Annotated in this window: 42 protein-coding genes, 4 tRNA genes, 1 rRNA gene and 1 pseudogene; 37 read left to right on the plus strand and 11 right to left on the minus strand. The window is 62.1% G+C overall.

What is annotated here, in order from left to right; all coding sequences use genetic code 11:
• Nucleotides 1-87: ribosomal RNA gene (gene rrf, locus EDD77_RS14390) — 5S ribosomal RNA — on the plus strand; the annotation flags it as partial.
• Nucleotides 88-296: 209 nt separating this feature from the next.
• Nucleotides 297-372 (plus strand) — tRNA-Lys (locus EDD77_RS14395).
• A gap of 432 nt (nt 373-804) precedes the next feature.
• Here the strand turns inward: EDD77_RS14395 and EDD77_RS14400 are convergent.
• Nucleotides 805-1,086, minus strand: coding sequence for a hypothetical protein (locus tag EDD77_RS14400; RefSeq protein ID WP_058962557.1), 282 nt, complete (start codon nt 1,084-1,086; stop codon nt 805-807).
• Between the two features lie 12 nt (nt 1,087-1,098).
• Between EDD77_RS14400 and EDD77_RS14405 the strand changes: the two are divergent.
• Nucleotides 1,099-1,890, plus strand: a pseudogene (locus tag EDD77_RS14405) (HAD-IC family P-type ATPase); the annotation flags it as partial.
• A gap of 113 nt (nt 1,891-2,003) precedes the next feature.
• Here the strand turns inward: EDD77_RS14405 and EDD77_RS14410 are convergent.
• Nucleotides 2,004-2,582 carry a TetR/AcrR family transcriptional regulator gene (locus tag EDD77_RS14410; RefSeq protein ID WP_058962555.1) on the minus strand — a complete coding sequence of 193 codons (579 nt, stop codon included), beginning with the start codon at nt 2,580-2,582 and terminating at the stop codon, nt 2,004-2,006.
• A 221-nt stretch (nt 2,583-2,803) separates the two neighbouring features.
• On the opposite strand from EDD77_RS14410, the gene EDD77_RS14415 reads away from it, so the two are divergent.
• From EDD77_RS14415 to galT, 11 genes are all read left to right on the plus strand, one after another.
• Nucleotides 2,804-5,689, plus strand: coding sequence for a YhgE/Pip domain-containing protein (locus EDD77_RS14415; RefSeq protein ID WP_132587422.1), 2,886 nt, complete (start codon nt 2,804-2,806; stop codon nt 5,687-5,689).
• A 320-nt stretch (nt 5,690-6,009) separates the two neighbouring features.
• Complete coding sequence (locus EDD77_RS14420; RefSeq protein ID WP_058963884.1) at nt 6,010-7,167, plus strand: galactose ABC transporter substrate-binding protein; 1,158 nt, start codon at nt 6,010-6,012, stop codon at nt 7,165-7,167.
• 153 nt (nt 7,168-7,320) lie between these two features.
• Entirely contained in the window at nt 7,321-8,823 is a 1,503-nt protein-coding gene (locus EDD77_RS14425; protein WP_370829459.1) for a sugar ABC transporter ATP-binding protein, read from the plus strand.
• 17 nt (nt 8,824-8,840) lie between these two features.
• Entirely contained in the window at nt 8,841-9,899 is a 1,059-nt protein-coding gene (locus tag EDD77_RS14430) for a galactose/methyl galactoside ABC transporter permease MglC (RefSeq protein ID WP_058963882.1), read from the plus strand.
• Between the two features lie 342 nt (nt 9,900-10,241).
• Nucleotides 10,242-11,840, plus strand: a complete 1,599-nt coding sequence (locus tag EDD77_RS14435) for a response regulator (protein ID WP_058963881.1) — start codon at nt 10,242-10,244, stop codon at nt 11,838-11,840.
• 27 nt (nt 11,841-11,867) lie between these two features.
• The gene (locus tag EDD77_RS14440; protein ID WP_132587423.1) at nt 11,868-13,685 is read left to right on the plus strand and encodes a cache domain-containing sensor histidine kinase; all 1,818 of its coding nucleotides are present in this window, start codon (nt 11,868-11,870) and stop codon (nt 13,683-13,685) included.
• Nucleotides 13,682-14,605 carry a sugar ABC transporter substrate-binding protein gene (locus tag EDD77_RS14445; protein ID WP_058963880.1) on the plus strand — a complete coding sequence of 308 codons (924 nt, stop codon included), beginning with the start codon at nt 13,682-13,684 and terminating at the stop codon, nt 14,603-14,605. The genes EDD77_RS14440 and EDD77_RS14445 overlap by 4 nt, the downstream gene beginning before the upstream one ends.
• Nucleotides 14,562-15,626 carry a galactose ABC transporter substrate-binding protein gene (locus EDD77_RS14450; RefSeq protein ID WP_058963879.1) on the plus strand — a complete coding sequence of 355 codons (1,065 nt, stop codon included), beginning with the start codon at nt 14,562-14,564 and terminating at the stop codon, nt 15,624-15,626. Before EDD77_RS14445 ends, EDD77_RS14450 begins: the two co-directional genes overlap by 44 nt.
• Nucleotides 15,627-15,756: 130 nt before the next feature.
• Nucleotides 15,757-16,776, plus strand: coding sequence for an aldose epimerase family protein (locus EDD77_RS14455; RefSeq protein ID WP_058963878.1), 1,020 nt, complete (start codon nt 15,757-15,759; stop codon nt 16,774-16,776).
• A 21-nt stretch (nt 16,777-16,797) separates the two neighbouring features.
• Nucleotides 16,798-18,111 (plus strand): galactokinase, encoded by a 1,314-nt coding sequence (locus EDD77_RS14460; RefSeq protein ID WP_058963877.1) that lies wholly within the window; start codon nt 16,798-16,800, stop codon nt 18,109-18,111.
• A 7-nt stretch (nt 18,112-18,118) separates the two neighbouring features.
• The gene (gene galT, locus EDD77_RS14465) at nt 18,119-19,615 is read left to right on the plus strand and encodes a UDP-glucose--hexose-1-phosphate uridylyltransferase (RefSeq protein ID WP_058963876.1); all 1,497 of its coding nucleotides are present in this window, start codon (nt 18,119-18,121) and stop codon (nt 19,613-19,615) included.
• A gap of 78 nt (nt 19,616-19,693) precedes the next feature.
• Here galT and EDD77_RS14470 read toward each other — a convergent pair whose 3' ends face one another.
• Together EDD77_RS14470 and EDD77_RS14475 are read right to left on the minus strand one after the other, a co-directional pair.
• Entirely contained in the window at nt 19,694-19,984 is a 291-nt protein-coding gene (locus EDD77_RS14470; RefSeq protein ID WP_058963875.1) for a chorismate mutase, read from the minus strand.
• Nucleotides 19,985-19,989: 5 nt separating this feature from the next.
• On the minus strand, nt 19,990-21,015 hold the full coding sequence (locus EDD77_RS14475) for a threonine aldolase family protein (RefSeq protein ID WP_058963895.1): 1,026 nt from the start codon (nt 21,013-21,015) through the stop codon (nt 19,990-19,992).
• 218 nt (nt 21,016-21,233) lie between these two features.
• Here EDD77_RS14475 and proB point away from each other — a divergent pair, with 218 nt between their 5' ends.
• From proB to EDD77_RS14490, 3 genes are read left to right on the plus strand one after another with little or no spacing between them, the layout of a single operon-like run.
• Nucleotides 21,234-22,007, plus strand: a complete 774-nt coding sequence (proB, locus tag EDD77_RS14480; RefSeq protein ID WP_058963874.1) for a glutamate 5-kinase — start codon at nt 21,234-21,236, stop codon at nt 22,005-22,007.
• A 3-nt stretch (nt 22,008-22,010) separates the two neighbouring features.
• Entirely contained in the window at nt 22,011-23,267 is a 1,257-nt protein-coding gene (locus tag EDD77_RS14485) for a glutamate-5-semialdehyde dehydrogenase (RefSeq protein WP_058963873.1), read from the plus strand.
• A 30-nt stretch (nt 23,268-23,297) separates the two neighbouring features.
• Nucleotides 23,298-24,200 (plus strand): hypothetical protein, encoded by a 903-nt coding sequence (locus tag EDD77_RS14490; RefSeq protein ID WP_058963872.1) that lies wholly within the window; start codon nt 23,298-23,300, stop codon nt 24,198-24,200.
• Between the two features lie 69 nt (nt 24,201-24,269).
• On the opposite strand, the gene EDD77_RS14495 is transcribed toward EDD77_RS14490, so the two are convergent.
• The 6 genes from EDD77_RS14495 to cuyB all read right to left on the minus strand — a co-directional run bounded on the left by EDD77_RS14495 (nt 24,270) and on the right by cuyB (nt 29,744).
• Nucleotides 24,270-25,046, minus strand: coding sequence for an HAD-IIA family hydrolase (locus EDD77_RS14495; RefSeq protein WP_058963871.1), 777 nt, complete (start codon nt 25,044-25,046; stop codon nt 24,270-24,272).
• A 229-nt stretch (nt 25,047-25,275) separates the two neighbouring features.
• A complete protein-coding gene (locus EDD77_RS14500; RefSeq protein ID WP_058963870.1) occupies nt 25,276-25,500 on the minus strand; it encodes a hypothetical protein in 225 nt (74 codons plus the stop codon).
• A 30-nt stretch (nt 25,501-25,530) separates the two neighbouring features.
• Nucleotides 25,531-26,322, minus strand: coding sequence for a TatD family hydrolase (locus EDD77_RS14505; protein WP_058963869.1), 792 nt, complete (start codon nt 26,320-26,322; stop codon nt 25,531-25,533).
• A 10-nt stretch (nt 26,323-26,332) separates the two neighbouring features.
• The gene (gene metG, locus EDD77_RS14510; RefSeq protein ID WP_058963868.1) at nt 26,333-28,330 is read right to left on the minus strand and encodes a methionine--tRNA ligase; all 1,998 of its coding nucleotides are present in this window, start codon (nt 28,328-28,330) and stop codon (nt 26,333-26,335) included.
• A gap of 49 nt (nt 28,331-28,379) precedes the next feature.
• Complete coding sequence (locus EDD77_RS14515; protein ID WP_058963867.1) at nt 28,380-29,000, minus strand: sugar O-acetyltransferase; 621 nt, start codon at nt 28,998-29,000, stop codon at nt 28,380-28,382.
• 33 nt (nt 29,001-29,033) lie between these two features.
• The gene (cuyB, locus tag EDD77_RS14520) at nt 29,034-29,744 is read right to left on the minus strand and encodes a cysteate racemase (protein WP_058963894.1); all 711 of its coding nucleotides are present in this window, start codon (nt 29,742-29,744) and stop codon (nt 29,034-29,036) included.
• Nucleotides 29,745-31,279: 1,535 nt separating this feature from the next.
• Between cuyB and EDD77_RS14525 the strand changes: the two genes are divergently transcribed.
• The 3 genes from EDD77_RS14525 to EDD77_RS14535 all read left to right on the plus strand — a co-directional run bounded on the left by EDD77_RS14525 (nt 31,280) and on the right by EDD77_RS14535 (nt 31,516).
• A tRNA-Glu gene (locus EDD77_RS14525) sits at nt 31,280-31,354 on the plus strand.
• A gap of 5 nt (nt 31,355-31,359) precedes the next feature.
• Nucleotides 31,360-31,435: transfer RNA gene (locus EDD77_RS14530), tRNA-Lys, on the plus strand.
• Nucleotides 31,436-31,440: 5 nt separating this feature from the next.
• Nucleotides 31,441-31,516: transfer RNA gene (locus EDD77_RS14535), tRNA-Asn, on the plus strand.
• A 372-nt stretch (nt 31,517-31,888) separates the two neighbouring features.
• Here EDD77_RS14535 and EDD77_RS14540 read toward each other — a convergent pair.
• Nucleotides 31,889-32,767, minus strand: a complete 879-nt coding sequence (locus tag EDD77_RS14540) for a GGDEF domain-containing protein (RefSeq protein ID WP_058963866.1) — start codon at nt 32,765-32,767, stop codon at nt 31,889-31,891.
• A gap of 161 nt (nt 32,768-32,928) precedes the next feature.
• Between EDD77_RS14540 and EDD77_RS14545 the strand changes: the two genes are divergently transcribed.
• The 17 genes from EDD77_RS14545 to EDD77_RS14625 all read left to right on the plus strand — a co-directional run bounded on the left by EDD77_RS14545 (nt 32,929) and on the right by EDD77_RS14625 (nt 50,859).
• Nucleotides 32,929-33,294 (plus strand): helix-turn-helix domain-containing protein, encoded by a 366-nt coding sequence (locus tag EDD77_RS14545; RefSeq protein ID WP_058963865.1) that lies wholly within the window; start codon nt 32,929-32,931, stop codon nt 33,292-33,294.
• A gap of 216 nt (nt 33,295-33,510) precedes the next feature.
• Nucleotides 33,511-34,926: a glycine--tRNA ligase gene (locus EDD77_RS14550; RefSeq protein ID WP_058963864.1), complete on the plus strand. Its 1,416-nt coding sequence runs from the start codon at nt 33,511-33,513 to the stop codon at nt 34,924-34,926.
• 124 nt (nt 34,927-35,050) lie between these two features.
• Nucleotides 35,051-36,289, plus strand: coding sequence for an aminopeptidase (locus EDD77_RS14555; protein ID WP_058963863.1), 1,239 nt, complete (start codon nt 35,051-35,053; stop codon nt 36,287-36,289).
• A gap of 30 nt (nt 36,290-36,319) precedes the next feature.
• Nucleotides 36,320-38,131, plus strand: coding sequence for a DUF6020 family protein (locus tag EDD77_RS14560; protein WP_058963862.1), 1,812 nt, complete (start codon nt 36,320-36,322; stop codon nt 38,129-38,131).
• A complete protein-coding gene (locus tag EDD77_RS14565) occupies nt 38,128-39,276 on the plus strand; it encodes an acyltransferase family protein (protein WP_058963861.1) in 1,149 nt (382 codons plus the stop codon). Before EDD77_RS14560 ends, EDD77_RS14565 begins: the two co-directional genes overlap by 4 nt.
• A 157-nt stretch (nt 39,277-39,433) precedes the next feature.
• A complete protein-coding gene (locus tag EDD77_RS14570) occupies nt 39,434-39,925 on the plus strand; it encodes a ribosome maturation factor RimP (protein ID WP_058963860.1) in 492 nt (163 codons plus the stop codon).
• A gap of 49 nt (nt 39,926-39,974) precedes the next feature.
• The gene (gene nusA, locus EDD77_RS14575) at nt 39,975-41,060 is read left to right on the plus strand and encodes a transcription termination factor NusA (protein WP_058963859.1); all 1,086 of its coding nucleotides are present in this window, start codon (nt 39,975-39,977) and stop codon (nt 41,058-41,060) included.
• Between the two features lie 43 nt (nt 41,061-41,103).
• Nucleotides 41,104-41,382, plus strand: coding sequence for an RNase P modulator RnpM (gene rnpM / locus EDD77_RS14580; RefSeq protein ID WP_058963858.1), 279 nt, complete (start codon nt 41,104-41,106; stop codon nt 41,380-41,382).
• Entirely contained in the window at nt 41,372-41,695 is a 324-nt protein-coding gene (locus EDD77_RS14585; RefSeq protein ID WP_058963857.1) for a L7Ae/L30e/S12e/Gadd45 family ribosomal protein, read from the plus strand. Before rnpM ends, EDD77_RS14585 begins: the two co-directional genes overlap by 11 nt.
• Entirely contained in the window at nt 41,692-44,007 is a 2,316-nt protein-coding gene (gene infB / locus EDD77_RS14590; RefSeq protein ID WP_077138520.1) for a translation initiation factor IF-2, read from the plus strand. The genes EDD77_RS14585 and infB overlap by 4 nt, the downstream gene beginning before the upstream one ends.
• An 86-nt stretch (nt 44,008-44,093) precedes the next feature.
• Nucleotides 44,094-44,450: a 30S ribosome-binding factor RbfA gene (rbfA, locus tag EDD77_RS14595; RefSeq protein ID WP_058963856.1), complete on the plus strand. Its 357-nt coding sequence runs from the start codon at nt 44,094-44,096 to the stop codon at nt 44,448-44,450.
• 31 nt (nt 44,451-44,481) lie between these two features.
• Entirely contained in the window at nt 44,482-45,465 is a 984-nt protein-coding gene (locus EDD77_RS14600; RefSeq protein ID WP_058963855.1) for a DHH family phosphoesterase, read from the plus strand.
• Nucleotides 45,466-45,469: 4 nt separating this feature from the next.
• A complete protein-coding gene (gene truB, locus EDD77_RS14605) occupies nt 45,470-46,345 on the plus strand; it encodes a tRNA pseudouridine(55) synthase TruB (RefSeq protein ID WP_058963854.1) in 876 nt (291 codons plus the stop codon).
• A 24-nt stretch (nt 46,346-46,369) separates the two neighbouring features.
• Nucleotides 46,370-47,284, plus strand: a complete 915-nt coding sequence (gene ribF, locus EDD77_RS14610; protein WP_058963853.1) for a riboflavin biosynthesis protein RibF — start codon at nt 46,370-46,372, stop codon at nt 47,282-47,284.
• A 175-nt stretch (nt 47,285-47,459) separates the two neighbouring features.
• Nucleotides 47,460-47,717 (plus strand): 30S ribosomal protein S15, encoded by a 258-nt coding sequence (rpsO, locus tag EDD77_RS14615; protein ID WP_058963852.1) that lies wholly within the window; start codon nt 47,460-47,462, stop codon nt 47,715-47,717.
• A 221-nt stretch (nt 47,718-47,938) separates the two neighbouring features.
• On the plus strand, nt 47,939-50,077 hold the full coding sequence (locus tag EDD77_RS14620) for a polyribonucleotide nucleotidyltransferase (RefSeq protein WP_058963851.1): 2,139 nt from the start codon (nt 47,939-47,941) through the stop codon (nt 50,075-50,077).
• Between the two features lie 128 nt (nt 50,078-50,205).
• Nucleotides 50,206-50,859, plus strand: coding sequence for a YczE/YyaS/YitT family protein (locus tag EDD77_RS14625; protein WP_058963850.1), 654 nt, complete (start codon nt 50,206-50,208; stop codon nt 50,857-50,859).
• Nucleotides 50,860-50,995 lie beyond the last annotated feature (136 nt).

Below are 50,995 nucleotides of genomic sequence, written 5' to 3' on the forward strand. Positions count from 1 at the left end.
GTTCCCATTCCGAACACAGAAGTTAAGCTCTGTTGTGCCGAAGATACTTGGTTGGAGACGACCTGGGAAAATAGGTAGGCGCCGGCTTTTCTCTTTGCTTTTTGGTGCCCCGGAGGTGAGCGCCGCCAGTGGCGGATACAGCGAACCGGAGCGGGCTGGGCAGCGACGCAGAGCGATGCGAGAGCATATTATGCGCGAAGTCAGCGCGACACGCCGCAACCGGAAGAGCAGCGCAGCGGCTCGGACGACGAGTGGCAAGGTTGAATGGTTTTGCAAGGCCGGAAATTTAATAACATGCACTTCTAGCTCAGTTGGTAGAGCAGCTGACTCTTAATCAGCGGGCCCAGGGTTCGAGTCCCTGGAAGTGCACCAAACGAAGAAAGGGCACCCAGTTGGGTGCCCTTTCTTCGTTTCGATGGAATTTGAGAGACTCGGACTCCATGGGGCAGCTGATGCGGGCCCTGGGTGCCCCGGAGGTGAGCGCCGCCAGTGGCGGATGCAGCGAACCGGAGCGGGCTGGGCAGCGGCGCAGAGCGATGCGAGCGCATGTTATGCGCGAAGTCAGCGCGACACGCCGCAACCGGATGAGTCCCTGGAAGTGCACCACAAAAAGGCAGGACGTTTGTCCTGCCTTTTTGTTGCGCTTCCCCCCACGGGGGCGGCTTCCCCGTTCGCGCTGCTGGCGCTCCGGTTCAGCGTACCAATTAGGATCCGGAACAAAAAGGCACCCCAATGGGTGCCTTTTTGTTTGCTTGAAAGAGTTTCAGTGTATATATGCGGGAAGAGCGTATGAAAATAGAAAAATCAAAGCCCCAGAACCCTGCTTTCCGGATGGGGCATCCACACAGCGCCCGTGTGGGCGGGGTCGCTTTGCAGAACGCATGCCAGCTCCTGTTCGGCCCGGTCCGTCAGACCCCGACCCAGGCAGCCCAGACCGATCAGGAAATGGCAGTGCAGCCTGTTGCGGGCGGTGAGGTTCTCTTCAAACAGCTGAAGCTCCGGGAGCGAAACGGCGAAGTAGTCGATACGCATGGTGTCGAACAGATGAGTCTCGCCGTAATCCACAAGCTGATGGAAGCACTTCAACGCTTCGCTGCTGCGGTGGAGGAGATGCTCTCCATCTGCAGCCACGCCGAGTGCGGCGGCAGCGTGCAGCCGTTGACCGGGGAGCTGCGCCGGAGCATCCTCAAGGACGTGGACGAGATGAACGACAAGGGCTTCCGGGTGCTGGCCATTGCCCAGAAGAGCAGCCCCGCCCCGGCGGGCTCCTTCGGGGTGGAGGACGAGCGGGACATGGTGCTCATGGGCTACCTTGCCTTTCTGGACCCGCCCAAGGAATCCACCGCCGCCGCCCTGCGGGCACTGAAGGAACATGGCGTCACCGCCAAGATTCTCACCGGCGACAACGAAAAGGTCACCCGCACCATCTGCCGGCAGGTGGGTCTCGAGGTGCGGAATATGCTGCTGGGGTCGGACGTGGCCCGCATGAGCGACGCGGAGCTGGCCCGGGCGGCCCAGTCCACCGACGTGTTCGCCAAGCTCACCCCGGACCAGAAGGCCCGGGTGGTCACGGCGCTGCGGGCCAGCGGCCACACCGTGGGCTTCATGGGCGACGGCATCAACGACGCGGCCGCCATGAAGGCCGCCGACATCGGCATCTCGGTGGACACCGCCGTGGACGTGGCCAAGGAATCGGCGGATGTGGTTCTGCTGGAAAAGGATCTGATGGTGCTGGAGCAGGGCATCATCGAGGGCCGCAAGACCTACGCCAACATGATCAAGTACATCAAGATGACCGCCTCCTCCAACTTCGGCAACATGTTCTCGGTGCTGGCGGCCAGCGCGCTGCTGCCGTTTCTGCCCATGATGAGCGTGCAGCTGATCGTGATTGCCATGAACGCGGTGTTCTGGGGCATGAAGCCCGCCGCACCCCGGCCCGAACAAAAGGAAACCGTATAAAAAAGCAGCCGCCCCGAATTTTTGGGGCGGCTGCTTTTGGTATATCAGGCGTGGGGGTAAAAATCGCTCACCGTGTTGGTCACCAGCCGGAAGGTGAGCTGGGCCATGTGCTGGGGGCTTTCCTCGCAGCCCCGGCTCAGCCAGTCCTTGATCAGGCCCACGCCCCCGGCCACGCAGTAGGCGTAGGTGTATTTCAAATCGTCCATCCGCTCGGGGAAGGCCTCGCGCAGCGCGGCCAGGCTGTAATGGGAGAGCATCTCCTCAATCCGGTGCAGGAAGGCAATGTCGCCGTGAGGGCCCAGCAGAGCGGCGCAGATCTCCCGGTTTTCAAACAGGATGGCAAAGATGTCCTCAATGAAGGGGAAGCTGTTTTCGTTGAAGGGGCTCACCGGATGGGTGCGGATGGTGTGCAGAATCTCCTCGAACAGCTCGTTCTCCACGCTTTCCAGCATGTTGTAAATATCGGTATAGTGTAAATAGAAGGTGGAGCGGTTGATGTCCACCAGATCCACCAGTTCCTTCACCGTCACCTCGTTCACGCTCTTTTCAGCCATCAGCTGGGCAAGGCCGTGGCGCAGCTGGGCCTTGGTGCGGCGGATGCGCCGGTCCGGCTTCTTTTCCATGAATCCGCTTCCTTTCATTTGTAAATTATTTGTGACAGTTCAACATAATGCAACGTTCTGTCTATTAATAGATACTGCGATGCAAACTGTCGGTTGTGTTGTTCTTCTGCACTTAGTATAATTCTCATTGCAGTAAAAAGCAATACCGGGATGAATAAACAACACTGTGTCCTGTTTTGCTGTGCAAAGAGATTGAGGAAAGGAAGCGATTTTTTCGTTCTATGCTGAAAAATGAATGGAAAAAACTGCTGAGCAACAAGCTGATGCTGGTGGTGGTGGTGGCCATCATCGCCATTCCCACCATCTACACCACCCTGTTTCTGGGCTCCATGTGGGACCCCTACGGCAGCGTGGAAAACCTGCCGGTGGCGCTGGTGAATCAGGATCAGCCGGTGGACTACGAGGGCAAAACGCTGGATGTGGGCGCGGAGCTGGTGGATAACCTGCTGGAGGACGCCTCGCTGGACTTCCACCCGGTGAGTGCCGACGACGCGGCCAAGGGCCTTGCGGCAGGGGATTATTATATGGTAATCACCATCCCGCAGGATTTCTCGGCCAATGCGGCCACCCTCACCGACGATCAGCCCAAGCAGATGGAGCTGAACTACGAAACAAACCCCGGCACCAACTACATCGCCTCCAAGCTGAGCGAAACGGCCATGAAGGAGATTCAGGCCAGCGTGCGGGAAGAGGTGACCAAAACCTACGCCGAAACCATGTTTGACCAGCTCACCGAAGTGGGCGACGGCATGCAGGAAGCGGCGGACGGCGCGGGCGAAATCCGGGATGGAGCCGACAAGCTGGCGGATGGCAACAACACCATCCGGGAGAACCTGCAGCTTCTGGCAGACAGCACCCTTACCTTCCGCAGCGGCAGCGAGACCCTGACCGAGGGCCTTGCCCAGTATACTCAGGGCGTGCAGCAGCTGGCGGACGGCGCGAAAAAGCTGGACGACGGCGCAAAGCAGCTGAAGGACGGCGTGGATCAGCTGGGCGCTTCCGCCCCGGCGCTGGCCCAGGGCGTGGGCGCGCTGAAGGACGGCGCGGATCAGCTGGCCCAGGGCACGGCCCAGGCCAGGACCGGCAGCGACAGCCTGACCGCGGGCGCGGCGCAGGTGGACGATAACCTGAAAACCCTGAACGAGGGGCTGGGCCAGTTGCAAAGCCAGACCGCCTCTCTGCCGGATTCCGCCTCGGCGCTGGATTCCGGCGCATCCCAGGCGCTGGAGGGCGCAAAGGCCCTGCAGCAGGGCGCGCAGGGTCTGGCCGCCGGTGCGGAAAAGGCCCGTCAGGGCGCGGATGCCCTGAATCAGGGCCTGCAAACCCTGAGCGGCAAGTCCGAGGAGCTGAATCAGGGCGCGGCCCAGCTGAAAAACGGGCTGGACGCGCTGGCAGCCGCCGCGGGCGGCTCCACCGATATCACCGGCAGTCTGACCGCTCTGGCCGGGCAGCTGGATCAGGCGGCGCAGGCCGCGCAGGGAGTCACGGTGGCCCCGCAGGATCCCGCGGCCCTGATCCAGACCATCGCGGACAACACCGCCGCCGCTCAGACGGGCGATCCCGACGCACTGAACGCAGTGCTCACGGCGGCCAGTGAGCTGGCCAATGTGGCGCAGAGCAACTACAACGACGCAACCACCGCCGACGCGGCCCGCCAGCAGGCGGCCGGAGCCCTCAGCGGCGCGGCCGGTGCGCTGACCAATGCGGCCGGCGGTTCCGGCTCCGGCGATCTGACCGCGGCCCTCGGCCAGCTGCAGCAGGGCGCGGCTCAGCTGCAAACCGGCCTTTCCGCCTACACCGCCGGTGTGGATCAGGCGGCAACCGGTTGTGCGGCGCTGGCGGATGAAACCACCGGCCTGCCCGCTCTGAGCGCAGGGGCCGGCGAGCTTTCCACCGGCGCGGGCGATCTGGTGAACGGCCTTGCCCAGCTGCAGGGCGGCACCAGTCAGCTGGCCCAGCAGGCGCCCCTGCTTACCGGCGGCATCGCCCAGGCGGCCAGCGGCGGCGCGGCCCTGCAGCAGCAGGGCACCGCGGTGCTCCGTCAGGGCGCGGCCCAGCTGAACAGCGGTCTGGACGCACTGGTTGCCGGCAGCGGCAGCCTGAAGGACGGCATGAGCAGCCTGAACGGTCAGCTGCCCGCCCTCACCGACGGCGTGGGCCGCCTGCAGCAGGGCACCAAAGACCTGAAGGACGGCACCACTCAGCTGGTGACCGGCGCGGATACCCTGACACAGAACAGCCCGGCGCTGAACGAGGGCGCGGCCGCCCTCACCGACGGCGCGGGCCAGATCCAGAGCGGCGCCCAGCAGCTGGCGGACGGCAGCGGCGAGCTGGCCGACGGCATCGACCAGCTGACCGACGGCGCGAATACACTGGAAAGCAGTCTGGCGGACGGCGCGGACGAAATCCGCTCCACCAACACCGGCGACGCGGTGGTGGATATGTTCGCCGCCCCGGTGGTCACCGAGGAAACCCAGATGACTCAGGTGCCCAACAACGGGCACGCCATGGCCCCCTACATGATGTCGGTGGCCCTGTGGGTGGGCTGCATCGCCTTCAGCCTGATGTACCCCCTCACCGAGTACGCGGGCAAGCTGAAGAGCGGCACCGCCTGGTGGCTGAGCAAGGCCTCGGTGCTGTATCCCATCGCAATTCTGCAGGCGCTGGTGATGGTGGGTGCGCTGCACGCCATCAACGGCTTTGATCCCGGCCGCATGGGCCAGACTCTGCTGGTGGCCTGCGTGGCCTCGGTAACCTTCATGTCGGTGATGTACTTCTTCACCAACCTTCTGGGCAAGGTGGGCAGTTTCCTGATGCTGGTGTTCATGGTGATCCAGCTGGCCGGCTCGGTGGGCACCTACCCGCTGGAGCTCTCCGGCTCCTTCGTGAAGTACCTGCATGACTGGGTACCCTTCACCTACACCGTCACCGCCTTCCGCCGGGCCATCTGCGCCGGCGAGGACGTGACCGGCTGCCTTGCCTATCTGGCCGTCTGGCTGGTGGTATTCACCCTGCTGACCATTCTGGTGTTCGCGGTGCGCGCAAAGCGCATCAAGGCCGAAAAGCCCACCCTGATGGTCTGGCTGGAGGAGCACCATCTGGCCTGACAAGGGCATCGAAATTCTTCGGTTGCTCCCCTTATCCGGTTCATTCCGGTTCAAATCCCCGTTTCGTGCAAAACGCACGAAACGGGGATTTTTTTGCACGAAATGCAAAAATGAGCAAAGGAAACCATACAAAACGCACAAAAGTATTAAAAAACAGAAAAGATTTTTGCGAAAGGAGCGAATTTTTTTTATATAAGACAGAAGATTTTTCTATCGTTTTTGCGCTTCAAAGGCGGTAGAATTTACCACAGAGAAAGCATCCTGCGGGATGCGAAAACGAACGGCAAAGAACCGAATCCAATCACAGGAGGAAAACGAAAATGAAAAAGAAACTCGCGCTGCTGCTGGCTTCCGTAATGGCCATTGGTATGCTGGCCGGCTGCGGCGGTGCTCCCGCTTCCACCGCTTCCACCGCAACCTCCGGCGGCACTTCCACCGCCACCTCCACCGAGGGCGGCACTGCCACCGCCACCAGCGACCTGCAGGTGGACGTATTCTACTATGACTTCTCCGATGTTTACATCTCCAGCGTGCGCACCGCCATGGACGAGCAGCTGAAGGCCATGGGCATCGAGCCCAAGAACTGGGATGCCGCCGGCAGCCAGCCCACCCAGACCGATCAGGTCAAGACCGCCATCACCGCCGGTTCCGACCTGCTGATCGTGAACATCGTGGAGACCTCCACCTCCGACCCCGCCAAGGACATCGTGGAAGCTGCCCGCGCTGCGGACATCCCCGTGATCTTCTTCAACCGTGAGGTTGCCGACAACGACGTGATCAACAGCTATGAGAAGTGCGCCTTCGTTGGCACCAACGCTCCCGACGCCGGCCACATGCAGGGCGAGATGATCGGTGAGTACCTGCTGGCCAACTACGACGCAGTTGACCTGAACGGCGACGGCACCATCTCCTACGTTCTGTTCAAGGGCCAGGAAGGCAACGCCGAGGCCGAAGCCCGTACCCAGTACGCTGTGGAAGACGCCAACAAGCTGCTGACCGAGGGCGGCAAGCCCGAACTGGCTTACTACGACGCCAGCGCCACCACCAAGTACCTGGTCGACACCGCCGGCAAGTGGAGCGCCCAGGCTGCCAACGACTACATGGTTTCTCTGCTGGGCTCTTACAACGAAGGCAACAAGAACATGGTTGAGCTGATCATCTGCAACAACGACGGCATGGCCGAGGGCGCCATCTCCGCTCTGCAGAACGTTGGCTACAACAACGGCGAAGGCACCACCATCATCCCCGTGTTCGGCGTGGACGCCACCGACTCCGCCAAGGCTCTGATCAAGGCCGGCAACATGACCGGTTCCATCAAGCAGGACGCCGTGGGCATGGCTACCACCATCAACACCCTGGTCAAGAACGTGCAGGACGGCGCTGACCTGATGGCCAACACCGACCAGTTCGTGGTGGACTCCGACGTGGATAAGATCCGCGTTCCCTACCAGATGTACGACGGCACCTCCGAGGAATAATTTCTCCCCGATCCTTTGTGCCTTTGATGTAATCGGCAAGGCGGGGCTGCCCACTGGCAGCCCCGCTTCGCCCTGACAAAAACCACCGCTTCGGGTGTGGCCCGAACGTCGAGCTGCGGCCGAAACGGTGGTTTGTACCGCGAGAGGAGGAAAATTATGGACAAGCCGGCCCTGCTGGAGATGCGAGGCATCTGCAAGGAATTCCCCGGCGTAAAGGCGCTGGACAATGTGGACCTGACCGTCCGCCCCGGCACCGTGCATGCCCTGATGGGTGAGAACGGCGCGGGCAAATCCACTTTGATGAAATGCCTGTTCGGTATCTATCACCGGGATGCGGGCACCATCAAGCTGGATGGCAAGGAAGTGGACTTCAAGAGCTCCAAGGATGCGCTGGAAAACGGCGTGGCCATGGTGCATCAGGAGCTGAACCAGGCGCTGACCCGCAGCGTGCAGGATAACCTGTGGCTGGGCCGCTACCCCAAGGTGGGCGGCATCATGGTGAGCGAGAGCATCATGGCCCGGGAGACCAAAAAGATCTTCGATACGCTGGAGGTCACGGTTAACCCCAAGGCCATCATGTCCACTTTGCCGGTTTCCCAGCGGCAGATGGTGGAGATCGCCAAGGCGGTTTCCTACAATTCCAAGATCATCGTGTTCGACGAGCCCACCTCCTCGCTGACGGAAACGGAAGTGGAGCATCTGTTCCGCATCATCAACATGCTGCGGGACAAGGGCTGCGGCATCATCTACATCTCCCATAAGATGGAAGAGATCCTGCGCATCAGCGACGACGTGACCATCATGCGGGATGGTCAGTGGGTGGCAACCCGCCCCGCCAAGGAGCTGACCATGGACGAGATCATCCGCCTGATGGTGGGCCGCGAGCTGACCAACCGCTTCCCCGAAAAGACCAACAAGCCCGGCGATGTGATTCTGGACGTGCAGCACATCGCAGGCAAATACACCCGCCTGAAGGACGCCACCTTCCAGCTGCGCAAGGGCGAGATTCTGGGCATTGCGGGCCTGGACGGCTCCGGCCGCACCGAGGTGCTGGAAAACCTGTTCGGCGCCATGACCCGTGAGGGCGGCACCATCACCCTGCACGGCAAGCCCATCCGCAACCGCACCCCCAAGGAGGCCATCAAAAACGGCTTCGCGCTGCTCACCGAGGAGCGGCGGGCCACCGGCATCTTCGGCATCCGGGACATCAAGGAAAACACCGTGATTTCCAGCCTGAAGGATTATCTGATGGGCGGCTTCTACTTAAACGACAAGAAGATGAAGGACAACACCGACTGGGCCATTCAGGCAATGCACATCAAAACGCCCGGCCAGCACACCCAGATCCGCTCGCTGTCCGGCGGCAACCAGCAGAAGGTAATTCTGGGCCGCTGGCTGCTGACCAAGCCCGAGATCCTTCTGCTGGACGAGCCCACCCGCGGCATCGACGTGGGCGCCAAATACGAAATTTATCAGCTGATCATCGACCTGGCCAACGAGGGCAAGGGCGTGATCATGGTATCGTCGGAAATGCCCGAGCTTCTGGGCGTGTGCGACCGGATTCTGGTGATGTCCGGCGGGCAGGTAGCCGGTGAGGTGGACGCCCGCAACACCACCCAGGAAGAGATCCTGACCCTGGCCGCCAAGTATGTGTAAAGAGGAGGAACCGACCCATGAGTAATTCCACCAAGGAACTTGCGCTGAAAACCAAGTCCATCACCCCCAAGCAGGTGGGCAATGCGCTTTTGAACAACGCCCTCATTATTATCATGCTGCTGGTAGCCGCCTATGTGGCAGTGACCCAGCCGTCCTTCCTGGCACCCAACTCGCTGATCAACCTGCTGTCTCTGACGGCGGCGTATCTGCCGGTTGCGCTGGGCATCGCCGGATGTATCGTACTCACCGGTACCGACCTTTCCGCCGGCCGTGCGGTGGGCATCACCGCCTGTGTGGCGGCCTCCCTGCTGCAGGCCACCGATGCGGCCAATAAAATGTGGCCGAACATCGGCACCCTGCCCATCCCCCTGGTGATCCTGATCGTTGTGGCCATCGGTGCTGCCATCGGCGCCTTCAACGGCTTCTTCGTGGCCAAGTTCAAGCTGCATCCCTTCATCGTTACCCTGGCCACCCAGCTGATCCTCTACACCATCCTGCTGCTCTACGTCCAGCAGGGCAACAACAAGGGCATGGCCATTTCCGGCCTGTCTGCCGAGTACCGCAACTTTGTTGTGGGCAATCCTCCGCTGCTGAGCTTCGGCAACATCCAGATCCCCAACTATGTGATCTATGCGGTGCTGCTCACCATCCTGATGTGGTTCATCTGGAACAAGACCACCTTCGGCAAGAACATGTTTGCCCTGGGCGCCAACGAAGAGGCTGCCCGTGTTTCCGGCGTAAACGTATTCGCCACCACCATCGCGGTGTTCGCTCTGGCGGGCGCCATGTACGGCTGGGCCGGCTTCGTGGAGTCTGCCCGTATCGCCTCCAACACCGCCAACACCGGCGTGAACTATGAGCTGGATGCCATCGCGGCCTGCGTCATCGGCGGCGTATCCTTTGTGGGTGGTATCGGTAAGATCAGCGGCATCGTCATCGGCGTTATCATGCTGCGCCTGATCTTCGTGGCTCTGCCGCTGGTGGGCATGGACCAGAACCTGCAGTATGCCATCAAGGGCGGCATCATCCTGTTCGCCTGCGCTCTGGATATGCGCAAATACCTGGTCAAGAAATAATCCTTTTGTGCACACGCCGCCGGGCCGCTCCGACCCGGCAGGAAAGGGGCGGCTGTCCGGTAAAACGGGCGGCCGCCCTTTTCCCGTTTTCGCTGGAAAAGCAGCCAGATGCTGCCAAATATGATATACTGTTCTAAGGCGGCACCGCACAATTTCAGGTGGTGGAGCGCGCCGGAAAATTTTTTGTGAGAGGAATCAAAAAGCGCAGGCAAGCCTTGGTGGCTTGCCGAGCATTTTTGGAAAATATCACGGAAAATTTTGGCGCGATACGCCGCCTGAGGCGTAGCCGTAAGTTGTGCGGTGGTGCCTTGAGAAAAACAAATAACCCTTGGAGGGGATACAATGGAAGGTTACCGCATCCTGTTGGTGGATGACGAGGAAGAGCTGCGGGCGGGCATCCGCCGCCGCATCGACTGGGAGGCGCTGGGCTTTGTGCTGGCGGGGGAAGCCGCCAACGGGCAGGACGCGCTGGAGCTGGCCGAGCAGCTGCGGCCGGACGTGGTGCTCACCGACATCAAGATGCCCTTTATGGACGGGCTCACCCTCTGCCGCCAGCTCAAGACCCAGCTGCCGGCGGTGCGGCTGGTGATCTTTTCCGGCTTCGACGAGTTCGACTATGCCCGGCAGGCCATCGGCATGAACGTGTTTGAATATCTGCTCAAGCCCATCACCTCCACCGAGCTGAGCGACGTGCTGGTGCGGCTGAAAAAGGCCATGGATGAGGAGCGCGCCCACCAGAAGGATATGGAAAAGCTGCGCCGCAGCTACGAGGAAAATCTGCCGGTGCTGCGCGGGCTGTTTTACACCCGCCTGCTCAGCGGCCAGCTCAAGCCCGGCCAGATCATGGAACGGGCCGCCCGCTATGAAATCGAGCTTTCCGGCAAAAGCTGGGCGGCGGCCCGGGTTCATGTGAGCGATCTGGGCGACGACCCGGACGAGCTGATCCTGCTGTCGCTGCAGAATTTCTTTGCGGAAAACACCACGCTTTCCGGCTGCCAGCCCCACTGGTGTTTGTACGACGATGATCTGGCGGTAATCGCCGCCTTTGAGGGGAGCGCCGCCATGTACAGCCTGCTTCAGGAGCTGGAGCGGGTGCGGGCGCTGGCCGAAACCCTGCTGGGGCTGCGGCTCACCGTGGGCGTGGGCCTTGCGGTGGAAACGCCGGGCCAGCTGGCCCGGTCGGTGCAGGGGGCGAAAAGCGCGCTGGACTACCGCTCCATTCTGGGGCCGGGGAGAACCCTGTACATCGGGGATCTGGAGCCCCGGGGCGCGGTGGCCCTGCCCTTTGACGCGGCGGCCGAGCGCCAGCTGGTGAACGCGGTGAAGCTGGGCACGCCGGAAAAGGTGCGCCGCTTCACCCGGGGCTGGCTCAGTCAGGCCCGGAGCGACAGCTCCATGAGCCAGATGCAGTGCTTTTTCCTGGAGCTGGTGGCCTGCCTGATGCGCCTTGCCCGGGAGGGCGAGATCCCGCAGGAGGAGGTGTTCGGCCCCGGCTTCACCGGCGCGGTGCGCATTTCGGACTTCAGCGGCCCGGAGCAGCTGGGCAGCTGGGTGGAGGAGCGCTGCCTGCATCTGCAGGAGCTGCTGCGCCGCCAGCGCAGCTACGCCGCCGCCCGCACGGTGGACAGGGCCCGGGAATTCATTGCCGAAAACTTTTCCAACAGCGATCTTTCGGTGGAGATGCTCTGCGAGCACCTGCACCTTTCACCGGCCTATTTTTCCACCATGTTCAAGAAGGAAACCGGCGAGAGCTTCACCGCCTGTGTGACCCGGGTGCGCATGGAGGCCGCCGCCGAGCGGCTGCGCACCACCGAGGAAAAAACCTACCTGATTGCCGAGCAGACCGGCTATCTGGACCCGAACTATTTCAGCTATGTGTTCAAGCGGTATTTCGGCACAAGCCCCTCCAAATACCGGGCCGCGGGCCAGCAGGGGCAGTAATCAACAGCAAAAAAAGGGGGGCAGTGTATGCTGCTGCGGGCGCTTCGGGAGCTGCGAAGCCGGTTTTCCCGCTCCTACGAACGAATGAGCATCCAGCGGGTGATCTCGCTCACCTTCACGGCGGTGGCTGTGGCGGGGGCGCTGTTCATCGGCCTTTCGCTCACGCTGCGGTATTCCGCCGTGAACCAGAAGATGCAGGCGCAGGCCAGCCAGCAGGTGCTGGCCCAGGTGAACCTTTCGCTGGACAATCACCTTCGGCGGATTATGCGGGTGTCGGACACGGTGTATTACCGGCTTTTGAAAAACGCCGATCTGGCCGAGGGCCTTCCCACCGACAGCCTTTCGCTGCTGTATGAGGAAAACCGGGATTCCCTTGTGTCCATCGCGGTGTTCGATTCCGACGGCAATCTGGTCACCGGGGCCCCGCTCAGTGAGCTGAAGGCCGGGGCGGATCCGGCGTCGCAGGGCTGGTTTTCCACCGCGCTGGGCCAGATCGAGAACATCCACTTTTCCACCCCCCATGTGCAGGATCTGTTCCAGACCGCGGACGGCAGCTACCACTGGGTGATTTCGCTGAGCCGTCAGGTGCAGCTGACCCGGGGCGGCGCCAGCGAGAGCGGTGTGCTGCTGGTGGACATGAGCTTTTCCGGTGTGGAGCAGATCTGCCGCAACACCAGCCTTGGGGCGGACGGCTATCTGTATATTGTGGACGCCAACGGCGAGCTGATCTATCATCCCCGCCAGCAGCTGATCTATGCGGGTCTTGTGCAGGAAAACAACCTGGCTGCCTCCCGCCTGAGCGACGGCACCCACTGGGAAAAATTTCAGGGCGAGCGGCGGCAGGTGACGGTGAAAACCGTGGGCTACACCGGCTGGAAGCTGGTGGGCGTGGTTCCGGTGCAGGGGCTGGCGGTGACCACCGCCCAGTTCGTGCTGTTTGTGGCCTCGGTGCTGCTGTTCTCCATTTTCCTGCTGGTGTTCGTGAATGGGCGGCTTTCCGCCCACATCGCGGATCCCATCCGCCGGCTGGAGCAGGCAGTACGCCAGACCGGCCGGGGCGGCGAGATGCCCCAGGTGCCGGAGGAGGGCTGCTATGAGGTGCGCCGGCTGGAGCACTCCATCCGGTCCATGGTGTCCACCATGCGCCATCTGATGGACGACATCATCCAGCAGGAGGAGGACAAGCGCCGCAGCGAGCTGGAGGTGCTGCAGTCCCAGATCAACCCCCACTTCCTTTACAACACGCTGGACTCGGTGATCTGGCTCACCGAGAGCGGCCGCTACGAGGATTCCATCCGCATGGTCACGGCGCTGGGGCGGCTGTTCCGCATCTCGCTGAGCCGGGGTAAGCGGGTGATCCCGCTGGACAGCGAGCTGGACCACGCGGGCTATTACATGACCATCCAGCGCATCCGCTACAAGAACAAATTCACCTTCGAGATCAGCCGCGAGACCGACACCGCCGGCCTTTACTGCCTGAAGCTGATCATCCAGCCCCTTCTGGAAAATGCCATCTACCACGGCATGGCCGCCGAGGACGACGACGGCCGCATCGCGGTGCGTGTCTGGCGGGAAGGGGACGATGTGTACATTGATGTGACCGACAACGGTCTGGGCATGCTGCCGGAGGTGGCGGCCTCCCTGCTGGACGAAAGCCGGCCCCTGCCCGCCAAGGGCTCGGGCATCGGGGTGCGCAACGTGCACCGGCGCATCCAGCTGGCCTACGGGCCCCGCTACGGTCTGGAATTCTACAGTGAGCCGGACGAGGGCACCACTGCCCGCATTCATCTGCCGGTGCTCACCCAGCTGGAGGAGACCGGCGGCAAAAAGGAGGGCATGGCATGAAGAAGAAAGGGGATACGGCCTGGCAGATGATCGTGCTGGGCCTGCTGGCCGCCGCCATGGTGGTAAGCCTGATGATCCCTGAATCCCTGCTCACCCCCGCCGGCCCCAAACGGGTGGAGATCTCGATTCTGCTGCGGCAGGGCGACAGTGCGGTCTGGGCCACCGCCCGGCAGGGCATGGAGCAGGCCGCCGAGGATCTGGGCGCCGAGCTGCGCTTCCTCACGCTGGAGGCGGAGGAGGGTGCCGATCAGGTGGAGCTGCTGCGCCGTCAGGCAGACATGGGCGTGGACGCGGCGGTGGTCATCCCGGCGGACTGCGCGGCGCTGGAGCAGCAGCTGGACGGCTGGCAGGCCCTGCCGGTGGTCACGCTGGAATCCCAGGTGGAGGGCGCCCGGGCCTTTGTGGGCCCCAGCGACGAGGAGCTGGGCCGGCTGCTGGCCGAACAGGCGGCCCGGGGATGCGCGGTGTCCGGTGAGGTGCTGCTCTGGAATGCCTTTCCCGGCTGCGCGGGCCCGGCCCGGCGGCTGGAAAGCGCCAAAGCCGCGCTGGAAGCGGCGGGCTATGCGCCCCGGGTGTGTGAGAAGCTCACCGCCGAACAGCTGGAGCAGGCGGACGCGGTGCTCTGCTTCGAGCCGGTGAGTCTGGAGCAGGCCGCCGCGCTGGCGGCCCAGTGTGAAACCCCGCCGCGGGTATATGGGGCGGGAGTGTCCTCCACGGTGGTGGCCGCGCTGGAAACCGGCGACATTGCCGCCGTGGCGGCCTGGAGCGATTACGCGGCAGGCTATCTGGCGGTGAGCCAGGCGGTGAACGCCGCCCGCCGCCAGCCGGTGGAAAGCAAAACCCTGCCGGTGACGCTGGTGCAGGAAGGAGAAACCTATGATCAGGACCATCAAAAGCTGCTTTACCCGGTCTTTCCCTAAGGCGGTGGCGCTGGGGCTGGCGGCTGTGCTGCTGGCCGGCTGCACCGCTGCCGGGTCGGCGGAGCCCCGCACCCTGCGGGTGGGGGTGGCGGTGTATCTGCAATCCGATACCTTCATCGGTACGCTGGTGCAGGAGCTGGAACGGCTGGCCCAGGCCCGGGAAATCGAGGACGGAGTGAAGATCAACCTGAACGTCGTGGACGGCCGGGGCTCCCAGCTCACCCAGACCGAGCAGATCGACCGGCTCATCGCGCTGGACTACGATGTGCTGTGCGTGAACATTGTGGACCGCACCAGCGCCGCCCAGCTGATCGACAAGGCCCAGGAGGCGGACATCCCCGTGATCTTCTTCAACCGGGAGCCGGTGGCGGAGGATCTTTACCGCTGGGATCGGGTGTATTATGTGGGGGCCAAGGCGGAGGAATCCGGGGTGCTGCAGGGGCAGATTCTGCTGGACCGCTGGCTGAACCGGGAACAGCCGATGGACAAAAACGGCGACGGCATTCTGCAATATGTGCTGCTGGAGGGCGAGCCCGGCCATCAGGACGCCATGCTCCGCACCGAGTATGCGGTAAAGACCCTCACCGGCGCGGGGGTGGAGGTGGAAAAGCTGGCGGGCGACACCGCCAACTGGGATCGCAGCCAGGCCACCGCCCGGATGAGCAGCTGGATCGAGCAGTTCGGCACCTCCATCGAGGCGGTGATCTCCAACAACGACGACATGGCCCTGGGGGCCATCGACGCCTGCCAGGATCTGGGCCTCACGGAGGACGAGATGCCGGTGGTGGTGGGGGTGGACGCCACCGCCCCGGCGCTGGAGGCGGTGCGGGAGGGCACCCTCTGCGGCACGGTGCGCAACGACGCGCAGGGAATTGCCGGCAGCATGCTGGAGCTGGCCCTCGCACTGGCGAAGGGCGAGGAACCGGCGGCCAGCCTGCCCCTCAGCGATGAAAAGTACGTCTGGCTGCCCTACCAGCGGGTGACCCTGCGCCAGCTGGAGGCGGAACAGGGCGGCGTTTGAACGATTCGCCCATTCTATGGAATTTTGTATCTTGTTTTAAAAAGGATATAGGAATCGGTGAAAGAGTTCGCTATAATTTAAGCAGAAAAACTGGTTCGTGAAAATATTGCAAAGAAAGGACTTTTGTTGCATGAAAATCTCAACAAGACCCTTCGGCACCACCCGAAGCGGCGAGGAAGTGCACTGCATCCGCCTGGAGCACGACAGCGGCATTGTGGCGGAAGTTCTGAGCTACGGTGCCATTCTGCGGGCGCTGTGGGTGCCCACCGCAGCCGGGCCGGTGCAGGTGTGCGCCGGCTACGAGACGCTGGAGGAATACGAGGCGGGCACCTGCTATCTGGGCGCGGTGGTTGGCCGGTGCGCCGGCCGCATCGACGGCGGGCATTTTGTGCTGAACGGCACGGAATACCAGCTGCCCCAAAACCAGAACGGCAACCACCTGCACGGCGGCGTGGAGGGCTTTGACCGCAAGGTCTGGGGCATTCAGATCCTGCCCAGATACCGGGGCGTGCGCTTTTTCCGCCGGTCGGAAGACGGCGAGGAGGGCTACCCCGGTGCGGTGGAGGTGAGCGCCACCTACCTGTTCGAGGAGGACGGCGCGCTGACCCTGCGGTTTGACGCGCTGGCCGAGGGCGACACCATCCTGTCCATGACCCATCACGGCTACTGGAATCTGGCAGGGCAGGGCAGCGTGGGCGGCCACTTGTTCACCACCCCGGCGGATCGCTTTGCCGCCATCCGGCCGGACGGCGTGCCCACCGGCGAGCTGATTCCGGTGGAGGGCACCCCCTTCGACTTCACCCGGCCCGCGGTGCTGGAAACCCGCTGGGACAACGATCACCCCCAGCTGGCGGAGGGCAGCGGCTTTGACCACACCTTCCTGGCGCCGGGCAAGGGGCTGCGGCCGGTGTGCCGGCTGGAATGCCCCGAAAACGGCCTGCAGCTGGATGTGAGCGCCACCATGCCGGGCATTCATCTGTATACCGGCAACTTCCTGGAGCCGGTGCGCCGGGGTGCGGCGGCGCTGGAAGCCCAGTTTGTTCCGGATGCGCCCAACCACCACCAGTTCCCCTCGGTGGAATTGCCGAAGGGAAAACGCTGGGAACATCAGATCCAATACCGCTTTGCCTGCAACGGCGAAAGCGTTTGAACACCACAGGAGGAAGATACCATGCAGACGATGGAAAACTTTTTGCAGAAGGTGCGCGGGGGCGAGTACGACGACCGCCTGCGCCGGTTGTATGTGTTCCACGACACCGCCGAGGAGCTGGAAGCAGCCCGCGCCAAGGTGTGCCATGTGATCGAGGGCTTTGAGCAGGCCTTCCCCGGCGTGGACTGCGCCGGCGCCGCGGTGTTCAGCGGCCCGGGCCGCACCGAGATCGGCGGCAACCACACCGACCACCAGCACGGCTGCGTGCTGTGCGGCAGCGTGAACATGGACATTCTGGCCTGCGCGGTGCCCACCGGCGACCATTTCGTGAAGGTGGTCAGCGAGGGCTATCCCGCCCTGACCATCGACCTGAACGATCTGGCCATCCATGCGGACGAGACCAACACCTCCGCCGCCCTGATCCGCGGCGTTGCCCACGGCGTGAGCAAGGAGGACTTTGCCCTGAAGGGCTTCTGCGCCTATGTGACCAGCACCGTGCCCGGCGGCTCCGGCCTGTCCAGCTCGGCGGCGTATGAGATTCTGCTGGGCAACGTCTTCAACCGGTTCTGCTGCGAAGGCAGGCTGGACGCGGTGAAGCTGGCCCAGATCGGCCAGTATGCCGAGCGGGAGTATTTCGGCAAGCCCTGCGGCCTGATGGATCAGGCCGCCAGCTCCATCGGCGGCGTGGTGGCCATCGACTTCAACGACCCCAGCCAGCCGGTGATCCGCAAGGTGGATTACGATCTGGCCCGCTCCGGCTACCAGCTGTACATCATCGACACCCGCTCCTGCCACGCCGACCTGACCGACGACTACGCCGCCATCACCCGCGAGATGGGTGCGGTGGCCGCCTTCTTCGGCAAGCAGGTGCTGCGTCAGGTGGATGAGGCCGAGTTCTACGCCGCCATCCCCGCCGTGCGCGAGAAGGCCGGCGACCGGGCCGTGCTGCGGGCCATGCACTTCTTCGACGAGAACCGCCGTGCCCAGGCCCAGGCCCAGGCTCTGGCCGAGGGCGACATGGAGGGCTTCCTGGCGCTGGTGCGCGCCTCCGGCCGTTCCTCCTCGGAGCTGCTGCAGAATATCTGGTCGGTGGCCGAGCCTGCCCAGCAGGCGGTGACCCTGGCTCTGGCTCTGGCGGAACGGGTTCTGGCCGGCCGCGGCGCGGTGCGCGTGCACGGCGGCGGCTTTGCGGGCACCATTCAGGCCTTTGTGCCCCAGGATCTGGAAGAGAAGTTTGTGAGCAGCATGGAAGCGGTGCTGGGCGAAGGCGCCTGCCATGCGGTATCGGTGCGGCCGGAGGGCGGCTGCATGGTAATGAGCAGCGAAAAGGAGTAAGGCAATCATGACAGTGGGACAGGCAATTGCCAGCCTCGTGCAGTACGGGCTGGAGAAAAATCTGATCGAGCCCTGCGAGAAGATCTGGGCGACCAACGGCATTCTGGCCGTGCTGCGGCTGGATGCCCTGAACGAGGCCCAGCCGGTGGAGGGCGCAGCCCTGCCCGAAATCCTGAACACCCTGCTGGACGACGCGGCCAGCCGCGGCGTGATCGACGGCGAGTCCATCACCCAGCGGGACATTCTGGACACCGCCCTGATGGCGGTGCTCACCCCGCGCCCGTCTCAGGTGATCCGCACCTTTGAGGAAAAGTACGCCGCCGGCCCCGAGCAGGCCACCGACTGGTACTATCAGTTCTCCAAGGACACCAACTACATCCGCACCGACCGGATTGCCAAGGACCTGCACTGGACCACTTCCACCGAGTACGGCGAGCTGGACATCACCATCAACCTGTCCAAGCCGGAAAAGGACCCCAAGGCCATCGCGCTGGCCAAGAGCATGCCTCAGAGCGGCTACCCCAAGTGCCAGCTCTGCGCCGAGAACGAGGGCTACGCAGGCCGGATGGATCATCCCGCCCGGGGCAACCACCGCATGATCCCCATGACCGTGTGCGGCGAGCAGTGGATGCTGCAGTACTCCCCCTATGTGTACTACAACGAGCACTGCATCGCCCTGAACGCGGCCCATGTGCCCATGAAGATCGACCGCAGCTGCTTTGACAAGCTGCTGGATATCGTGACCCGCTTCCCCCACTACTTTGTGGGCTCCAATGCGGATCTGCCCATCGTGGGCGGCTCCATTCTGGCCCACGAGCACTTCCAGGGCGGCCGCTGCCTGTTCCCCATGGAGGCCGCTCCCGTGGAGCAGGAGGTCACCATCCCCGGCTTTGAGGACGTAAAGACCGGCATCGTGAAGTGGCCCATGTCCGTGCTGCGTCTCACCGGCCCGGACAAGGAGCGCATCGCCCAGCTGGCCGAGAAGATTCTCGCCGCATGGCGCGGCTACACCGATGAGGCCGCCTTCATCTTTGCCGAGACCGACGGCGTGCCCCACAACACCATCACCCCCATCGCCCGCCGCCGCGGCGCGGACTACGAGATGGATCTGGTGCTGCGCAACAACATCACCACCGAGGAGTATCCTCTGGGCGTGTACCATCCCCATGCGGAGCTGCATCACATCAAGAAGGAGAACATCGGCCTGATCGAGGTCATGGGCCGTGCCGTTCTGCCCGCCCGCCTGAAGGAGGAGCTGGCTCTGGTGGCCGAGCTGCTGGAAAACGGCGGCGACCTGACCGCCGACGAGCGCACCGCCAAGCACGCCGAGTGGGCTGAGGACATCCGCCGCCGCCACGGCGCCTTTGCCAGGGGCGAGGCCTGGCCGGTGGTGCAGAAGGAGACCGGCCTGGTGTTCGCAACCGTGCTGGAGCACGCAGGCGTTTACAAGCGGGACGAAGAGGGCCGCGCGGCCTTCCTGCGGTTCGTGGCCAGCCTGGGCTGATCGGCTGCATTTTCTCTAAAGACATAACAAAAACGCTGTACCCTGGTTTTTTGGGTACAGCGTTTTGTTTTTAAAAAATTATTCGCCCGCCTTGCTGCGGTCGATGATCTCCTGCTGCATGGCGCGGGAAACCGCCATCACCGCCCGGAAAAAGTCGCCGGTGTAGCCCTGCATGGCCTCGGGGGCCCGGGCGGCGGCCCGGTCGATCACCGCCTGCTCCCGCTCGGGCTGCAGCACCTGCATGCCCCGCTCCAGCTTGTAGCGGGCCACCTGCTCCACAATTTCCATCCGCTGCAGAAACAGGGCGGTGAGCTGGCTGTCCACCTGGTCAATGCGGCCGCGCAGCTCGTTCAGATCCAGCTGTTCCATGGCGTTTACTCCTTTGCGTTTGCCAGAGCGGTGAGAAAGGCCTCCACCGCTTCCGGTTTGGTGGCCCAGCTGGTCACCAGACGAATCTGGGTGTGGTCGGCGTCCGGCCGGTCGTTGACCTCCCAGTGGAAATCCTTCTCCAGCTTTTCCAGCACCCGGTTGGGCAGGATGGGAAACTGCTGGTTGGAGGGGCTGTCCGACCCGAAGGGATAGCCCAGGGCGGCAATGCCCTCCTTCAGGCGCATGGCAAGGCCGTTGGCGTGTTCGCCCACCTCAAAATACAGCCCGTCGGTGAACAGCTCCTCAAACTGGATGCCCAGCAGCCAGCCCTTGGCCAGCATGCCGCCGTGCTGCTTGATGATGTAGCGGAAGTCCGGCTTTAAGGCCGGGTTCAGGATGCACACCGCCTCACCGAACAGCGCGCCGTTCTTGGTGCCGCCGATGTAGAAGGCGTCGCACAGGCGGCCCAGATCGGTCAGGGAAGCGCCGCCCGCGGCCAGCGCGCTGGAAAGACGGGCCCCGTCCAGATACAGATACAGGCCCAGCTCGTCGCACACGGCCCGCAACGCTTCCAGCTCGGCGGTGGTGTACACACCGCCCACCTCGGTGGTGTTGCTCACGTAGACCAGTTTGGGCTTGACCATGTGCTCATCCGGATGGGCGGCCACTGCAGCGCGCACCGCGTCCGGGGTCAGCTTGCCGCCCGGCGCGGCGGGCATGGCGATGCACTTGTGGCCGGTGGCCTCAATGGCGCCGGTCTCGTGCACGCAGATGTGGCCGGTGGAAGCGGCGATGGCCGCCTCATGGGGCCGCAGGAAGGCGCACAGGCAGGTGGCGTTGGTCTGGGTGCCGCCCACCAGAATGTGCACGTCCGCATCCGGCCGGCCGATGGCGGCGCGGATCAGCTCGTGGGCATGTTTGGAATGAGGATCGGTGGAATAGCCGAAGTTGCCCTCCAGATTGGTGCGCACCATGGCATCCAGAATGCGGGGATGGGCGCCCTCGCTGTAATCATTGGTAAAACGATACATGTTCAGCAAACCTCACTTTTACAGCAGCATTACAGTGCTGCTTGAATGGAATAAACTATCTTTTATGATACCATTTTTTCACAGAATGTCCACTGGCTGTCGTTTGTTTTTGGCGGCACTTTATGGTATACTCTAAGTTGTATCAGTATGTTATGGCAGCGCCGCGGGCAGGATACCACCCCCAAAAAGCACACCGCGGCCGCCCAAAGGAGAAACAAATGAAAGCAGTAGTCAAGGTGGGCACCTCCACGCTGGCCCACGTCACCGGTCGGCTGAACATCCGCCACATCGAGGAACTGTGCAAGGTGCTCAGCGATCTGAAAAACGCCGGCCACGAGATCATTCTGGTGTCCAGCGGTGCCATCGGCATGGGCGTTGGCAAGCTGAGCCTGCCCGGCCGCCCGGCGGATATGCCCACCAAGCAGGCCGCCGCCTCGGTGGGCCAGTGTGAGCTGATGTATACCTACGACAAGCTGTTCACCGAATACAACCACACCGTGGGCCAGATCCTCATCACCGGTGAGGATGTGGAGCACCCGGAGCGCAGCGTGAACCTGAAAAACACCCTCAGCCGCCTGCTGGAGCTGGGTGCGCTGCCCATCGTGAACGAGAACGACACCGTGTCCACCACCGAGATCGCCCTGGGCGACAACGACACGCTGGCCGCCATTCTGGCCCGCAGCGTGAAGGCGGATCTGCTGGTGCTGCTCAGCGACATCGACGGCCTGTTCACCGCCGACCCCCATAAGGACCCGAACGCAAAGCTGCTGAGCGTGGTGGAAAAGATTACCCCCGAGATCGACGCGCTGGGCGGCGGCAGGGGCTCCAGCCTGGGCACCGGCGGCATGGCCACCAAGCTGCGTGCGGCCCACATCGCCACCGAAGCCGGGCTGGACATGGTCATCGCCAACGGCGCGGCCCCGGCGGTGCTGTATGATATTTTTGAAGGGGAGGCCGTGGGCACCCGGTTCCTTGCCCGGAAGGAGGCATAAACAATGACCACGCTGGAGATTCTCCGCGCCGCACGGGGGGCGAAAAACGCCCTGATGCTGGCCGATTCTGACCGGAAAAACCGGGCGCTGCTGGCCATGGCCGACGCGCTGGAGCGCAGCTGCCCGGCCATCCTTGCCGCAAACGGGCAGGATCTGGAAAACGCCCGGGGCACCGTGCCGGACGTGATGCTGGATCGGCTGCGCCTGAATGAAGAGCGGGTGGCGGGCATGGCCCGGGGCATCCGGGAAGCGGCCACCCTGCCGGATCCGGTGGGCCGGGTGCTCAGCGAAGAAACCCGCCCGAACGGCCTGCTGCTGCAAAAAGTGACCGTGCCCATGGGCGTGATCGCCATCATCTACGAAAGCCGGCCCAACGTGACCAGCGACGCGGCGGCCCTTGCCATCAAGAGCGGCAGCGCCTGCGTGCTGCGGGGCGGCAAGGAAGCGTTCCTTTCCAACAACGCCATCGTGGATGCGCTGCGCGCCGGTTTGCAGGCGGAGGGCCTGCCCGCCGAGCTGGTGAGCCTTGTGCAGGATACCAGCCGCGCCAGCGCCACCGAGCTGATGAAGGCCTCCGGCCTTGTGGATCTTTTGATTCCCCGGGGCGGCGCAGGGCTGATCCGGGCCTGCGTGGAAAACGCCACCGTGCCCTGCATCCAGACCGGCACCGGCATCTGCCACATCTATGTGGACAAGGCCGCCGACCTGGACATGGCCCTCGCCATTGTGGACAATGCCAAGACCAGCCGCCCCTCGGTGTGCAACGCCGCAGAGGTGTGTCTGGTGCATAAGGACGTGGCGCCCGAATTTCTGCCCCGGCTGCACCAGCGGCTGGTGGCCGACCGGCAGGCAAAGGGGCTGGAGCCGGTGGAGCTTCGGCTGGACCAGGCTGCCGCGAAGCTGATTCCCGGCACCCCGGCGGGCGAAGCGGACTTCGACACCGAGTTTCTGGCCTACACGCTGGCGGTGGCGGTGGTGGAGGACGTGCAGGCGGCCATCCGCCACATCAGTGCCCATTCCACCGGCCACAGCGAGTCCATCGTGACCGGCGACGAGGCCGCCGCTGCGGCCTTCACCGCAGGGGTGGACAGCGCTGCCGTGTATGTGAACGCATCCACCCGCTTTACCGACGGCGGCGAGTTTGGTCTGGGCTGCGAGATGGGCATCTCCACCCAGAAGCTGCACGCCCGGGGCCCCATGGGCCTGGCCGAGCTGGTGAGCTACAAGTACATCATCCGGGGAAACGGGCAGATCCGCTGACCGCCCGCACCCAAAGGAAGGAGAGCGATTATGGCAAATTCCATTACCAAAGAAGAACACGAGCGCAACAAACGCCGCCGGTTCCGGCAGCTGCTGGGAGCGGTGCTCTGCCTGCTGATTCTCATCGGCGCCTTCAACGTGCTGGCACTGGCCGTCAGCGGCGTTGCCTCCCTCTTCGACGATACCGACAAAAAGCTGGAATACGAATCCCGGCTGCAGACCCTTGTGATGTTCGACCCGCTGCCCTTCGCCAGCCTGGATCAGATGGACGATTCCACCGCCCGTCTTGTGAAGGAAAGCGCGATCTGGTCGGCACTGTACACCGCCCAGCAGAGCAGCACCGGGCTGGACAACTACGAGCGTGACCCGGACACCGACGCCCTGATCATGCCCGCAGTGGATGTGGACGCGGCAATTGCCGCCCTCTACGGCCCGGACTACAAGATCGAGCACGGCAGCTTCGACGGCGTGGATATGAGCTATATCTATCTGGAGGAGCAGCAGGGCTATCTGATTCCGGTTACCAGCCAGATGGGCCTGTACACCCCCAAGGTAGAGCAGCTGAAAAAGCAGGACGGCAAGCTGCGGGTTACCGTGGGCTATGTGCCCACCCCGGCGCTGAGCGGCGACTACAGCATGACCACCCCCAGCGAGCCCACCAAGTATATGGATTATATCTTCGAGAAGAACGGCCGCACCTGGTACCTCACCGCGCTGGAAACCAGCGAGATGAAGCCGGCCACCAGCAGTTCCTCCACCTCCCAGCCTGCCGAGGATGCGGTGGTGCCGGAGTTTGACCCCACCAGCGCCATTGCCGACAATGCGGACAGTGCCCTGCTGGAGAGCACGGAAAGCCAGCAGGCGGATTCCACCACGGATTCCGCCGCCACCGATGAAACCGGCGAAACCGGCGAAACGGCCGAAGAGGGCTGAGCCCTTCCGATGTAAACAACAAAAACCCCCGCATGGTTTTTCCATGCGGGGGTTTTTTCGCGTATGGGGTTACGGGGTGGGGATGTCGCCCACGCCGGAAAGCACCAGCCGGGGCCGGAAGGGGAACTGCTCAAGATTCTCCCGACGGGTCACGCCGGAAAGCACCAGAGCGGTGTCCATGCCGGATTCGATGCCGGCAATCATGTCGGTGTCCATCCGGTCACCGATGATCACGGTATCCTCCGAGTGAACGCCCAGCAGCCGCAGGCCGGTGCGCATCATCAGAGGGTTGGGCTTGCCCACAAAATAGGGAGTCTTGCCGGTGGCGGCCTGAATGGGAGCCACCAGACTGCCGCAGGAGGGGATCACTCCATCCTCGGCCGGATCCACCAGATCGCTGTTGGTGGCCACCAGCTTGGCGCCCCGGTTCACAAAGTTGATGGCCTTCACAATGTGTTCGTAGCCGTAGTTTTCGGTTTCGCCCACAATCACGAATTCCGGATCCACGGTATTGATGGTGATGCCTGCGTCATACAAAGCGTTCATCAGCCCGTGGTCGCCGATCACATAGGCGCTGCCGTTCGGTGACTGGCTCCGGATGAAGCTGGCGGTGGCCAGGGCGCTGGTGTAGAAATGGCTCTGGTCCACATCCAGCCCCATGCGGGCCAGCTTCTGCTGGTATTCCCTGGGCGAAAGATCGCTGGAATTGGTCAGAAACAGAAAGTTCTTGTTTTCCCGGTAGAGCCAGTCCACGAATTCCTTCACACCGGGCAAAAGCCGGTTGCCGTGGTAGATCACGCCGTCCATATCGCAGATGAAGCCCTTTTTGCTGCGCAGCTGTTCCAAAATCACATGCCTCCTCGGTAAAATGCCCGGTTCCGGCGGGGGCAGCGGAGTGCCGGCGGGCGCATTGAACATGATTCGTATCTATTGTACTCTGGAATGACTGGCAGCGCCAGTGCCAAATCATAAAATGTATAAAATTCGGCAGAAAATACAGAAAATTCACTTTGGAAGACAAATCGCAAAAAAGCCCCGACTCCCAGCGGGAGTCGGGGCGAAAACGGGCAGATACTCAGCGCAGCTCGATGGTGTAATCGAAGCCGTACTCGGCCTTCAGCGCGTCCACCTTGTCCTGGCAGTCCTCAATGAAGGTGGGGGTGTAAACGCTCTTGCCCTCCTTCTTGTAGTCCTCCAGAATCTGGTTCAGCTTGCCCCAGGCTTCGTCCTGGCGGGCCTGATCCATATCCTCGGGGAAGGAGATCAGAAATTCACGGTGCTTGGGAATACGAGCTTTCATAATAACGGTTCCTCCTGAAATCGTGTTTGTTTATATGCCGAACAGCCGTTTGGCGTTTTCGGTGGTTGCTGCAAAGATCACATCCGGATCCACGCCCCGGACTTCGGCCAGAAATTCGCCGGTGTGGGCGATCAGGCCGGAATCACAGCGCCGACCCCGGCAGGGCTCCGGCGCCATGTAGGGGCAGTCGGTCTCCAGCAGAATGCGCTCCAGCGGAAGGGCAGCGGCGGCCTTCACCGCCCGCTTGGCCCCCTTGAAGGTGAGCGCCCCGCCAAAGCCGATGTACATGCCCTGCTCCGCCAGCATCAGCGCGTCCTCGGCGCTGCCGGAAAAGCAGTGCACCACGCCCCTGGGTTTATACTGCTTCAATAGGGCGTATACATCTGCGTGAGCCTTCCGGTCATGCACAATGATGGGCTTGTCCAGCTCCAGCGCCAGCTTCAGATGAGCTTCGAACAGCTCCAGCTGGGCTTCCTTCGGGATGGGCCAGTGGTAGTCCAGCCCACACTCGCCCACAGCCACCGCCTTCGGGTGGTCAAACAGGGGCTTGATGGCCGCAAGCTCCGCCGCCCAGTCGCCGCCGAAGCGGGTGTTGGTGGAGGTGTCCTCCTCGATGATGCTTTCCGGGTGGATGCCCAGCGCCGCATACATATAGGGGTACTGGTCGGCCAGCGCAAGGCTGGCACGGCTGGAATCGTAGTCGGTGCCGCAGTCCACCACACCAACCACGCCCCGGCCGGGCAGCTCGCTCAGCAGAGCAGAGCGATCCTCGTCGAACTGGTGGCTGGTGTAATGGGCATGGGTGTCAAAAATGGAGTACATGCGCGCTTCCTCAGTGGATGGCGCTGCCGGGCTTCACATCGTCCGGGAAGAATACCACGGATGCACCGCCGTCCGGCATGTCGGCAGCCATGACCATGCCCTCGCTCACATACTTGCCCTTCATCATGGGCCGGGGAGCCAGGTTGGCCACGATGCCCACGTTGCGGCCGATCAGATCCTCGGGCTTGTACCACTTGGCAATGCCGGAAAGGATGGTGCGCTCCCGCTCGCCGTCGAACAGGGTCATCTTCAGCAGCTTCTTGCTCTCCTTCAGGTTCTCGCAGGTGAGCACCTTGGCCACACGCAGCTCCACCTTGCAGAAGTCGTCGATGGTGATCTCGGGCAGATGCTCGATGGGCTCGGCAGCTTCCTCAGCGGCAGGGGCAGCAGCGGCGGCAGCCTTGGCGGCTTCCTCCTCCGCGGCCTTGCGCTTGGCCTCCTGCTCGGCGGCCAGCTCAGCCAGCTCCTTGGCGGCATCGATGCGGGGGAACAGGGCCTCGCCCTTGTGTACGGTGTATTCGGTGCGGGCGCCGAAGGTGAGGGCGTCGAAGGTCAGCTCGCTCTCGGCAAGGCCCAGCTGCTCGGCCATCTTGCCGGTGGTGTTGGGCAGGAAGGGGGTGAGCAGGATGGCGCTCATGCGCAGGGATTCGCACAGGTTGTACAGCACCATGGCCAGACGGGGCTTGTTGGTTTCGTCCTTGGCCAGCGCCCAGGGAGCGGTCTCGTCAATGTACTTGTTGGCGCGCTGGATGGCCTTGAAGATCTCCTGGGTGGCCTGAGGAATCAGCAGATCGTCCATGCAGGCGGTAACCTTGGCGGGCATGGCGTTCACGGTGTCCATCAGATCCTGATCGAAGTCGCCGGCTTCGCGCTCGGCGGGCAGGGTGCCGCCGAAGTATTTCTCGATCATGGCCACGGTGCGGCTGAGCAGGTTGCCCAGGTCGTTGGCCAGGTCGGAGTTGATGCGGCTGATCAGCGCCTCGTTGGAGAAGATGCCGTCGTTGCCGAAGGGAATCTCACGCAGCAGGAAGTAACGGATGGCGTCCACGCCGTAGCGCTCGCACAGAACCACCGGATCCACCACGTTGCCCTTGGACTTGCTCATCTTGCCGCCGTCCAGCAGCAGCCAGCCGTGGCCGAACACGCGGCCGGGCAGGGGCAGATCCAGCGCCATCAGCATGGCGGGCCACAGAATGGTGTGGAACCGCAGAATCTCCTTGCCCACCATGTGGATGGTGGCAGGCCAGAACTTGTCGTAGTCGGAGTACTTCTCGTTGCCGTAGCCCAGAGCGCTGATGTAGTTACTCAGCGCGTCCACCCACACATACATGGTGTGCTTCTGGTCAAAGGGAACGGGGATGCCCCAGGGCACGGTGGTGCGGGAAACGCAGGTGTCCTGCAGACCCTGATTGATGAAGGAGATCATCTCGTTCTTGCGGCTCTCGGGCTGGATGAACTGGGGATTCTCCTCATACAGCTTCAACAGGCGGTCGGCGTATTTGCTGGTCTTGAAGAAGTAAGCCTCTTCCTCCGCATCGTACACCTCACGGCCGCAGTCGGGGCACTTGCCGTCCACCAGCTGGCTGTCGGTCCAGAAGCTCTCGCAGGGCTTGCAGTAATGGCCCTTGTAGACGCTCTTGTAGATGTCGCCCTGATCGTACAGCTTCTGGAAGATCTTCTGGCAGCTTTCGATGTGGTAATCATCGGTGGTGCGGATGAACCGGTCGTAGCTGATGTCCAGCAGCTTCCACAGGTCCTTCACGCCGCCTTTGCCCTCCACGATCTCGTCCACATACTGCTTGGGGGTCACGCCCTTGGCAGCGGCCTTGTCCTGGATCTTCTGGCCGTGCTCGTCGGTGCCGGTGAGGAACATGACGTCCTTGCCCTGCATCCGCTTGAAGCGGGCCAGCGCATCGCAGGCCACGGTGGTGTAGCTGTGGCCGATGTGCAGCTTGTCGCTGGGGTAGTAGATGGGGGTGGTAATGTAATAGGTGTTGTTCTGGCTCATTTTCTTCTATCCTTTCATAACGGGGCCGCGAATGGAACGGTCCCGGGATTTACAAATTCTCCCACTGGGAAAAATCAATGGGCTTGCCGTGGTCGTAGGTGGTAAGATCCTTCTCGTCGATGGGGCGCACCACCCGGCAGGGGGTGCCGAAGGCCACCACGTTTGCGGGAATGTCCCGGCTGACCACGCTGCCCGCGCCGATCACCGAGTTTTCCCCGATGGTCACACCCGGCAGGAGGATGCAGCCCGCGCCGATCCACACGTTTTTTTCAACGGTCACCGGCTTGTTGTACTGGGCCGCCAGCCGGCGCAGGCCCGGGTGGATGGGATGGGCGGCGGTGGAGATGGTCACATTGGGGCCGATCATCACATTGTCGCCCAGATAAACGTGGGTGTCGTCCACCAGCGTCAGGTTGAAGTTTGCATAAACATTGTTGCCCAGATGGGTGTAGCGGCCCCAGTTGGCGTTGAAGGGCGGCTCAAAAAAGCAGTTTTCGCCCACCTCGGCAAAGATGCGGGGCAGAAGGGCCTGATGGCCTTCCATGTCCCGGGGGTCCAGCTGGTTGTACTGGTGAATCAGCGCCCGGCATTCCATCTGCTCGCGGAAAAGCTCCGGGGAGTTGCAGCTGTAAAGCTCGCCGGTGTGCATGCGGGGTTCCAGTTCTGCCATGGAAAACACTCCTTTTTTCGGTGTTCAGGGTGCTTAAAAACCAATGGGGGTCTTGCCGCAGGCCAGCAGGGTTTCCTCGGCCAGCACCTCGGTGCTGTCGATGAAAAAGTCGTCCAGCCCTTCGTCCCGCTTGATGAGCGAAAGCTCGGTGCAGCCCAGCACCGCCTTTTCGCAGCCCGCGGCACGCAGCTCGGCGGCGATCTCCATGAAAATCTTCATGTCGGCCCGCTGGCCCTTTTTGATCTGGTCGTAGATGATGTTCATCAGCTGGGTCTGGCGGGGCAGGGAAGGAATGGCAAAATCGATGCCCTCGGCCCGGCACATGCGCTGGTAGGTGCAGCTGCCCACGGTGCCGCTGGTGGCAAGAATGCCCAGCCGGGTGCAGCCCTGCGCCTTGGCGTGCTGCACGGTCAGCCGCACCATGTTCAGGATGGGCACCGGCAAACTGCGGGCCAGCCGGTCGTAAAAATAATGGGCGGTGTTGCAGGGGATGGCCAGAATGGTGGCCCCGTATTTCACCAGCATCTCCGCGTCCCGCTCCATCTGGGCGAAGGGATCGTCCTCGCTTTCGCCCAGAATGTAGGCGGTGCGATCCGGAGTGGAAGCCCGGCTGGAGATCACGATGTCCAGGTGATCCTGATCACACTGGGCGGGGGTGTGCTCGGTGAGCATCTGATAGAAATACACGGTGCTCATGGGGCCGAGCCCACCCAAAATACCCAAAACGGGATGTTCGTTCTGCATGGCCTGATTCCACGCCCCTTTGCTCAGATTGGCGGGCAGAACAGCTGCCGCCTGCAATTTATTTATTATATCACCTTTGCGCCCTCAATACAATTACAAGGCGGTGGCAGCCGGTGGGGAAAAGGCGGTGGCAGCCGATGGGGAAAATGCGGCGGTGCAGACACAAAAAACCGCGGGATGCCGGACACGGCACCCCGCGGAGAAGTCATTCAGTACATTGGTCTGCCCTCGATTTAGATGGATTTAAAACGCTTCATCAATACGACTTTCTCGTCATACATATCGATTCACGTTCCTTTGCCATATACCGGCAGGCTTTGTCGCTTCACATTGCCTGCATCCCTGGTGGTCTACGGGCAAACATTCAGCACATTGGCGTTATCCTCATTTCGTACGATTTGATAAACTCAGATTTCAAAGCGCCTTGAAATGGTACGCGAAACATTGCTTAGTACATTGGACTCAAAGCCTCTTCTGGTTTGATTCGGATGAAAAGAAACATATCAAAAAAGGATTTCTACCGTTTTATTGCTCTGGTTTGCTGGTGATCAAAGCCGTTTACTTGGATGGATTTGGTCGAATGCGTCTTGTGGTTCCGTTACTGTTGTTCGGCTTCCATGGCTTAAAAGAGGTTGCAGACAAGACCTAAACTCAACTTTTATTTCCTTGGTGCGAAGTGATTCAGAACACTCGCATCGCTCTTGCTCCATACCAGGCTAAAATACCAATTTCCTCACATCAAACGATGCTTTAACCGTTTTTGGTACGATCCATCGGGATCAAATCCACTTTCGGTTTTTTTATAAAAACTGCTTGTTGGGCAGGGATGGGATCTACACGCTATTTGAATCTTATTCCGAAAATCCAAAACCTTTTTGGGTGTCGCCGTCTGGTTTTTCACTGTTGCTACAGGTTCTTTTGGAATCATTCTCCTTCGACCTGCGGTTTTTTCCGATCCATCGATCCTGGAAATACCGGATCATCCGGTTCATTTGATTCATTTGGAATCCTGTGTTCCAGCTTGGCCTTTGGCATTCAAGAAATCATCTTGCTGTGAAAAAGTGATTTCGGGGATTCAGCGGCAGGTCCCATCCTGCCAGATCTGGCCGGGTTCTTCAATTACCATGATGGTCCTGCTCTCCTTTCTTTCCTCGTTGCGGCTCTTCCTGTTATTCTGAACAGGTTGCCTAGAGTTTCTTGACCTTGGTTTTATCTCCCTTGGTGTGTCTATAATATACCACACAAAAAGCCCGGTGTATATTGACAAATTAGATATACTTATGATGTATTATTTGTATATTTGTTGCATTGAAAAATGCGGGGATTTGGTGCTATAATAAAAATGTTGGAGTGCATCCCGGCATCCTTGCTGTGGGTGCACTGTTTTTTTGCAGCCGGGGCAAGCGAAAAGCCGCTGCTATTTAATGTATTATATATAGGGGGAGAAAAAAGCCTGCAAAAAACTTCAAAAAAATTTTCAAAAATCTGTTGACAAACCGTATATCCGGGGGTATAATGATGAAGCTGTCAGATGTGGCCCGTTGGTCAAGCGGTCAAGACGGCGGCCTCTCACGCCGCAAACGGGAGTTCGATTCTCCCACGGGTCACCATATATGCACTTCTAGCTCAGTTGGTAGAGCAGCTGACTCTTAATCAGCGGGCCCAGGGTTCGAGTCCCTGGAAGTGCACCATTTGTTCCTCCTTAGCTCAGTCGGTAGAGCATGCGGCTGTTAACCGCAGGGTCGTTGGTTCGAGCCCAACAGGGGGAGCCAGAAAAAAGCGCATCGGGTAACCGGTGCGCTTTTTCTTTTGCAAAGCGGCAACGACACTATGCGTTAATAGCCGCAAGAACCGGCGGGGTGCAATAAAGCAAAACCGATTGAACAGGCAAAACGGCGCAGGGCGGCTGTTACCTTTGCCGGAGCCGATCTGAGCCCAGTGGGCGATGCAGCGAGGCGGAGGCGGGCCCGGAAACAGAGCGATGTGCCGCGGGCCGCTGGCCCGTGGTGCAGCGCGACAATTTCCGGGCTCGGAATGGTCGTTGGTTCGAGCCGGGCAGGGGGAGCCGGGGCGGGCGGCGTGCTCACTCAAAAAGCAACCGAATAAAAAGCGTACCGGTCAATGAACGACCGGTACGCTTTTTGTTATGTGTTCTGCGTCTGCATTTCGGCGGGGACATGAAGGCGGAAGCTGTTTTTCTGGGTTCGCTTGCTTTCATACATGGCCTGGTCGGCGGCCAGATGCAGCGCCGCGTAGTCCGGCTGCACCGGCGGCGAAAGCGCCACGCCGATGCTGGCCTTGACCGGGCCGTTCAGTTGAGGCAGGGAAATTCGTTCCAGATGGGTCAGGATCATCTGTGCGCGCCGGGCCATCAGATCCGGGTCCAGCGGGCTTTCCAGAAATACCACAAATTCGTCGCCGCCCACCCGGGCTACAATGTCTCCCGCCCGGAACAGGTGCTTGAGCACGTCGCTCACCGCAACCAGCACCTGATCGCCCACCGAGTGGCCCAATGTGTCGTTGATCTGCTTGAAATCATCCAGATCAATCATGAACAGCACGCCGCCGCCCACCTTTTTCAGTCGGCGGGAAATCATCTCTTCGGCGCTGCGATTATAGACCCCGGTGAGCACATCCATACTGGCCCGGCGCAGCAGATCCTGCTCCCGGTCAAATCGTTCGGTGATGTCGGTGAGCTTGCCCACGATCCGCCCGCCGGCCCCGCGAACGCCTTTCAGCGCCTTGCAGCGGCATAAATAGACCCAGATCTGCCCATCCTGCCCCAGAAAGGCCACCTCTGCCTTGATCACCGGCCCGCCGGGCCGGGCTGCCCGCAGCAGACGGCGCAGCTTGTCCGCTGCTTCGGTCAGGCCCCGGCCGCCTGCGTCGCCGCGCAGGGGCAGCAGATCCGGCAGCCCCAGCACCGCCGGCGCTGCGGGTGTGAATTCCAGGCGGGCAGAATCGCAATCGTATTCAAACAGAAGGGTATCGGTGAATTCCTTTAGAACATTCGTCACATTCATGGGGTGTGTCTCCTGATGAAAAAGGATATTTTCTCCTATTATACGGCATGGATTCCCCCAAAGCAAGGAAAATATGAATTATTTAGTGTATGCTAAATGCGTTATACATCATTTATCGGAAAAGCTGTGCAGAATAAAATAATGATAAAAGGTGATGTGTTATGCGAAAGACCCGAGAATGCAGCAATCTGAAAACCCTGGGAGCAGACATCAAGGCCGCACGGCATGCCCTGCGGCTGACCCGGCGCGCTCTGGCCGAGCAGCTGGGCATTGATCCGCGCTATCTGGCCAACATCGAAAACAGCGGCAGTTTGCCCAGCCTGCCCATTTTCTATGAGCTGGTGCGCATCTGCAAGCTGCCGCCGGAACGCTACTTTTTTGAACAGCAGGAAAACCAGCCCAGCGAGCAGCGCCGCCGCGTGAGCCAGAAGCTCACCCTGTGCAGCGAGGAATTTCTGCCGGTGGTGGAGGGTGCGCTGGACGGTGCGATCCAGGTGCAGGAGAATCGCATCGAGCAGGAGGAGTGACCGCTGCGGAAAAACGCTCTTTGCTGAAAAAAGCGGAATTGTTCTTGAATGGGGAACAATTCCGCCCTTTTTTTGCAAAAAAGCAGCGGCGGGGCCCCTTTGCGTCTTGACGAAGCGGCCCCGCCGCTTTAATATTAGATATGTTACGGGCAACCCCCGGTCCGCGGGGGAAAAACAAGCGGCGGCGCAGCCAGCGTCGCGGTAAGGAGTATGAAGATGAAAAACAGCGAAAAGAATTTCGACACCATTGTGGCCCTGTGCAAAAACCGGGGCTTTGTGTATCCGGGCAGCGAGATCTACGGCGGCCTGGCCAACAGCTGGGACTACGGCCCCCTGGGCGTGGAGTTCAAGAACAACGTGAAGAAGGCATGGCTGAAAAAGTTCGTGCAGGAGAACCGCCTGAACGTGGGCCTGGACGCCGCCATCATCATGAACCCCCAGACCTGGGTGACCACCGGCCATGTGGCTGGCTTCTCCGACCCTCTGCTGGACTGTAAGAGCTGCAAGGCCCGCCACCGTGCCGACAAGCTGATCGGCGACGTGCACCCCGAGGTGAACGTGGACGCCATGAGCTTTGAGGAGATGGATGCCTTCATCAACGAGCATGAGGATGTGGTCTGCCCCGTGTGCGGCAAGCACGACTTCACCCCCATCCGTAAGTTCAACCTGATGTTCAAGACCGCCATCGGCGTCACCGAGGACTCCTCCAGCACCTGCTACCTGCGTCCCGAGACCGCCCAGGGCATCTTCGTGAACTTTGCCAACATCCAGCGCACCACCCGCCGCAAGCTGCCCTTCGGCGTGTGCCAGGTGGGCAAGGCCTTCCGCAACGAGATCACCCCCGGCAACTTCACCTTCCGTACCCGCGAGTTCGAGCAGATGGAGTGCGAGTTCTTCTGCAAGCCGGACACCGATCTGGAGTGGTTCGCCTACTGGAAGGACTTCTGCAAGAACTGGCTGCTGAGCCTGGGCATCAAGGAGGAGAACCTGCGCCTGCGTGACCACGAGCCCGCCGAGCTGGCCTTCTACTCCCGCGCCACCACCGACATCGAGTACGCCTTCCCGTTCACCGACTGGGGCGAGCTGTGGGGCATTGCCGACCGCACCAACTACGACCTGGGCCGCCATCAGGAGGCCAGCGGCAAGAGCCTGGAGTACTTCGATCCCGACACCAACGAGCACTACATCCCCTATGTGATCGAGCCCTCTCTGGGCGCCGACCGTGTGGCTCTGGCCTTCCTGTGCGAGGCTTACGATGAGGAAGTGCTCACCGACGACAAGGGCAAGGAGGACAAGCGCGTGGTTCTGCGCCTGCATCCCGCCCTGGCTCCCTACAAGGCCGCCGTGCTGCCCCTGTCCAAGAAGCTGGGCGAGCAGGCCATGCCCATCTGGCAGGAGCTGAGCAAGTACTTCATGGTGGACTACGACGAGACCGGCTCCATCGGCAAGCGTTACCGCCGCCAGGACGAGATCGGCACCCCGCTGTGCATCACCGTGGACTTCGCCACCTTCGGCAGCGACACCGAGGAAGGCGACGGCTGCGTGACCATCCGTGACCGCGACACCATGGAGCAGGTTCGTCTGCCCATCAGCCAGGTCAAGGACTACATCGAAAAGAAGATTCAGTTCTAAAGAGACTGTATGGAAATCAGGCGGGGCTTTTAAAGCCCCGCCTTTTTCGCTATAATAAAGGCAATTGTGAAATGCAGAGCCGCAAGAGCCTGCAAAAATTTCAGAAAAAGCGAGGAATGAAGCAATGAATCAGGAACTGCTGAACAAATATGCCGCCTTCACCGTGCAGGTGGGCGTGAACGTGCAGAAGGGCCAGACCCTTATCATCCGCTGCCCGGTGGAGGGCGCTTACTTCGGCCGCGCCTGCATGGAAGCCGCCTACAAGGCCGGCGCCCGGGACGTGGTCATCCGCTGGGAGGACGAAAAGGCCGCCCGCATCCGCATGGAGCTGGGCGAGGAGGAAGCCCTGAGCGAGACCAAGCCCTACGAGCTGCGCAGCTATCTGGATTACGCCGAGAGCGAGGGCGGCTGCTGCCTGCTGGCCATCCATGCCTCCGACCCGGAGATCTTCAAGGGTCTGGACACTGGCAAGATCAACCGGGTGAGCCTGGCCAAGCAGGAGGCTATGAAGTCCTGGCGGGAATACACCATGAAGGACCGGGTGCAGTGGTGCGTGGTGGCCATCCCCACCCCGGCCTGGGCCGCTTCCGTGTTCCCGGGCCTTGACGAGGACGAAGCCCAGGAGAAGCTGTGGAGCGCCATCTTCGACGTGTGCCGGGTCACCGGCGGCGACCCGGTGAGCGCCTGGAAGGAGCATGTGGCCAAGACCAGCGCCTGCCGCGACAAGCTCAATGAGCTGCAGCTGGAGAGCATCCACATGACCAGCGCCAACGGCACCGACCTGACCGTGGGTCTGGCCGAGGGCCACACCTGGGAGGGCGCCTGCAGCAAGGCCGAAAACGGCGCGGTGTTCATCGCCAACGTGCCCACCGAGGAGGTGTTCACCGCACCCCACCGGGAGCGGGTGAACGGCGTGGTCAAGGGCACCAAGCCCTATGTGTACAACGGCCAGCTGATCGAGGGCTTCTCGGTCACCTTCAAGGACGGCGTTGTGGTGGATTACTCCGCCGAGAAGAACGCCGAGCTGCTGGGCCAGCTGCTGGACAGCGACGAGGGCGCCCGCCGCATCGGCGAGATTGCTCTGGTGCCCGCCTCCAGCCCCATCAACCGCAGCGGTCTGCTCTTCTACAACACCCTGTTTGACGAGAACGCCGCCTGCCACATCGCCTTCGGTGCGGGCTACCCCACCACCGTGAAGGGCGGCGCGGCCATGACCACCGAAGAGCTGCTGGCCTGCGGCGTGAACGATTCCGCCATCCACGAGGACGTGATGGTGGGCGCGGAGGACATGACCATCACCGGCCTGACCAAGTCCGGCGAGACCGTGACCATCTTCGAAAACGGCGAGTGGGCCATCGGCTGAATGAATTTTTCACACAAAGGAGGGGCGCCTGTGGAAAACACAGCGGCCGTGAAACGATGGGGCGCAGCGGCGGGGCTGGCCTGGCTGAGCAGCCTGGCCTTCTCGCTGGATGTGCTGGACCCGGTGGCCCGGGCAAAGGAGCAGACGGTGGAGGGCGTGGCCCTCACCGTGCTGCTGGCGGTATTTTACCACTGGGCCATGGAAAAGACCCCGGCGGACAGCCGGCAGCAGCGGCGGATGCTGCCGCTGGCGGCGCTGCTGGGCCTGTTCACTCTCACCGGCCTGAGCATGGAAGCCAGCGACAGTCTGGCCTTCCTGTATTCCGGGCTGGTCTGCCTTGCCAAGGCCGCGGCGGTCTGGGCGGGGTATGCGGTGCTGATCTATTTCTGCCTGCGGGCGGTGTTTTACGGGCTGGACCGGCTGGCCGCTTCCCCCGGCCGCAGCCGGAAGGGGCCGGGCTGGCTGAAAACGGCCAGTCCCAAAACCGTGCTTTGCAGCATGGGGGTGATTCTGCTCTGCTGGCTGCCCTACTACATCTGCCTGTTTCCCGGCGCGTCCAACAGCGACACCTGGTGGCAGCTGGAGCAGGTGACCGGCGCCCAGCCGCTGAATGCGGGCCATCCGCTGCTGCACACCTTTTTGCAGAGCGGGCTGATTCTGGCGGGCAAAACCCTGCTGGGCAGCTGGAACGCCGGGGTGTTTCTGGCGGTGCTGGTGCAGAGCCTGTCCATGGCGGCGGTGCTGGCGTACAGCGTGCATTTTCTGGTGCGGCTGAACGTTCGGCCCGTTCTGCTGGGTCTGCTGCTGGCACTGTATGGCCTTGTGCCCACCTTCCCACGGTCTGCCACCATCCTGATGAAGGACACCCCCTACAGCTTTTCGGTGCTGCTGTTCACCGTTCTTGTGCTGGAGGCGGTGCTGCTGCCCCAGCAGTTTGCCGCGAAGCGGTATAAAAAGCCGCTGGCGGCGCTGGCAGCCTTTCTGGTGTGCACCATGCGCTACAACGGCCCGGTGCTGCTGATCGGCGTACTGCTGTTCTCCGGCCCGGCGCTGTGGAAAACGGCGAAAAGCAGCCGGGCCCGGGCGGCGCTGGCCGCATGGCTGGTGCTGCCGCTGGTGCTGGGCTACGGCATCTCCGCCGGGCTGAAAGCACTGCCCGGCGTGGAGCAGGCTAACCCCAACGAGACCCTGAGCGTGCCGCTGCAGCAGACCGGCCGCTTTGTGCGGGATTTCGGCGATGAGGTCACCGACGAGGAGCGCGAAGTCATCGACCGGGTGGTGCAGTACGATCAGCTGGCCGAAGTCTATACCCCCTGGCTGGCGGATCCCATCAAGTCCTACATCAACCGGGAGGACGCCACCGACGCGGATCGGGCAGCCTACCGGCAGGTCTGGATGGCCCAGACGCTGCGCCATCCGGTGAACGCGCTGGAGGCCTTTGTGAACCTGAACTACGGCTGGGTGTATCCCGGCGTGACCAATCCCTGCTGGAGCTACAGCCCGGTGGCGGACAACGACTATGTGACCCGCCCGGCGTTGCTGGACCGGCTGGAAGCGTTGCTGGACAAGGCGGATTTTGCCTTCCTTTTGCCGGTGACCAGCTGGTTTGAAAATCTGGGCCTTGCGGCCTGGGGTCTGCTGGCGCTGGGGGCCTGGCTTTCGGTCCGGCGGGTGAAGGGCCTGGGCGGCGCGCTGAGCATGCAATATCTGACGCTGCTCATGTGCCTGTTCGGCCCGGTGTTCTTCGGCCATGGCCGCTATGGCTGGCCGCTTTTGTTCTGCTGGCCGGTGCTGCTGGCGGCGGCGATCTTCGCGGCGCGCAGAAACGGGGGCCGCGCATGAATCAGCGCTATCTGCGGCCCGCCGGCGCGGATCTTTTCCGGGTGCTGGCGGTGGGCATGGTGGGCGCGTTCCATTTCTGGCAGCAGAGCTGGGTGGGGCTGCCCGGGCTGGATTTTCTTGCCCGCAGCGGCGGCGCCTGGGTGGACGGTATGATCCTGCTTTCCGCCTTCTGCCTGTATCTGCCTTATGCCCACGCCTGGGCACAGCGCAGCCCCTTTCCCGGCTGCCGGGGCTTCTGGCGGCGGCGGGCGGTGCGCATTCTGCCGTCCTATTATGCGGCGGTGCTGGTAAGCGCCGCGGTGCAGGCGGCGGCCCACCGGCCCGACCGGGACTTCTGGCTGGACGTGGGCAGCCACCTGTTTCTGATCCCCACGCTGGTGCCCCAGGGCTATGTGCACTGCCGTACCAACGGCGCGCTGTGGACCGTGGGGGTGCTGGTGCTGTTCTATCTGCTGTTTCCGCTGCTGGCCCGGGCGTTTTACGCCTGGCCTTTGCCGGTGCTGGCGGGCCTGTGCGCTGCGCAGGAACTGTATGCCCGCTGCCGGGTGCTGCCCATGCAGGGGGTGGAATACAGCATGCGCTTCAACCAGCTGCCCGCCTTTTTCGGGGTGATCGGGCTGGGCTTTGCCGCCGCGCAGGCGGTGGCCCTGCTGGCGCCCGGGCAGACCCGGCGCCGGGAATGGGCCTTTGTGCCGGTGGCGCTGGCGGGGCTTGCGGGCGCGGTGTGGGTGCTGCGCCGCATCGCCTACTGGCAGGATGGCCCCCATGGTCAGCTGGTCTGGCGGCTGCCGCTGGCGGTCTGCTTTGCGGTCTGCCTGATCGGGCTGTGCCTGGGCCCCCGGCTTCCCGGGGCAGGGCTGTGGGCGGCGCTCAGCGCCATCAGCTACAATTTTTATATCTGGCATCAGTGGCTGGCGGTGCGCATCAAGTATGATCTGCGCATTCCTCCCTGGCAGGGGGAAACGCCCCCCAACCAGCTGGGGCAAACCGGCTGGATGTACACTTATCTGGTGCTGATCTGGGCGGTGGCTCTGGTCGCTGCCTGGCTGGCCACCCGGTTCATCGAGCAGCCGGCGGCACGGTGGCTGCGGGTGCTGGCCGGGCTGGAACCCGCAGCCCCCAAAGCGGCCGGCGTGCCGGCCTGAACCGTTCGCCGCTGGGAAACTTTCCCTGCGGGGCTTGCAAAGCCGGACCGGATATGATATAGTAGCTAGTGTAAGAATAAGGTTTGAATGGAGAGTGGGCCGCAAGGCCCGCTCTTCTTGCTTGTTTGGGCAAAATATGCAATGGGAGGTTTTGCAGATGGCAAAAGCAAAAGGCGGCCAGAACACGGTGCAGCAGGTGGAAGCCCTGGTGCGCCCCGTGATCGAGGGCATGGGCCTGATTCTGTGGGACGTGCGCTTTGAAAAGGAAGGGCCGGACTGGTACCTGCGGGTGCTGATCGATCCCGCCGGCGAAGGCCCCCTGGACATGAACACCTGCGAAGCGGCCAGCCGGGCCATCGACCCGGTGATCGACGCCGCTGATCCCATCGACCAGGCCTATTTCCTGGAGGTGGGTTCCCCCGGGCTGGGCCGCCGGCTCACCCGGCCGGAGCATTTTGCCCGTTATCTGGGCCAGAAGATCGCCGCCCGCCTCATCCGGCCGGACGAGAGCGGCAACCGGGAGATCGCGGGCCTGCTGCGCGGCATCGAGGGCCAGACCGTGACGGTGGAAACCGAAAACGGCCCGGTAAACTTCGAGCTGGCAGCTGCCAGCTTCGTGAAGCTTTGCGACGACGAGGACCTGTTCTAAACCGGTTTTTATAGATTAGAGCCAGACAAATTGGAGGAGATCGAAAAAAATGAATGCAGAATTTTTTGAAGCGCTGACCATGCTGGAAAAAGAGCGTGGCCTGACCGCTGAATACCTGATCGAGAAGATCAAGGCCGCCATCGTGATCGCCGTGAAGAAGGATTACGAGGTGGAGGACGAGAACGTGCTGGTGGAGATCGACACCGTGACCGGCAAGTTCAATGTGTCTCTGGTGCGCGACATTGTGGAAGAGGTGGAGAACCCCCACACCCAGCTCACTCTGGAGGAGGCCCAGGCCATCCGCAAGACCTACAAGATGGGCCAGCGCGTGGTGACTCCCCTCAAGACCAAGGACTTCGGCCGCATTGCCGCCCAGACCGCCAAGCATGTGATCCGTCAGGGCATCCGCGAGGCCGAGCGCAACCAGCTGTTCAACGACATGCAGGGCAAGGCCCACGAGATCGTGACCGCCCGCGTGACCCGCGTGGATCCCGATCGCGGCCTGGTGGCTCTGGACATGGGCAAGGGCGAGGCCATTCTGCCCCGCTCCGAGCAGGTGCCCGGCGAGGAGTTCTTCGAGGGCCAGCATGTGCAGGTCTATGTGAAGGACGTTGTGGTCACCGAGCGCGGCCCCCGCGTGATCATCAGCCGCACCAGCGAGCAGCTGGTCAAGCGCATGTTCGAGATGGAAGTGCCCGAGATCTTCGACGGCACCGTGGAAATCCGCGCCATCAGCCGTGAGGCCGGCGTGCGCACCAAGATGGCCGTCTGGAGCAAGGACGAGAACATCGACCCCGTGGGCGCCTGCATCGGCGCGCACGGCGCCCGCGTGGGCAAGATCGTGGAGGAGCTGCACGGCGAGAAGATCGACGTGGTGCGCTGGAGCGAGGACGTGAGCGAGTTCATCAGCGCCGCTCTGAGCCCCGCCAAGGTGGTCAAGGTGGAGATTCTGGAAGGCGATAAGAAGGCCTGCCGCGTCACCGTGCCCGACCATCAGCTGAGCCTGGCCATCGGCAACAAGGGCCAGAACGCCCGCCTGTGCGCCCGTCTGACCGGCTACAACATCGACATCCGCCCCGAGAGCGGCTACTACGGCGAGGAGGAAGAGCAGCCCGCTGCTTCCAGCGAGGAATAAGCCCTTCGCCCCAACAATCAACGGAAAGGAGCGTCCCACCGCGATGCAACAACGTAAGATCCCGCTGCGCCATTGCCTTGGCTGCAACGAGTCCAAACCGAAAAAGGAGCTGGTGCGCGTCGTGCGCAGCCCGGAAGGGGAGATCTCTCTGGATCTTGTGGGCAAAAAGCCCGGCCGGGGCGCTTACCTTTGCCCCAGCGCCCAATGCCTGGCCAAGGCCCGCAAGGCCAAGCGGCTGGAGCGCGCGCTGGATACCCAAATTCCGCCCGAGGTATACGAAAGCATCGAGCGCGAAATAGAAGGAGCCGAGCGTGGAGAATAAACAAAAACTGTTGTCGGCTGTTTCCCTGTGCCGCAAGGCCGGCAAGCTTGTGATGGGCTTTGACGCGGTGCGCGAGAGCGTGATGAGCGGCAAGGCGTGGCTGGTGCTGCTGGCGGCCGACGTGAGCGACGGCACCGCCAAGCGGATGGCCCGCACCTGCGAGGACATCACCGAATGCCGCCGGATGCCCCTCACCCAGCTGGAGCTGTGCGGCATAAGCTACAAGAAAGTGGGCGTGTACAGCGTGCTGGACGAACATCTGGCCAACCTGTGCAGCCAGTACCTGGCGGATGAAAAGGAGGAAAACGAATGACCATTAAATATAAAGTGAGCGATGTGGCGAAGGACCTGAACGTCCCCGCCAAGCAGATCGTGGACCTGCTGGCCCAGAAGGGCGGCGATGTGAAAAAGACCGGCGCCAACCTGACCGAGGAGGAAGTGAACCTGGTGTTCGAGCATTTCACCCAGGCCAACGCCGAGGCCAGCCTGGATGCCTATCTGGACAGCGCACCCAAGCCCCAGCCCAAGGCCAGCGAGGTGCTGAAGAAGGCCGACGGCACCGTGGTGGAGATGAACAACAATAAGAAAAAGGCCGATAAGAAGAAGGCCGAAGCCAAGCCCGAGCCCGTGAAGCGCGAGGTTGTGACCAAGGTTGTGGACACCCGCACCGTGGACGTGAACCTGGACCGCTTCAACGAGAAGTTCGACGAGCTGGCTTCCACCAAGAACGTGGAGAACCGCCGCAAGCCCCAGCCTGCCGGCAACAAGCAGAAGTTCTCCAACAACCGCAACAAGAAGGGCCAGAATTTCCCCAAGCGCCGCGAGACCGAGGCCGAGCGCCTGCAGCGCATCCAGCTGGAAAAGGCCCGCAAGGCCCAGCTGAAGGTGCAGATCCCCGAGGAGATCACCGTGGGCGAGCTGGCTACCCGCCTGAAGCAGACCGCCGCCAACGTGATCAAGAAGCTGATGGGTCTGGGCGTAATGGCCAGCGTGAGCGAGGTCATCGACTTCGATACCGCCAGCCTGATTGCCGATGAGTTCGGCGCCAAGGTGGAAAAAGAGGTGCATGTGAGCATCGAGGAGCGCCTGTTCGAGCAGGACGAGGATCCGGAAGAGAGCCTGCAGGAGCGCCCGCCCGTTGTGGTGGTTATGGGTCACGTTGACCACGGCAAGACCAGCATTCTGGACGCCATCCGCAAGAGCCATGTGACCGCGGGCGAGGCCGGCGGCATCACCCAGCACATCGGCGCTTACCAGGTTACCGCCGACGGCAAGGTCATCACCTTCCTGGACACCCCCGGCCACGAGGCCTTCACCAGCATGCGTGCCCGCGGCGCCAACCTGACCGACATCGCGGTTCTGGTGGTTGCCGCCGACGACGGCATCATGCCCCAGACCGTTGAGTCCATCAACCACGCCAAGGCCGCCGGTGTTTCCATCATCGTGGCCATCAACAAGATGGATAAGCCCACCGCCAACCCCGACCGCGTGATGGAGCAGCTGACCCAGTACGAGCTGGTTCCCGAGCAGTGGGGCGGCGACGTGATCTGCGTGCCCGTGTCCGCTCTGACCGGTGCCGGCATCCACGACCTGCTGGAGAACATCAACCTGGTGGCCGAGGTCAAGGAGCTGAAGGCCAACCCCGACCGCCGCGCCAAGGGCGCCGTGATCGAGGCCCGTCTGGACAAGGGCCAGGGCCCCGTTGCCACCATTCTGGTGCAGAAGGGCACCCTGCATAAGGGCGACTGCGTGATCGCCGGCACCGCCGTGGGCCGCGTGCGCACCATGAAGAACGACAAGGGCCAGTTCATCGAGGAAGCCGGCCCCTCCACCCCCGTGGAGATCACCGGTCTGACCGAGGTTCCCAGCGCGGGCGACCTGTTCGACGCGGTTGCCGACGAGAAGCTGGCCCGCGAGCTGGCCGACAAGCGCGCCGCCGAGGAGAAGGAGCGCCAGTTCAGCAGCTACCAGAAGGTCACTCTGGATAACCTGTTCAGCCAGATCGCCGAGGGCGAGCGCAAGCAGCTGGACATCATCGTCAAGGCGGACGTACAGGGCAGCGCCGAGGCCGTGAAGCAGAGCCTGGAGAAGATCTCCAACGACGAGGTTCGGGTCAAGGTCATCCACGCGGGCGTTGGCGCCATCAACAAGTCCGACGTGATGCTGGCCAACGCCGGCAACGCCATCATCATCGGCTTCAACGTGCGCCCCGACCCCGTGGCCAAGGAGGAAGCCGCCCAGTGCGAAGTGGAAATGCGCATGTACCGCGTGATCTACGACGCCATCAACGACGTGACCGACGCCATGAAGGGCATGCTGGCCCCCAAGATCCGCGAAGTGGAGCAGGGCCGTCTGGAAGTTCGTCAGGTTTACAAGATCAGCAGCGTGGGCCTGGTGGCCGGCAGCTATGTGCAGGAAGGCAAGATCACCCGCAACAGCAAGATCCGCGTTGTGCGTGACGGCATCGTCATCACCGAGGACGAGATCGCCAGCCTGCGCCGCTTCAAGGACGACGTGAAGGAAGTGGCCCAGGGCTACGAGTGCGGCGTTACTCTGGAGAAGTTTGCCGACATCAAGGAAGGCGACATCTTCGAGGCCTACATCCTGGAAGAGTACCGGGATTGATTGATTCAACAGCGAACCGGATGGCTGCCGCCCGAGGTCAGAAGGCTTCGGGCGGCAGCCGCCCATAAGAACAAGGAGAAAGAGCTATGGCAAACCCGAAAAATCAGGGCCGCCTGGCCCAGGATATGAAGCGGGAAGTGATCGGGATCATCAGCCAGATGAAGGATCCCCGGCTGGAGGGCGGTCTGCTGACCGTGACCCGGCTGGACGTGACCCCGGATCTGGATGTGGCGAAGGTCTATGTGAGCGTGATGGGCAAGCCCGAGGGCGCCGCCGAGGTGGTCAAGGCCCTGAACAAGGCCAGCGGCCATGTGCGCACCGAGATTTCCCGCCGGATGCATATCCGCAAGGCCCCCCGTTTTGTGTTCGCGCAGGACGATGGCGCGGCCTACGCGGCTCACATCAACGAGCTGCTGGCGGGGCTGAACAAGGGCAGGGAATAAATGCCCCATATCGTGAAAAGAGGAGAACGTCATGAGTGAGATCTTAGACCTGCTGGCCGTCATCGGCCGCCTTCTGCGGGCGGAGAACGTGTTGATCCTGTGCCACAAAAACCCGGATGGCGACACCATCGGCAGCGCCGCTGCCCTGATGCACGCCCTCAGGCGTTTGGGCAAGGAAGCGGCGGTGCTGTGTGCGGATCCCATCCCCAGCCGCTATTCCTATATGGAGATCGAGCTGTTCCAGGGGCAGTTCGAGCCGGGCTATGTGGTGGCCGTGGATGTGGCCAGCATTCAGCTGTTCGGCGACGCACTGGCAGAATATCTGGACCGCATCGATCTGTGCATCGACCACCACGGCTCCAACAGCGGCTATGCGGACGCTTTGCTGCTGGATGCCCAGGCCGCTGCCACCTGCGAGATCATGTACGACATCATCAGCGCCATGAACGTGGAGATCACCCCCTGCATCGCCCGGTGCCTGTACACCGGCCTCTCCACCGACACCGGCTGCTTTCTGTTTTCCAACACCACCGTCAAATCTCACCAGCTGGCCGCAAAGCTCATGGAGGCCGGCGTGGATGTGGCGGAGCTGAACATGATCCTGTTCGAGAGCAAGTCCAAGGCCCGTATGGCCATCGAGCGCACCGCGCTGGAAAATCTGGAATACCACTTTGAGGACCGCTGCGCCCTCATGTCGCTCACCCGCGAGCAGATCGCGGCCAGCGGCGTGGCAGCCAACGAGCTGGAGGACATTACCAGCCTGCCCCGCAAGATCGAGGGCGTGCAGGTGGGCATCACCCTGCGCCAGCTGCCCCAGGGCAGCTACAAGATCAGCGTGCGCACCACCGCCGAGGTGGACGCCTGCGCCATTGCCAAGCGGCTGGGCGGCGGCGGCCATTCCCGGGCTGCGGGCTGCGAGCTGGAAGGCAATCTGGACAACGCCAAGGCCGCCATTCTGGCCGAGGTGGAGCGGGAGCTGAAACGGGCGGATGCGGCCGCCCAGGAACAGGAGTAACCCCATGAATGGCATTTTAATCGTGGACAAACCCTCCGGCTGGACCAGCTTCGACGTGATCGCAAAGCTGCGGGGCATTCTGGGCACCCGGAAGCTGGGCCATTCCGGCACGCTGGATCCCATGGCCACCGGTGTGCTGCCGGTGTTCGCCGGGGGCGCGTCCAAGGCGGTGGATATGCAGCCGGATCACACCAAGGCCTACCGGGCTCTGATCCGTTTCGGCATTGCCACCGATACCGGCGACGTGACCGGCGCCGTGCTGCGCAGTGAGCAAACGGCCGTCACCGAAGAGCAGCTGCGGGCGGTTCTGCCCCGCTTTACCGGTGACATCATGCAGACTCCGCCCATGTATTCGGCGGTGAAGGTGAACGGCTCGCCGCTCTACAAGCTGGCCCGGCAGGGCGTGACTGTGGAACGCAAGGCCCGCCCGGTGACCATTCACCGGCTGGAAGTGACCGGCAGGGAAGGCGAGCAGGACTTCGTGCTGGAGGTGGACTGCAGCAAGGGCACCTATGTGCGCACGCTGGTGGAGGATCTGGGCGAGGCGCTGGGCGTTCCCGCCACACTGGCGGGGCTGCGGCGCACCCGGGCCGGCGTGTTCGGTCTGGAGCACAGCCACACGCTGGAAGAGATTCAGGCAGCGAAGGACGAAAACCGGCTGGAGGAGCTGCTGCTCCCGGTGGAAACGGTGTTCGCCCATCTGCCCCAGCTCACCGTCTCGCCGGGCAACACCGCCCGCCTGCTGAACGGCGCGCCCTGCTACCGCATCAAGGCGGAAGACGGCGTTTACCGTCTGCAGGGGCCCGAAGGCTTTCTGGGCCTGGGCCGGGTGACGGATTCCATTTTAAAAACCGAGAAACTTTTTGTGGAAAGGACGTGAACCGCCCTGAAGGTTTATACAACATTGCAGGCGCTGGAAGCGGACCTGACCGCCAGCCGGGGGAGCAGCGTCGCCCTCGGCTTTTTTGATGGCGTTCATCTGGGCCATCAGGCGGTAATTCGTGCCGCCGCCGAGGATGCGGCGCAGAACGGCTGCTCCACGGCGGTGTTCACCTTTCAGCTGCCGCTGAACAGCACCATGAAGGGCGGCCGGCTGCAGAGCGAAGCCGAGAAGCACCGGGTCATGGCGCAGCTGGGCGTGGAGCACTGCATGGAGCCCCCCTTCGAGGACGTGTGCGGTTTCAGTCCGGAAGAATTCGTGGAAAAGATCCTGCACCGGGGCTTCAAGGCCCGGGCGGTGTTCTGCGGCGACAACTTCACCTTCGGCAAAAAGGCCGCTGGCAACGTGGAGATGCTGCGTGAGCTCTGCGCGCCGCTGGGCATCCGGGTGCAGGTTGTGCCCATGGCCACCTACGAGGGCCAGCTGGTCAGCTCTACCCGCATCCGGGCGGCGCTGGCCGGGGGCGATATTCCGGCGGTGAACGCCATGCTGGGCCGGCCCTATCGCATCGACTTTGCGGTGCGCCACGGCAAGGGTCTGGGCCGCACGCTGGGCTTCCCCACCATCAACCAGATCTATCCCACGGGCTTTGCAGAGCCGAAATACGGCATCTACATCACCCGGGTGAAGGTGAACGGGCAGTGGTATGCGGGAGCCACCGGCTTCGGCACCCGCCCCACCGTGAACACCACCGGCGAGGGCGCCACCTGCGAGACCTTTATCCCGGATTTTTCCGGCCAGCTTTACGGCGAGGAGCCGGAGCTGGAATTCTATGAGTACATCGCCCCCAGCCGCAAGTTCGACACGCTGGAGGAGCTGACCGCCTGCGTGAACGACGCGGCGGCAAAGGCCAAGGCGTATTTTGCGGCCAGAGGCTGAGCGCCTCCGCGAAAATAATCCGGAAAACCACAGCCCGCGGCTTGATTTTTGCCGCGGGCTGTGGTATAGTTAATAGGCTACCATGGCCCAGTATGGGGTGTATGCTCTGCATCAGAGCGCCTCGATTGCCCCACACCTGGTCATTGGCAAATATTTAGAAAACGAGGTATTCACAATGGAAGCCAAGAAGACTATCATCGAGTCCGCTCGCGTTCACGAGACCGATACCGGTTCTCCCGAGGTGCAGGTTGCCCTGCTGACTGCTCGCATCAACCACCTGAACGAGCACCTGAAGAACAACACCCACGACCATCACAGCCGTCGTGGCCTGCTGAAGATGGTTGGCCGCCGCCGCAACCTGCTGGCCTACCTGAAGAAGAAGGACATCGAGCGTTATCGTGCCCTGATCACCAAGCTGGGCCTGCGTAAGTAATCAAACGCAAAAAAGGCAGGCGGTTTTCGAACCGCCTGCCTTTCCCTGTATTTTTTTGCCAAAACAGAAATGCCGTGTGTGCATTAGCGGTAAATCGAACGTTTTGCCCCAGGAGCGGCACTGCGCAATTGCAGGTGGGCGGAACGCTGGATTTATTGCTAAAGCCACAGGGCCTTTCTGATGGGATATTCAATTCAAATGATCAATCAGGAGGTAACATTATGGCTTTGGAATTTGCATCCAAGCGTGAGGAATTCACCAATTTCAAAACCTTCGAAATGGAACTGGCCGGCCGTCCGCTGGTGGTTGAGACCGGCAAGATGTGCGGTCTGTCCAACGGCAGCTGCCTGGTTCGCTACGGCGAGACCGTGGTTCTGTGCAACGTGACCATGAGCGAGAAGCCCCGCGACGGCATCGACTTCTTCCCTCTGAGCGTGGACTTTGAGGAGAAGCTGTACGCTGTGGGCCGCATCCCCGGCAGCTTCATGCGCCGTGAGGGCCGCCCCGGCGAGAAGGCCATCCTGACCAGCCGCGTGGTGGACCGTCCCATCCGTCCTCTGTTCCCCAAGACCATGCGCAACGACGTGTGCGTGACCATGACCGTGATGAGCGTGGATCAGGACTGCAGCCCTGAGATCACCGGCATGATCGGCACCTCCATCGCGCTGTCCATCTCCGACATTCCCTGGGCCGGCCCCATCGGCGGCGTGTTCATGGGTCTGGTGGATGGCCAGCTGGTGGTCAACCCCACTCTGGAGCAGCGCGAAGTCAGCGACCTGCAGCTGACCGTTGCCGCCACCGAGAAGAAGATCGTGATGATCGAGGCCGGCGCCAACGAGGTGGACGAGGTCACCATGCTGAACGCCATTAAGGCCGCTCATGTGGAGATCAAGAAGATCATCGAGTTCATCAACGGTATCGTTGCCCAGATCGGCAAGCCCAAGAAGGAATTCCAGGACATGGATCTGGATCACGACCTGTTCGAGGAAGTAAAGGCCGAGTTCCTGGACGACTTCAAGGCCGCCATGGACACCGACGACAAGAACATCCGCGACGCCCGCCTGCTGCCCATCCGGGAGAAGCTGGAAGAGAAGTATGCCGAGCAGTGGGGCGACGGCACCATCGAAGAGCTGATGTACAAGATGCAGAAGTTCGTGGTGCGCCGCTGGCTGCTGGATGAGGGCAAGCGTGTGGACGGCCGTGGCATCAACGAGATCCGTCCTCTGGCTGCCGAGGTTGGCCTGCTGCCCCGCGTACACGGCAGCGGCATGTTCACCCGCGGCCAGACTCAGGTTCTGACCATCGCCACTCTGGGCTCCACCAAGGACAGCCAGCTGATGGACGACCTGGGCACCGAGCAGTACAAGCGCTACATGCACCACTACAACTTCCCGCCCTACTCTGTGGGCGAGGCCCGCGCACCCCGCAGCCCCGGCCGCCGCGAGATCGGCCACGGCGCTCTGGCGGAGCGTGCTCTGGTTCCCGTGCTGCCCAGCATGGAGGAGTTCCCCTACACCCTGCGTCTGGTGAGCGAGGTTCTGTCCTCCAACGGTTCCACCAGCCAGGCTTCCATCTGCGGCAGCACTCTGGCCCTGATGGACGCGGGCGTGCCCATCAAGGCCCCCGTTGCCGGCATCTCCTGCGGCCTGATCACCGAGGGTGACCGCTGGATGACCATGCTGGACATCCAGGGCGTGGAGGACTTCCACGGCGATATGGACTTCAAGGTGGGCGGTACCCACAAGGGCATCACCGCCATCCAGATGGACATCAAGATCGACGGCCTGACCTACGAGATCATCGAGGAAGCCTTCGAAAAGTGCCGCAAGGGCCGTCTGTTCATTCTGGACGAGATCATGCTGCCTGTGATCCCCGCTCCCCGCGCCCAGCTGAGCAAGTACGCTCCCAAGATGCTGAGCATGGTGATCCCCGTGGATAAGATCAAGGACGTGATCGGCAAGGGCGGCAAGGTCATTCAGGATATCTGCGCCAACTGCAACTGCAAGATCGACGTGGAGGAGGACGGCCATGTGTTCGTTTCCGCCATCGACATCGACGACGCAAACCGTGCCATCCACACCATCAAGACCATCGTGGAGGACCCCGAGGTGGGCGCCATCTACAAGGGCCGCGTGACCCGTCTGATGAACTTCGGCGCGTTTGTTGAGATCGCTCCCGGCAAGGAAGGCCTGGTGCACATCTCCAAGCTGGACTCCAAGCGTGTTGAGCGCGTGGAGGACGTTGTGGCCGTGGGCGACGAGCTGATCGTCATGGTCACCGAGATCGACCAGCAGGGCCGCATCAATCTGAGCCGCAAGGACGCTCTGGCCGCCATCGAGGCCAAAAAAGCCAAGGGCTGAGCCTGAACGCCCCGCAAGGGAAGGCAAGCTGCATCTTTGAAACAGAACAAAAGCCCGCTCCGGCTGCTGCCGGAGCGGGCTTTTCCACTGTGAAACAGGAAAAGAAAACGGGGGAGGAGAGAAGTTCTATGAAAACGGTACAAAAACGCCTGCTGCGCCGCTATCTGCTGCTTTGTATTGGGCTGGTGATCATGGCCTTTGGGGTGGCCTTTTCCATCAAGGGAGGGCTGGGCACTTCGCCCATTTCCAGCCTGCCCTATGTGCTCAGTCTGTTTACCCCGCTCACCGTGGGCACTGCCACCATCGCCATGCACATCACGCTGATTCTTTTGCAGATCCTGCTGCTGCGCCGCAATTATGAGCTCATCCAGCTGATCCAGCTGCCGGTGGCGCTGGTGTTTGGCACACTCACCGATGGGGCTGTCTGGGCCATTCAGGGCATCGCTGTTCAAGGCTATGCGGCCCGTTGGCTGGTGTGTGCCGTGGGCATTCTGCTGGTGGGCGTGGGCGTGAGCTTTGAGGTTACCGCGGGTGTGGTCACGCTGGCAGGCGAGGGCATGGTGCTGGCGGTATGCCGGGCATTCGGCACGCCCTTCCCCAAAACCAAGGTCGGCTTCGACGTGACGCTGGTGGTCATTGCCAGCGTGCTTTCGCTGCTGTTTCTGCACCGGCTGGAAGGCGTGCGGGAAGGCACGGTGGCCGCGGCCATACTGGTGGGCATGGTGGCCAAACAGGTGAACCGGCCCATGCAGCGCTTTTCCCGGCGTTTTCTGGAAGCATGAACCGGAACAGATAAAAAACCGGAGAGCAGACTGCTCTCCGGTCAGCCTGTAGAAAAACCTGCTTTGGCAATCAGGCCAGAGCAGGTTTTCTGTTTGAAAACAAGAAGACAGGTGGAAAAAGCAGTGAAATGTCAGG

Origin of the sequence: Allofournierella massiliensis (assembly GCF_004345265.1) — a bacterium.
In the GTDB taxonomy this organism is placed as follows: Bacteria; Bacillota; Clostridia; order Oscillospirales; family Ruminococcaceae; genus Allofournierella; species Allofournierella massiliensis.

Bases quoted from the DNA above. Each gene is read 5' to 3' on its own strand.
- EDD77_RS14435 (WP_058963881.1), top strand. From the start codon at position 10,242: ATGGAAGGTTACCGCATCCTGTTGGTGGATGACGAGGAAGAGCTGCGG.
- EDD77_RS14565 (WP_058963861.1), top strand. From the start codon at position 38,128: ATGAATCAGCGCTATCTGCGGCCCGCCGGCGCGGATCTTTTCCGGGTG.
- EDD77_RS14410 (WP_058962555.1), bottom strand. From the start codon at position 2,582: ATGGAAAAGAAGCCGGACCGGCGCATCCGCCGCACCAAGGCCCAGCTG.
- EDD77_RS14500 (WP_058963870.1), bottom strand. From the start codon at position 25,500: ATGAAAGCTCGTATTCCCAAGCACCGTGAATTTCTGATCTCCTTCCCC.
- rbfA (WP_058963856.1), top strand. From the start codon at position 44,094: ATGGCAAACCCGAAAAATCAGGGCCGCCTGGCCCAGGATATGAAGCGG.
- EDD77_RS14470 (WP_058963875.1), bottom strand. From the start codon at position 19,984: ATGGAACAGCTGGATCTGAACGAGCTGCGCGGCCGCATTGACCAGGTG.
- EDD77_RS14600 (WP_058963855.1), top strand. From the start codon at position 44,482: ATGAGTGAGATCTTAGACCTGCTGGCCGTCATCGGCCGCCTTCTGCGG.
- EDD77_RS14570 (WP_058963860.1), top strand. From the start codon at position 39,434: ATGGCAAAAGCAAAAGGCGGCCAGAACACGGTGCAGCAGGTGGAAGCC.
- EDD77_RS14440 (WP_132587423.1), top strand. From the start codon at position 11,868: ATGCTGCTGCGGGCGCTTCGGGAGCTGCGAAGCCGGTTTTCCCGCTCC.
- rpsO (WP_058963852.1), top strand. From the start codon at position 47,460: ATGGAAGCCAAGAAGACTATCATCGAGTCCGCTCGCGTTCACGAGACC.
- EDD77_RS14485 (WP_058963873.1), top strand. From the start codon at position 22,011: ATGACCACGCTGGAGATTCTCCGCGCCGCACGGGGGGCGAAAAACGCC.
- EDD77_RS14445 (WP_058963880.1), top strand. From the start codon at position 13,682: ATGAAGAAGAAAGGGGATACGGCCTGGCAGATGATCGTGCTGGGCCTG.
- EDD77_RS14430 (WP_058963882.1), top strand. From the start codon at position 8,841: ATGAGTAATTCCACCAAGGAACTTGCGCTGAAAACCAAGTCCATCACC.
- EDD77_RS14505 (WP_058963869.1), bottom strand. From the start codon at position 26,322: ATGTACTCCATTTTTGACACCCATGCCCATTACACCAGCCACCAGTTC.
- EDD77_RS14460 (WP_058963877.1), top strand. From the start codon at position 16,798: ATGCAGACGATGGAAAACTTTTTGCAGAAGGTGCGCGGGGGCGAGTAC.
- EDD77_RS14450 (WP_058963879.1), top strand. From the start codon at position 14,562: ATGATCAGGACCATCAAAAGCTGCTTTACCCGGTCTTTCCCTAAGGCG.
- EDD77_RS14420 (WP_058963884.1), top strand. From the start codon at position 6,010: ATGAAAAAGAAACTCGCGCTGCTGCTGGCTTCCGTAATGGCCATTGGT.
- nusA (WP_058963859.1), top strand. From the start codon at position 39,975: ATGAATGCAGAATTTTTTGAAGCGCTGACCATGCTGGAAAAAGAGCGT.
- EDD77_RS14550 (WP_058963864.1), top strand. From the start codon at position 33,511: ATGAAAAACAGCGAAAAGAATTTCGACACCATTGTGGCCCTGTGCAAA.
- EDD77_RS14455 (WP_058963878.1), top strand. From the start codon at position 15,757: ATGAAAATCTCAACAAGACCCTTCGGCACCACCCGAAGCGGCGAGGAA.
- EDD77_RS14515 (WP_058963867.1), bottom strand. From the start codon at position 29,000: ATGGCAGAACTGGAACCCCGCATGCACACCGGCGAGCTTTACAGCTGC.
- rnpM (WP_058963858.1), top strand. From the start codon at position 41,104: ATGCAACAACGTAAGATCCCGCTGCGCCATTGCCTTGGCTGCAACGAG.
- EDD77_RS14415 (WP_132587422.1), top strand. From the start codon at position 2,804: ATGCTGAAAAATGAATGGAAAAAACTGCTGAGCAACAAGCTGATGCTG.
- EDD77_RS14490 (WP_058963872.1), top strand. From the start codon at position 23,298: ATGGCAAATTCCATTACCAAAGAAGAACACGAGCGCAACAAACGCCGC.
- proB (WP_058963874.1), top strand. From the start codon at position 21,234: ATGAAAGCAGTAGTCAAGGTGGGCACCTCCACGCTGGCCCACGTCACC.
- EDD77_RS14540 (WP_058963866.1), bottom strand. From the start codon at position 32,767: ATGAATGTGACGAATGTTCTAAAGGAATTCACCGATACCCTTCTGTTT.
- metG (WP_058963868.1), bottom strand. From the start codon at position 28,330: ATGAGCCAGAACAACACCTATTACATTACCACCCCCATCTACTACCCC.
- EDD77_RS14625 (WP_058963850.1), top strand. From the start codon at position 50,206: ATGAAAACGGTACAAAAACGCCTGCTGCGCCGCTATCTGCTGCTTTGT.
- truB (WP_058963854.1), top strand. From the start codon at position 45,470: ATGAATGGCATTTTAATCGTGGACAAACCCTCCGGCTGGACCAGCTTC.
- galT (WP_058963876.1), top strand. From the start codon at position 18,119: ATGACAGTGGGACAGGCAATTGCCAGCCTCGTGCAGTACGGGCTGGAG.
- EDD77_RS14475 (WP_058963895.1), bottom strand. From the start codon at position 21,015: ATGTATCGTTTTACCAATGATTACAGCGAGGGCGCCCATCCCCGCATT.
- EDD77_RS14555 (WP_058963863.1), top strand. From the start codon at position 35,051: ATGAATCAGGAACTGCTGAACAAATATGCCGCCTTCACCGTGCAGGTG.
- infB (WP_077138520.1), top strand. From the start codon at position 41,692: ATGACCATTAAATATAAAGTGAGCGATGTGGCGAAGGACCTGAACGTC.
- cuyB (WP_058963894.1), bottom strand. From the start codon at position 29,744: ATGCAGAACGAACATCCCGTTTTGGGTATTTTGGGTGGGCTCGGCCCC.
- EDD77_RS14545 (WP_058963865.1), top strand. From the start codon at position 32,929: ATGCGAAAGACCCGAGAATGCAGCAATCTGAAAACCCTGGGAGCAGAC.
- EDD77_RS14620 (WP_058963851.1), top strand. From the start codon at position 47,939: ATGGCTTTGGAATTTGCATCCAAGCGTGAGGAATTCACCAATTTCAAA.